Source organism: Sphingobium sp. FG58, assembly GCF_057809055.1.
The window spans coordinates 167238-223665 of the sequence record NZ_JBMDJF010000001.1; the positions used below are offsets into that span (position 1 = coordinate 167238).

Sequence of the window (56428 nt, forward strand, 5' to 3'; positions counted from 1 at the left end):
GTGCAGGCGGAGTTTGCGGCGCTGGAGGCCGACGTCGCGGTAGTCGCGGCCTATGGCCTGATCCTGCCGCGCGCGGTGCTGGATGCGCCGCGCCACGGCTGCATGAATATCCATGCGTCGTTGCTGCCGCGCTGGCGCGGGGCGGCGCCGATCCAGCGGGCGATATTGTCGGGCGACAATGTCACCGGCGTCACGATCATGGACATGGAAGCGGGCCTCGATACCGGGTCGATGCGGGCCAAATATGTGACCAAGATAGAGGGCAAGACGGCAGGCGCGCTGACGGCGGAACTGGCGCAGGCGGGCGCGGCGCTGATGGTCGAGGTACTGGACGATATCGCGCTCCATCCGCCGATGGCGCAACCGCAAGAGGGCGTGACCTACGCCGCCAAGATCGCCAAGGCCGAAGCGCGGATCGACTTCACCCGGCCAGCCATTCAGGTCGAGCGGCAGGTGCGCGGCTTCAATCCCTTTCCCGGCGCCTTTTTCGAATATGGCGGGGAGCGGTTCCGCATATTGGCGGCGCAGATCGAGCATGAGGATGGCGCACCCGGCGAAATGCTGGACGACGCGCTGCTGATCGGCTGCGGCCATGGCGCGATCCGCCCGACGCTGATCCAGCGCGCGGGCAAGGCGGCGATGCCGTCCGACGAGATGCTGCGCGGCTTCGACATACCGGCGGGGAGCCGGGTGGATGGGTGAGACGGCGCGCGTCGGGTGTCTCGACTATGCTCGAAACGAACGGCCTTAAGCGATGACCCGTTTTGCCTTCACCGTCGAATTTGACGGACGGCCCTATATGGGATGGCAGCGACAGGCGCATGGGCCGAGCGTGCAGCAGGCAATCGAGGATGCGATCCATGCCGTTACCGGCGAGCGGGTCGCGGTCCATGCCGCCGGGCGCACCGATGCGGGCGTGCATGGGCTGGCGATGCGCGCCCATGCCGATGTGGCCAAGGCGATCACGCCGTTCCGCCTGATGGAGGCGATCAACGCGCGGCTGGGACGGCAGCCGGTGGCGATATTGGCGTGTGAAGAGGTGGCGGACGACTGGCATGCGCGTTTTTCCTGCATCGGTCGATCCTATGTCTATCGCATCGTCAACCGCCGCGCGGCGCTGACCTTCGAGGGCGGGCTGGCCTGGCAGGTGAAACAGCCGCTTGATGCAGACGCAATGCATGACGCGGCGCAGGCGCTGGTAGGGCTGCATGATTTCACCACCTTCCGGTCGGCCCATTGCCAGTCGGCCAGTCCGGTCAAGACGCTCGACCGGCTGGCGGTGGAGCGGGAGGGGGACCGCATCGCGATCCACGCCGCCGCACGATCCTTCCTGCATCATCAGGTGCGATCGATGGTGGGCTGTCTGGTCTATGTGGGGATGGGGCGATGGTCGGCGGATGATCTGCGCGCGGCACTGGTGGCGGCGGATCGCGCCGCGCTGGGGCTGAATGCGCCGCCCGATGGCCTCTATTTCGTGCGGGCCGATTACCCGGCTTAGTGGAGGGTCGCGACCCGCAACTGGTTCTTGCCCGCGCGCTTGGCGGCCAGCATCGCGCCATCGGCGCTGTCGATCAGCCGGTCGAGATCGGTCGTGCCGCTGACCGTGGCCAGCCCGAACGATCCGCTGACGCCAATGTCCTGCGCGCCCAGTGCGAGGCGGATCGTTTCGCCCCGTTCTGCGGCGGAACCTGCGTCCAGCGTGGGGATCAGCATCAGAAATTCATCGCCCCCCACGCGCGCAACCGCGTCGTTGGTTCCGGCATGACGCGATAGCAGCGCTGCCACCCCGACCAGACAGGCGTCGCCCGCCGCATGGCCCCGGCTGTCGTTGAGTTGCTTGAAGCCGTCGAGATCAAGGAACAACAGGCTGACCGGCGTACCGAGGCGCGCGGCGTCGGCCAATATGGCATTGGCGCGCACGGCCAGGCCGCGCCGGTTGAGCAGCCCGGTCAGCGGATCATGCACCGCCTCGAAACTCGCCTGACGCAGTTCGGACAGATCCTCGATCACCGCGACGTAAAATTCGGGCTGGCCCGCCGCATCGCGCACCATCGCGACGGTCAGGTTGATCCAGATGATCGTCCGGTCAGCGCGGATATAGCGTTTTTCCAGCGTATAGCGCGGAAAGTCCCCGGCATTCAGGCGCGCGAGCAACAGCTGATCGGTATCCAGATCGTCGGGATGGGTGATCTGCTGAAAGCCGGTGCGCATCAGCGTGTCGGCATCATGGCCGCTAATCTCGCAAAAGCGCGGATTGACCAGCAGGAAGCCACCGTCCAGCCCGACATGGGCGATGCCGACCGGCGCGTGAAGAAAGGTCGCCTCGAACCGGCGCAACGCAGTCGCTTCGACGGGCGCATCCTGCCCGGCCTTCTTCAGGTTCGATTCGTGGAACTGCCGGTGCGACTGCCTGCTCATCCCGCCTTCATGCGGCAGCGGGGGTAAACAGGGGCTTTACCCCATCACACAAATGTACAAAAAGTCAGAGCCGGGCGCGGAAGGGCGTGAAATCAGTACCCTGGTCATAGACGTCCAGCCCCTCACGCCGTTTGAGCATGTTGACCACGCCATAGGTGACCGGCGTCAGCAGCGCTTCCCAGCCAACCTTCATCCCCCAGTTGGTGACCATGACGGTCAGCACCTGCGCATTGCTCCACTGCCCATAGAAAGCGAGCGGGTAGAAAAGCAGGCTGTCGACCCCCTGCCCCACGACGGTCGACCCGATCGTGCGCATCCACAGATGCTTGCCCTGCGTCAGCACTTTCATACGCGCCAGGACGAAGCTGTTGGCAAATTCCCCGGCCCAGAAGGCGACGAGCGAGGCAAATACGATGCGCCAGGTGCTGCCGAACACCGCTTCATAAGAGGCCTGCCCCGGCCAGCCCGCCGCAGGCGGCAGCGCGACCACGACCCAGCTCATCAACGCCATGAACAGCATCGCGACAAAGCCCGCCCAGACGCAGCGCCGCGCGCGGGCATAGCCATAGACTTCGGTCAGCACGTCACCGATGACATAGCCCAGCGGGAAGAAGAGGATGCCAGCGCCAAAAGTGACGCCGCCCAGCGTCGACAGCTTGGCCGCGCCGATCAGGTTGGAGAGCAGCAGGATGACGACGAAGGCCGCCATGACAAAGTCGAAATAGCGCAGCGGGCGGCCACCCAGCGCGCCTGCATCGATTTTTTGAACCGCCCCGTCGATCATGGCAACGTGCATATCGCACAGACCAGCGATTGCAAGCCGCCCCCGCCGCCGCTATCGAGCCAGCCCAAGGCCCCGTAGCTCAACTGGATAGAGCACCCGCCTTCTAAGCGGGATGTTGCGTGTTCGAGTCACGCCGGGGTCACCATCCATCATTGATGAAGGTCGAGGGCCGGGTACGTCGCTCCACGCACCCGGCGATCATGGATCAGAGGATGGTCTGGCCGGTCTTTTCCCAGTCGGCCAGGAAGCCTGCAATACCCTTGTCGGTCAGGACATGGTTGAACAGCGCCTTGATGACGGCGGGCGGCGCGGTCATGACGTCGGCGCCGATGCGGGCGCTTTCCAGCACATGGATGGGGTGGCGGACCGACGCGACCAGAATTTCGGTGTCGAAACCATAATTGTCGTAGATCAGGCGGATGTCCTGGATCAGGGCCATGCCATCAAAGCCATTATCGTCATGACGGCCGACGAAGGGCGAGATGAAGCTTGCGCCCGCCTTTGCCGCGAGCAGCGCCTGATTGGCGGAAAAGCACAGGGTGACATTCACTTGGCAGCCATCATCGGTCAGCGCCTTGCAGGTCTTGAGCCCGTCGATCGTCAACGGCACCTTGATGCAGACATTGGGGGCGATCTTCCGCAGGACGGCGGCTTCCTTCATCATCGTCTCATGATCAAGCGCGACGACTTCGGCGGAGACGGGACCATCGACCAGCCCGCAAATTTCCTCGACCACTTCCAGGAACTTGCGGCCCGACTTGTGGATCAGCGACGGGTTGGTGGTGACGCCGTCGAGCAGGCCGGTGGCGGCGAGGTCGCGGATTTCGGCGGTGTCGGCGGTATCGACAAAGAATTTCATGGGATGCGGCTCCGGGGATAGGCGAATCCGGTTCCTTTAGCGGCTGGCGGGGGGATTGGCCATGTCGGATCGGGTGATTGTATCGCCGGATCAGGACGGTTACAGCGCGGGCACCTTTCCAAAGGACCAGACATGCTCCGCTTATTGCACTTCTGCCTGCTCGCAGGCGTCCTGCCGGCCATGGCGATCGCATCGCCCGCCATCGCCGCAACCCAGGAATCGCAAATGTGGATCACGGAAACGGCGACGATCCGGGCCAGCAAGGCCGATCTGGTGACGATCGATTCCAGCCAGCGGGCGCGTTCCGACGCAGGCAGCGGCGGCGAGCAGTTTGTGGCGCGGATCGCGATCGACCATCGCCTGACCCCGCTGGTGCAGGTGGGCGGCGGCTTCGCCTATCTGAAAAGCCAGGTCGATCAGGAATTGCGGCTGTTCCAGCAGGTGACGCTCGGCAAGGGCATATGGCTGGCCCGCACCCGGATGGAACAGCGCTTCTTCGACAATGCCGACACTGCCAGCTGGCGGCTGCGCCAGCGTGTGCAGGCCAGTGTGCCGCTGGACCGGGCGAAAAAATGGACGGCGATCGCCGCGACCGAAATATTCTTTCACCTCAACCGCGCACGGCCCAGCGACAAGACCGGGCTTGCGACAATGCGGCACCAGATCGGCCTGCGCCACCCGATCAGCGATCATGTGGACGCGCAATTGCTCTATATGCGGCAGCAGAATTTCCGCGACGGTCGGCCCGACGTCGTCGCGCATATCCCATGGCTGACGCTGAGCGTGCGAATGTAGGCAGGCGGCATTTGCCTGCCGGACGCTAAGCGCTAAGGACGGGGCATGTCCCGCGCCCGTGTCCTCCTGCTCAACGCTGCCCTGGGGCCGCTCGACTATCGCGTGCCGCACGGGATGAGCGTTAAGCCCGGCAGCATCGTCGTCGCGCCGCTTGGGCCCCGCCAGCTGGTCGGGGTGGTGTGGGAAGAGGATAGTTTCCCCGATGTCGAGAGCGTCGGCGACAATCGGCTGCGCAACCTGATCGAAGTGGTGGACGCCCCGCCCTTGCCCGAAACGCTGCGGCGGCTGATCGAATGGACGGCGGACTATTATCTGTCGCCCCCTGCCGCCGTGCTGCGGATGGCGCTGGCGTCGATGGCGGCGCTGGAGGGGACGCGCACCGTCATCGAATATAAGGCCAATGGCCGCCAGCCCGATCGCATGACCGACCAGCGTGCGCAGGCGCTGGAGCGGATCGGCGAGCGGCAGGGGCTGATCCGCGAACTGGCGCTGATCGGCGGGGTCCGCGATGCGGTGATTCGCGGCCTCATCAAGCAGGATATATTCGACGCCATCGAAGTCAGCGTCGACACCCCCTTCCCCGCGCCCGACCCGGACCATGCCCCGCCCGCATTGTCGGCAGCGCAGGCGGACGCGGCAACGACGATGGCGGACGCCGTGCGCGCGCATGATTTTGCGCCCTTCCTGCTCGATGGCGTGACCGGATCGGGCAAGACCGAGGTCTATTTCGAGGCGATTGCCGCCGCCATCCGCGGCGACCGGCAGGTTCTGGTGCTGCTGCCCGAAATCGCATTGACCGAGCCGTTTCTGGAGCGGTTCGAGGCGCGCTTCGGCACGATCCCGGTCAACTGGCATAGCGGCCTGCGCCAGACCGAGCGGCGGCGGGCTTGGCGGGCGATTGCCAGCGGACAGGCGCAGGTGGTGGTCGGCGCGCGGTCGGCGCTTTTCTTGCCCTATCCGAAGCTCGGCCTGATCGTCGTCGATGAGGCGCATGAGGCCAGTTTCAAGCAGGAGGATGGCGTCCATTATCACGCCCGCGACGTGGCGGTGATGCGCGGCCTGATCGAAAAATTCCCGGTCATCCTCGCGTCGGCCACCCCAGCGATCGAAACGCGGCATCAGGTAGAGCTGGGCCGCTATCGCGAGATCAAGCTGCCGTCGCGCTATGGCGGGGCGGAGATGCCGCAGATCGAAGGGATCAACCTGCTGACCGATCCGCCCGAACGCGGCCGCTGGATCGCGCCGCCTCTGGTCAAGGCGATCGACGAGGTGATGGCCAGGGGCGAACAGAGCCTGCTCTTCCTCAACCGGCGCGGCTATGCGCCGCTGACGCTGTGCCGCCATTGCGGCTATCGCTTCCAATGCCCCAATTGCACCGCCTGGATGGTCGAGCATCGGCTGACCCACAGGCTGGCCTGCCATCATTGCGGCCATGTCGTCCCCGCGCCGCGCTTCTGCCCGGAGTGCAAGGAGGAGGATAGTCTGGTCGCCTGCGGGCCGGGGGTGGAACGGATCGCCGATGAGGTGAAGGCGCTATGGCCACAGGCGCGCACCGCCATCGTCACGTCCGACACGCTGTTTTCGCCCGCCAAGGTCGCCGATTTCGTGAAATCCGTGGAGGCGGGCGATGTCGATATCATCGTCGGCACGCAACTCGTCACCAAGGGCTATCATTTCCCCAATCTGACATTGGTGGGTGTGATCGACGCCGATCTGGGGCTGGAGGGCGGCGATCTGCGCGCGTCGGAGCGCACCTTCCAGCAGATCATGCAGGTCGCCGGGCGGGCGGGGCGCGGGCAGAAGCCGGGACGTGTGTTCATCCAGACGCGGATGCCCGAAGGCGAAGTGATCAAGACGCTGATCGAGGGCGATACCGAGCGATTCTATGCGGTTGAGACGGAGAATAGACGCCGCGCCAACGCCCCGCCCTTCGGCCGCTTCGCCGCGATCATCATTTCGAGCGAGGACGCCGATGAGGCGGCGCAGGTCGCGCGGCTGATCGGCAAGTCGGCTCCGCTGATAGAGGGGATGCGGGTCTATGGCCCCGCACCCGCGCCGCTCTCCGTCCTGCGCGGGCGGCATCGACACCGGCTGCTGATCCACGCGACGCGGCAGGTCGACATACAGGCGGCGATCCGCGAATGGCTGGGCAATATCGTTTGGAAATCCAGCACCCGCGTGGCGGTGGATGTCGATCCTTATAGTTTCATGTGATGGACACGCCCTGCCGCAACCTCTGTGCGCTGGACGCGGCGCGTGTCTGCACAGGGTGCGGGCGCACGATCGACGAGATCGTTCATTGGCGCAGCATGGGCGACGAAGGCCGTGCCGCCGTCATGGCGCGGGTGCGGGATTTCCCGGTTTCTTCGCCTTCTCCGCCGACTTTTCCGCTGCCTGGGCGTCCAGCTCCGCCTTCAACCTGATCGCCGCTTCACGCATGTCCGATGCGTGGGGCGAATAGGCGATCGGATCGAGCAGCAGCGAGGCGGTGGCATAATCGCCCCGCGCCGCCATTGCGTGGACGAAATTGAAGCGATAGTCCGAACTTTGCGGCAACAGAGTGAAAGCCTTGTACAGGCCATCATAGCCAAGGTCGGGCATCTTGCCCCCGCGCATCGCATGATAGCGGTAGAACAGGACGAGCGGCACGGGGTCCTGGGTGTCCGCCCGGTTGGCGCGGACGATGGCGGTCAGCGCCGCCTTCCAATCATCCGCCTTGTCGCTGTCATGCGCGCGCTCCAGCAGGACTTGCGCACGGACCGCATAGGCGCGCGATGATTGAGCGTCGAGCGCGATCGCCCGGTCGGCATCGGCCAGCGCTGCGTCCTTGTCCTCGGCAGCCCATTCCGCTTCCGCAAGCAGCGCCGCGGCATAGGCAGAATCGGGGAATTTGGTGGCCGTCGCACGGATGGCCGTGACGATGGCGGGGAGTTCATCGGCCTTCGGGTGGTGGATGAGGCGCAGCTCATCCTCGACCAGCGCGCCTTGCGCGGCATCCACCGGGCTGACGACGATCTCGCCAATCTTCATCTCATTGGATTTGAGCGATGACGCCGACAAGCGGTGGCGCATATAGGCTTTGAGGTCCTTTTCCAGACCATCAAGCCCGCCCGCAAAATAGCTGTCGGGGGTTCTGTCTGGAACGCCTGTCACCAGATCCTCCAAATAGCTGGCGATTTCCTTGCGGCGTTCCGTCTTGTTATATTGATAAAAGTGGGTGAGCAGCCAGGCGGTGCCATAATAACGGTCACCGTCACGCCGACTAAGATCGCCCGTGTCGCGGGCGAACAGATGCTTGACCGGATAGGGCTGACCCAGCACCAGTCCAGGCAACCGCGCCATTGGTACATGGCCGAACTCGATCGCCCCGCTTTTCGGGAATTTTACGACCGAGAAAAACTCGGCAAATCCCTCGACATACCAGGCGGGATAGGCCGCCGGGAAATGGTGCAGCATGAAATGGTGGGTATATTCGTGGAAGAGGATTTCCTCCGCGCCGAAATCAAATTTTCCGGTCTTGTCACCGCGCGCCAGCACGGCAAAGGCGGTGCGGTCCGACGTGGTGTAAAAGCCACCAACATTGGGATTGCCCGCGAGCTTCTGCACTTTCCGGTCGTTGGACAGGAGATAGACCAGCACCGGGCTGCCCTGTTCAGGATCGGTCACATTGTATAGCCGCCGCAACAGGAAATCGAACTTCTCCAGCCGTTCGGCAAAGCCGCGCAGCTTTTCGTCATTACCCTCGCTGTAAACGGTAAAGTGACGGCTTTTCGCCTGCCACCACGCCGCCTGCGCCGTGCCGGGCAGCGCCGTCCAGGCCAGCATCATGGCCATCATGACCTTTGCCGCTGCCCGCATCATCCCGCTCCCTTGCAATATCCCCGGCTGAAGAGTGGCGGAGAAGGGCATGAGTGGAAAGGAAAATTTCATCGCGATCTGTTCCGATAGGGTCGATCAGGGACGGATCGCATCGGTCGGTGACACGATCACGACCACGCGGCGATTTTCGCGGCGGCCATCGGCAGAGCGATTGCTGTCCACCGGTATGCGCGCGCCCATCCCCTCCACCCGGAGCGCACCCTGCGCCATGCCCCCGCTGAGCAGCGCATCGGCGACGGCCAGCGCCCGTTTCAGCGACAGCGCATCATTATAGCTTGCAGATCCGGTTGAATCGGTATGACCTTCCACCCGTGCGCCGCGAATGTCGACGGCCACCAGCGCCTGGGCCATGCGCCCGATCACGACATGCTGGGCCGGGATCAGCACGCTTTCGTCGGTAGCGAACAGCAGCCGGTCGGCCATGCCGAACTGCCAGCCATCGCCGACCGGTTCAAACCCGTTTTGCCGGAGCGTCGCCTGCTGGCGCGGGGTAAAGCCACTGCGATCAGGAACGGTCTGACACCCGGTCAGGGCCAGAGTTGCGATCAGCAGGGTGGAGAAATAGCGCATTACGAATATCCGTCAATCGGTGGTTGCGTGGCGGCGTTCCTTGGCCGCGTACATGGCCGCGTCGGCATGACGCAGCAGGTCGCGCGGGTCGGCGCTGTCCTGTGGATATAGCGCCCAACCAAGGCTGAGCGACGACTGGATGCTCTGGCCACTGGGCAGCATGATCGGCTGTTCCATGCTGGCGTCGATCCGCGCGGCAAGCGCCTCCACCACCCCGCGGGTCGTGTCCGATGCCAGGATCAGCGCAAATTCGTCCCCGCCCAGCCGGAAGGCCAGATCGCCGGTGCGCAGGGCGACGCGCAGGCGTGCGGCGATGACGATCAGCATCACATCGCCCGCATCATGGCCATGGCCGTCATTGACCTGTTTGAAGCGGTTTACGTCGGCATAGATGATCGCAAAGCCTTGACCAGTCTGTTCCGCCGCTTCGACCGATGCCGCCAACTGCCGCTCGAACATGGCGCGATTGCCAAGGCCGGTGAGCGGGTCGCGCGTCGCCTGATGCTCCAGCTGGCGGTTTTCGGACAGAAGGCCTGCGTGCCATTGCTGCAATTCGTCCAGCAATGCATTGAAATCACGCGCCAGTTGATCGACTTCGGCAATGTCAGCGCCCGGCACGCGCATGTCAAAGCGCCTGTCCACGCGCACGATGTGGGCAACATCGGCGATCTGCGCCAGCGGCCCGGTCACATCCTTTTGCAGCCTACGCGCCAATATATGCGTGGCGATGACGGTCAGGCCCAGACAGGCCAGCGCGATAACGACGCCCGACAGCAAATAGCGACCGATCGCACCGGCATCGCCATGCACGGTCAGCCGGGCGATGATGTCCCGGCCGTGGCGGACTGGCTCCGTCACGGGCGATGGCCAGAGCAATTTTCCGGCCGTCGCCTCCAGGCGCGCCATTACCCCCGCGTCGGGCCTGATCCAGCGCGTCATCAACCGCCCCTGATTGTCGCGCACCTCGACCAGGCGCACGCCCTGGCCATTGGCAACCATCGCGATGCCATCCTGTGCCGCCGCCATGTCATCGAACAAAAGGGCTGGCTCAATCGTGTAGCTGGCAGTGCGGGCCACCAGCGCCAGATTGCGTTCGGCATAATCGCGCATGATCAGGACGCCCGCTGCGATCAGGGTCACGCCCGCCATCAGCACGGCAAACAGGATGAGACGTGTGTGAACCCGCGCCAATATCTGGCGCAGGGTTGGCATGAGTGGGGCAGCGGGATGGGTCATGGCCTCAATAGCCCCCCTTCGACAGGCGCAGGACGCGGGGATCTATCCGCACGGACGATCGCGACACGGCATCGATATTGAGCTGGAAATTGAGCGCTTGCGGCGTGAAGAGCAGGCAGAACATCGCCCCGCTGCGGCAATCGGCATCGGCCTCCGCAATCGTCACCACCGCCGCGCCCCGCGCCGCCGTCAACAGCCGCCGATTGTCGAGCGCCGCCATCCGACCGATATACAGCGCATCACACTGCGTCGCTGCGCCCGGATCAGGCAAGCGGCTCACCTGCACGCGCGCGCCGTTGGACAGGCTGATCTCGTCCAGTTGCCCGGCATGATCGGCCATGCCGACGACGCACAGATGCACCAGCGGTTTTTCAACAGGCCAGCGGGTGAATTCCAGTATCGCGTCGGTCATCCGCGCCGCGCCTGCTGCCATACGGTCCGGCCCCGACCCCAGCGGCATCATGGCTGGCTGGAACACCGGCACTGCCATCGCCGCGATCGGCGCCAGCAGCAGAAGCCAAAACAGCAGAAGTCGCAATCCCCGCCCCAACCCAGCGGGCCATGATCCGGCCCGACGCTTAGTTAATCAGCCGTAAAAATCGTCCAATCTGTGGCGAAGTCAACCACTTGTGACGATATCGTTCCGATATTGGCGGATATTCGATCAATCCGTGGCCGAAACATCACGCTCCCGCGCCAGCAGCGCCTGCTTCCTTTCCACGCCCCAGGCATAGCCGCCCGCAGTGCCGTCGCTGCGCAGGACGCGGTGACAGGGGATGAGGACCGCGAGCGCATTGTCGCCGCAGGCACTCCCCGCGGCCCGCACTGCGCCGGGGCGACCGATGGCCGCGGCGATCTGGCCATAGCTGCGGGTCTGCCCGGCGGGAATGGCGCGCAGCGCGGACCAGACCGCCTGCTGGAAAGCGGTGCCGCCGATATCCACGGGCAGGTCCGGCGCTCTGCCCGGATCATCGACCAGCGCCACCACCGCAGCGGATAGCCGATCGAGCGCGGCGTCGGCGGATTGCAGATCGGCATTGGGGAAGCGCGCGCGCAATGCCGCCTCGCCCTCGTCAAAGCTGATGCGGCACAGCCCCTTGTCGGTGGCGGCGACAAGCATCGGGCCAAGGCTGCTGTCGATCCTGCGCCAGCGGATGGTGACGCCACGTCCGCCCGCCTGCCAGGCGCTGGGCGTCATTCCCAGATGGGACGCCGCATCGGCATAGGCGCGGCTGGGTGCGGCATAGCCTGCCTCATAAATCGCCGCCGTCACGCTGCCGCCCGCATCGAGCGCCGCCTTCAGCCGGTCGGCCCGCAGCGTCCGTACATAGGCGGCCGGGGTCTGCCCGGTCTCGCGCTTGAACAGGCGATGGAAATGATGCGGGGCGTAACCGACATGGGCGGCAATCGCGTCGAGCCGGGGCGCGTCCTCCGCAGCCTCGATCAGGGCGATCGCGGCCGCCACCGCCCGCTGGTCCCGCCCGATTTCGTCCGGGCGGCAGCGCAGGCAGGCGCGGAAACCTGCCGCGCGCGCCGCAGCGGGATCGGGCAGGAAGCTCATATTCTCACGCTTCGGGTGGCGCGCGGCGCAGCTGGGCTTGCAATAGATGCCAGTGGTGGCGACGCAGCCCACGAACCGCCCGTCCATCGCCCGGTCACGGCGCAACACCGCCGCCCAGCACTGGTCGGGATCGGGCATCAGGGGCGCCGGAGCGATCGAGGCGGCGGACAGGCGGATCATCTGGTTCATGGGTTATGGGATAAAGCGAAACCGCTGGCCATGCTTCCCGCGCCTTGCGCTCAAAAAAACCACGCACTTTTCCCGATTGCGCAACGCCCGCCTTCGCATATGTATGCGCCCCATATGATCGCTCTTTTCCGCTTCATCCTCCTGGCGCTCGCCCTTGCCGCGCCGGTCGCCTCCCATGCCGAGCAGCAGGACATCGCCGCTGCCGCGCGCGGCGTGGTGCGTGTCGTGCTGGTCGCGACCGATGGCAGCGAGGCCTATTTCGTCGGCCATGGCAGCGGGCTGGCCGTCGCGCCCGACAAGATATTGACCAACGCCCATGTCGTGGAACTGGCGCGCGAGGAGAAGAATCTCGTCATCGGCGTCATCCCGTCCGAAGGGGCCAAGACCTATGGCGGGCGGATCATCGCCTTTTCACCGGGCAACGACCTCGCCCTCATCCAGCTGGAACAGGGCAGCCTGCCGGTCAGCACTTTCTATGCCGGGGCCGTGACCGATGGCCAGCATGTCACCGCGATCGGCTATCCCGGCACGGTCGATCGGGCGCAGGGGCTGGGCCTCAAGCAGATGGTCGAGCCGGTGGCGACGGTCAAAACCAACGGCAACATATCGGCGGGCCGCGCCAGCCGCAGCTTCGACACATTGCTGCACACTGCGCCGCTTGCTGCCGGAAACAGCGGCGGGCCGCTGGTCGATGATTGCGGCCGGGTGCTGGGGGTCAACAGCTTCGGGTCGGTATCCGACGGCAGCGACGCGGAATTCGGCTTTGCCGTATCCTGGCGCGAAATCGCCTCCTTCCTGCGGCAGGCAGGCGTGTCGTCGCTCCATACCGTCGTGCCGTGCCGCTCCTTTGCCGACGCCGATTCGGCCGAAGCCGCCATCCTCCAGCGCGAATCGGCGATGAGCGAGCAGAAGCTGCGCGCCAGCGACAGTGCGCGCCAACAGGCGATGGATCGCGCCCGCGATACTGCCGAGCGGGAGGTCATTTCCGCCCGCGAAAACGCCATGGCCGGGGCCGCCGTGCTGTTGGCGCTGGCCGTGCTGGGCCTGGGCGCTGGCGGGCTGTTCTACAGCCAGAAGCGTGAGAAACATGCGACCTGGGCGCTTGCGACCGGCGGTTTGCTACTGTTCGGCGCGCTGGGGCTGTTCTTCTTCAAACCCAGCTTCGCCAGCATCGACGAGAAGGTCGCCGTGGCGCAGGACGGGGGCGTCGTCAGCAATGCCGCCTTCGCCTGGGCAGGCGACAATATCTGCAAGGTCGACATAGCGCGAAGCCGCCTGACCCTGTCGCAACCCAATGATATCGGCTTTAACTGGGCCGAAGGCGGGTGCGTCAATGGCGACACCCAATATGTCGCCAGCGGCACCGGATGGCAGCGCGTCACCATCCCGGCGGACGGCCATTATCTGGCCTCCAGCCGGTTCGATCCGGTCAATGGCGTGCTGCGCGTCGATCGCTGGCTGCCCGATGGGGATACGATGGCCAAGGCGCGGGCTTTGGTGGGCGACAAGCCGATTCCCGCCTGTGGCAGCGACCCGGAGGCTCTGGCCCGGATCGCCGCGCTGCAATCGCAAATGGCAGCCTTGGTCCCGGCCCAGCCCAATGAGCGGATTGTCTATCATTGCCAGAAAGGTCGGCTTGCTCCGGCCGATCCCGCACAATAGTCGATTCGCGCTCACAGAAAAACTCAGTCAAATGCCAGTGATTTCGCACTATTGACGGAATCGCGCAGCATGACTTGCATAGTCATAATCGCGCTGCTAACCGGCCCCACAACAAGGGGGACGGGCGTAACTGCTCCCCCCCTCTTTGCATGACCGGCACATCAAATGGAGGACGGTAAGCGCGTGGAGACTACCGGCGGTATACAGGCCAGCCTCAGCGGCCGCTACGCGGTTGCGCTGTTCGATCTGGCACGCGACGGCCAATCGCTCGACACCGTGGCGGAAAGCCTTGCCGCGTTGAAGGCGGCGATTGCCCAATCGCCTGATTTCAAAGCGCTTATCAACAGCCCCGTGCTGAGCCGCGATGCGTCTGGCAAGACGATCGGTGCAGTCGCATCCTCTATGGGGATCGATCCCCTGACCACGAAATTTCTGGGCGTGCTTGCCGGGAACCGCCGGCTTGGCCAGCTTCCCGCCGTCATCCGCGCCTATGAAACCCTGCTGTCGAATCACAAGGGCGAGGCCCGCGCCGAAGTCACCAGCGCGCATCCGCTGACCAAGACGCAGATCACGGCGCTGGGCAAAAGTCTGCGCGCCCGTGTCGGCCGCGACGTCGCCGTCGATGCCAAGGTTGACCCCGCGATCCTGGGCGGGCTGGTCGTCAAGATCGGCAGCCAGATGATCGACAGCTCCATTCGTACCCGTTTGAATAGTCTCGCTATGGCGATGAAAGGCTGAACATGGATATCAACGCCGCAGAAATTTCGAAGGTCATCAAGGACCAGATCGCCAATTTCGGCACCGAAGCGCAGGTTAGCGAAGTCGGTTCCGTGCTGACCGTGGGTGACGGCATCGCCCGCGTCCACGGCCTCGACAACGTCCAGGCGGGCGAAATGGTCGAATTCGCCAACGGGATCCAGGGCATGGCGCTGAACCTGGAAGCCGACAATGTCGGCGTCGTGATCTTTGGCTCGGACAGCGAGATCAAGGAAGGCGACACCGTCAAGCGCACCGGCACCATCGTCGACGTTCCCGTCGGCAAGGGTCTGCTGGGTCGCGTCGTGGATGGCCTTGGCAATCCCATCGACGGCAAGGGTCCGATCGTATCCGACCAGCGTATGCGCGTCGAGCGCAAGGCGCCCGGCATCATCCCGCGCACCTCGGTCCACGAACCCGTGCAGACCGGCCTGAAGGCGATCGACACGCTCGTCCCCGTCGGCCGTGGCCAGCGCGAACTGATCATCGGCGATCGCCAGACCGGCAAGACCGCCGTCGCGATCGACACGTTCATCAACCAGAAGGCCGCAAACGCTGGCGATGACGAGAGCAAGAAGCTCTACTGCATCTATGTCGCGATCGGCCAGAAGCGCTCGACCGTCGCGCAGATCGTCAAGCAGCTCGAAGAAAATGGCGCGATGGAATATTCGATCGTCGTCGCCGCGACCGCTTCGGAGCCCGCCCCGCTCCAGTATCTCGCGCCCTACACCGGCGTGACCATGGGCGAGTATTTCCGCGACAATGGCATGCACGCGGTCATCGTCTATGACGATCTCTCCAAGCAGGCCGTGGCCTATCGCCAGATGTCGCTGCTGCTGCGTCGTCCTCCGGGCCGTGAAGCCTATCCGGGCGACGTGTTCTATCTGCACAGCCGCCTGCTGGAGCGCGCGGCCAAGATGAACAGCGACAATGGCTCCGGTTCGCTGACCGCGCTGCCGATCATCGAAACCCAGGCGGGCGACGTGTCGGCCTATATCCCGACCAACGTGATCTCGATCACCGACGGCCAGATCTTCCTGGAAACCAACCTCTTCTACCAGGGCATCCGTCCGGCCATCAACGTCGGTCTCTCGGTGTCGCGCGTCGGTTCCGCCGCGCAGACCAAGGCGATGAAGAAGGTGTCCGGCTCGATCAAGCTGGAGCTGGCCCAGTATCGCGAAATGGCGGCCTTCGCCCAGTTCGGGTCTGACCTCGACGCATCGACCCAGAAGCTGCTGAACCGTGGTGCGCGCCTGACCGAACTGCTCAAGCAGGCGCAATTCTCGCCCCTGCCCTTCGAAGAGCAGACCGCGTCGATCTTCGCTGGCACCAACGGCTATCTCGACAGCGTCGCTGTCAAGGACGTGACCCGCTACGAAGAGCTGATGCTGGCCTATCTGCGCCACGATCATGCCGACGTGCTGACCACGATCCGCGACACCAAGGATCTGGGCGACGACGCCAAGGGCAAGCTGAAGGCCGCGCTCGACAGCTTCGGCAAGACGTTCGCGTAACATAAGCCCTCTCCCTTGAGGGAGAGGGTTGGGTGAGGGTGTGCGACGCCGATGGGGCGGACCACCCTCTCCTAGTTCAACTAGGCGGCAAGCCGCCAAGTTTCACTACCTCTCCCTCAAGGGAGAGGGAAACACGGGATTGAGATGGCTAGCCTCAAAGAACTGAAGATCCGCATCGGGTCGGTCAAATCGACCCAGAAGATCACCAAGGCGAAGCAGATGGTCGCCGCCGCGAAGCTGCGCAAGGCGCAAGCCGCAGCGGAAGCCGCGCGCCCCTATAGCAGCCGTCTGGAAGCCGTCGTCGCCTCGCTCGCCTCGAAAATTGCGGGCGGTTCGGGCGAAGGCGCATCGCCGCTGCTGGCTGGCACCGGCAAGGATGACGTGCATCTGCTGGTCGTCGCCAACTCCGACCGTGGCCTTGCTGGCGCGTTCAACGCCAACATCGTCAAGGCCGCGCGCGCCAAGGCTGATGAGCTGATCGAGCAGGGCAAGACGGTGAAATTCTACCTGATCGGTCGCAAGGGCCGTCCGGTGATCAACCGCATGTATCCCGGCCAGATCGTCGCCCAATATGACACGACCGGCGCGAAGCAGCCCGGCTATGATCAGGCGCACGCCATCGCGGGCGAGCTGACGGACATGTATCTGAACGGCAAGTTCGACGTCGCGCACCTCTTCTACTCGCGCTTCAAGTCGGCGCTGGCGCAGATCCCGACCGAACAGCAGATCATCCCGGTCAAGATCCCCGCTGACGCTGACCGCAACGCCATCGCTGCGACGGTCGAATATGAACCGAGCGAGGAAGGGATCCTGGACGACCTGCTGCCGCGCAACGTCGCGATCCAGCTGTTCAAGGCGCTGCTGGAGAATAACGCATCCGAACAGGGCGCGTCGATGACCGCGATGGACAACGCCACGCGCAACGCAGGCGACCTGATCAACAAGCTGACGATCCAGTATAACCGCAGCCGCCAGGCCGCGATCACCACCGAACTCGTTGAAATCATTTCGGGCGCTGAAGCCCTCTAAGCACACGCACGCAAGGAAGCAGTCATGGCAACCACCAACAATGTAGGCCGCATTTCGCAGGTCATCGGCGCTGTCGTCGACGTGACCTTCCCCGATGCGCTCCCGTTCATTCTTTCGGCGCTGGAAACCAGCAATAACGGCCAGCGCCTGGTGCTGGAAGTCGCCCAGCATCTGGGTGAAAACACCGTCCGCACCATCGCGATGGATTCGACCGAAGGTCTGACCCGTGGCCAGGAAGTGACCGACACCGGCGCGCAGATCAGCGTCCCCGTCGGCCCCGCCACGCTCGGCCGCATCCTGAACGTCGTTGGCGAACCCATTGACGAGCGCGGCCCGGTCGCGACCGAAATGCGCTCGCCGATCCATGCCAAGGCGCCTGAGTTCGTCGATCAGTCGACCGAAAGCTCGATCCTGGTCACCGGCATCAAGGTCATCGACCTTCTCGCCCCTTACGCGAAGGGCGGCAAGATCGGCCTGTTCGGCGGCGCGGGCGTCGGCAAGACGGTTCTCATTCAGGAACTGATCAACAACATCGCCAAGGGCCATGGCGGCACGTCGGTGTTCGCAGGCGTGGGTGAGCGGACCCGCGAGGGCAACGATCTCTATCACGAATTCCTCGACGCGGGCGTCATCGCCAAGGATGCCGACGGCAATGCCATCTCCGAAGGCTCCAAGGTTGCCCTCGTTTACGGCCAGATGAACGAGCCGCCGGGCGCGCGCGCCCGCGTCGCCCTGTCGGGTCTGACCATCGCGGAATATTTCCGCGACGTCGAAAATCAGGACGTGCTGTTCTTCGTCGACAACATCTTCCGCTTCACCCAGGCAGGTGCGGAAGTGTCCGCTCTGCTCGGCCGTATTCCTTCGGCCGTGGGCTATCAGCCGACCCTGTCGACCGACATGGGCCAGTTGCAGGAACGCATCACCTCCACCAACAAGGGGTCGATCACCTCGGTGCAGGCCGTGTACGTCCCCGCGGACGATTTGACCGATCCGGCGCCCGCGACCTCGTTCGCGCATCTTGATGCGACGACCGTTCTCAACCGCGCCATTTCGGAGCTGGGCATCTACCCGGCGGTCGATCCGCTCGACTCCACCAGCCGCGTGCTGGAGCCGCGCACCGTGGGCCAGGAACATTATGACACCGCCCGCGCGGTCCAGTCGATCCTGCAAAAGTACAAGTCGCTGCAGGACATCATCGCCATTCTGGGCATGGACGAGCTGTCCGAAGAGGATAAGCTGACCGTCGCCCGCGCGCGCAAGATCCAGAAGTTCCTGTCGCAGCCCTTCCACGTCGCCGAAGTCTTTACCGGCATCAGCGGCAAGTTCGTGGCGGTCGAGGACACGGTCAAATCGTTCAAGGCGGTGGTCGATGGCGAATATGACCATCTGCCCGAAAACGCCTTCTACATGGTCGGCGGCATCGACGAGGCCATCGAAAAGGCCAAGAAGCTGGCTGCCGAAGCGGCGTAAATCCAAATTCCCCTCCCGCTTGCGGGAGGGGTTAGGGGAGGGCCTGTCATGGGCGATCCCTGACCAACATCCCCTCCCCCGACCCCTCCCTAAAGGGAGGGGGGAGTAAGAAAAATGGCACTGCATTTTGAACTCGTGACCCCCGAAAAGCTCTTCCGGTCGGAGGATGTCTATCAGGTCGTGGTGCCCGGCACCGATGGCGACTTCGGCGTGCTGGAGGGTCATGCCCCCTTCATGTCGACCGTGCGCGACGGCAGCATCCAGATCTACGCGACCGCAGGCTCCACGCCGGAAATCATCCCGGTCGAAGGCGGCTTTGCCGAGGTCAATGAAAAGGGTCTGACGGTCCTGGCCGAAAAAGCCGGCTGATCACGGCACCTGACTACCGGCCCGACGCGGCACGGTCATCCAGAGGGGCGCTCGACAGCGCCCCTTTTTGTTGGAAGGTCACTCGTAAAAGGGCCGGATTTCGATTTCGCTGGGTCCGGGCATCGGGTTGGGGCAACGCTTGGCCCAGGCGACCGCTTCGTCCATGTCCGCGACATTCCAGAGCCAGAAACCGGCCACCTGATCGCGGCTGGGCAGGAACGGCCCGTCGATCACCATGCGGTCCACGCCGTCGAACGCGATCCGCTTGCCCTGCGACGTGGGGGTCAGGCCATCGGCGGCAACCCATATGCCAGCGTCGCGCAAGGCGTCATTATAGCGACCCATCGCCGCCATCATCTCGCTCGTCCAGGGTTCGGGGAACAGGCCGGTTTCGCTATCCGGCGTCGCCTTCACCAGCACCATCACACGCATTGCTTGCCTCCCGATCGCTCATGTCAGTCTCCGCAATCGGCGGACGGGCCGCAACAATTTTTACGCATCATCAATCGCCGATTGCCGCGCCGCCGCATCATCGCGAGCTGCTCACCGGCCTTATCGCTAGCGCCCTGCTGCACATGCCGGTCGATTATGCTCGGATCGATCGGCACCAGCCCGACGCGCCGGAATATCTGCCCGCAGGATTCGACGCTTCGCTCGCGAGCCACGGCCCGCTGATCCGCTTTTACGCCCGGCCCGGCACCTATCGCATCGAACGGGTGCGGCTGTGGCAGGAAAAAGTCGGCGCGGCGATCAGCCTGATCGCGCTGTTGGGGCTGGCGCTGCTGATCCGTCGCCGGGCCATTAGCCATTTGTCAAAGTTTCCATCTTATTCACCTTCCCAAGCCCTATCTGATCGGCCTTCTTTCGGGCGGCTTCGATCGCGAATTACTGGCGGAGAGCTATGAGCGCCTTTGGACGGAAAAATGGACCTGCTGGCATCAAGCCCGGCTTTGGCGTCGCCCGGCCGATGCAGGGCGGAAGCGCGCCCAAGGACGAACCGCGCGGCGGTGACCAGTTCCCCCCGCTCGATATCGCAGCCCTGCCCGGCGAAACCAGCTTCGATCCGCTCACCGCGCCGACCAGCCAGATGCAGCGCAATGCCGACGCGATCCAGCGCCTGTCCGACCGCGCCAATCACGAGCATGTGGCTGACGCGGGGCCGCAGGGCTTTGAAGCCAGCGTCCACAAGATCAAGGAACAGGTGCTTCCCCGCCTGCTGGAGCGCGTCGATCCTGAAGCCGCCGCCACCCTGACCAAGGATGAACTGGCCGAGGAATTCCGCCCGATCATCATGGAAGTGCTGGCGGAGCTGAAGCTGACCCTCAACCGGCGCGAACAGTTCGCGCTGGAAAAAGTGCTGGTCGACGAATTGCTGGGCCTGGGGCCGCTGGAAGAATTGCTGTCCGACCCGGACGTGACCGACATCATGGTCAACGGCCCGGACCAGACCTATATCGAAAAAAAGGGCAAGCTGATGATTGCCCCGATCAAGTTTCGGGACGAGGAGCATCTGTTCCAGATCGCGCAGCGGATCGTCAGCAAGGTCGGCCGCCGCGTCGACCAGACCACGCCGCTGGCCGACGCCCGCCTGCCCGACGGCAGCCGCGTCAACGTCATCGTGCCGCCGCTGTCCTTGCGCGGCACCGCCATCTCGATTCGTAAATTTTCGGCCAAGCCGATCACCATCGACATGCTGGCCCAATGGGGCGCGATGAGCCCCAAGATGGCGACCGCGCTCAAGATCGCTGGCGCCTGCCGTTTCAACATCGTCATTTCGGGCGGCACCGGTTCGGGCAAGACGACGATGCTCAATGCCCTGTCGAAGATGATCGATCCGGGTGAGCGCGTGCTGACGATCGAGGACGCCGCCGAATTGCGGTTGCAACAGCCGCACTGGCTGCCGCTGGAAACCCGCCCGGCCAATCTGGAGGGCAATGGTGCCATCACCATCGGCGATCTGGTCAAGAACGCCCTGCGTATGCGCCCGGATCGGATCATCCTGGGCGAAATTCGTGGCGCGGAATGTTTCGATCTGCTCGCCGCGATGAATACGGGCCATGACGGCTCCATGTGTACGCTCCACGCCAACAGCCCGCGTGAGTGCCTGGGCCGTATGGAAAATATGATCCTGATGGGGGACATTAAAATCCCCAAGGAAGCCATTTCCAAGCAGATCGCCGACTCGGTCGATCTGATCATCCAGGTCAAGCGTCTGCGCGACGGTTCGCGCCGCATCACCAACGTGACCGAGGTGATCGGCATGGAAGGCGACGTCATCGTCACCCAGGAATTGTTCAAGTTCGAATATCATGACGAGGATGACAGCGGCAAGATCGTCGGCGAATATCGGTCGATGGGCCTGCGTCCCTACACGCTGGACAAGGCGCGCATGTTCGGCTTCGACCAGCCTTTCCTGGAAGCCTGCCTGTAAAACCAAATCACGTTGATTGTGACTCATCTCCCCTCCCCGGCGGGGAGGGTTGATTGGAGTCACGCGCCTCCAATCAAGGGGAGGGGGAACGAGGCGAAGCCGAGCGTCCACGCTGGCCACAGCACACCCCCACCCAACCTCCCCCTCAAGGGGGAGGAGTCCTACTGCTCCAGATCATCGCAGGTTGGTATAAGAAAACATGGCTGGTGGGGATTTCCCCTCCAGCCCCTTGCTTCCACTCGCTACGACCGGCACACCCCTCTCCTGACCTATCATGAGAGGACTGCCGATGAACCGTCTCGCCCGTGCCGGACTGCTGCTGACCGGCCTTGCCCTGCCCGCTTTGCCCTTGCTGGCCCAACATGCCGGCCATGGCGATCATGCCGCGCACAAGGCGGCAGACCCGATTGCCACCGCCGTCGCCGCGTCCAGTCGCACGCCAACCAATGTCCTGCGCGACAAATATCGCCACCCGGCCGAAACATTGGCCTTTTTCGGTGTGACGCCGACCCAGACAGTGGTGGAATATGCGCCCAGCGGTGGCTGGTACACCGAAATACTCGCGCCCCTGCTGCGTGATCAGGGCAAATTCTACGCGCTGCAACCCACCGGCCGCTATCTGGACGGCTACAAGACATTCCTGGCCGCCAAACCCGCCGTCTATGACAAGGTGACGGTGGTCGCCTATCCCGAAGCGACCGCGACGATCCCCGCCAACAGCGTGGACACGGTGCTGACCTTCCGCAATGTCCATAATATGGTGATGGGCGGGACGGAGGCGGCGACCTTTGCGGCCTTCTTCGCCATGCTCAAGCCCGGCGGCACGCTGGGCGTGGTCGATCATCGCCTGCCCGAAACCCGCGACAGCGCGCTGGAAAAGACGAGCGGCTACCTCAAAGTCTCGACCATCCGCCGCATCGCTGAGGCCGCCGGTTTCACCTATGTCGGCGCGTCGGAAGTGAACGCCAATCCCAAGGATACTGCGGATTGGGCCAAGGGCGTATGGACCCTGCCCCCGACGCTGAACCAGAAGGATGTCGATCGCGACAAATATCTGGCCATTGGCGAGAGCGACCGCATGACGCTCAAATTCATCAAGCCGCTGTAATAGACCCTAACCGGTTGCGCCACGGCGCAACCGGGCTAAGGCGGAGCGGTGACGCCGTCCCCGCCCCAGCCCCGACTGCATCGGCCGCTTTTTGCCATCGGGCTGCGGCTGGCTGCTGTGGTCTGCCTGTCGATCATGTTCGTGACCGTGCGGGTGGTCGATGGACGGGGCGTCCATGTCGTCGAATCGCTGTTCTATCGCCAGGCGCTCGCCCTGCCCTTCGTGCTGGGCTGGGTGGCGATGGCCGATGGACTGCGCACCGTGCGCACCAACCGCATCCGCGTCCATGCCAGCCGGATGATGCTGGGGCTGACCGGTATGTTGCTCAATTTCCTGTCCTATATCCTGTTGCTACCCGCCGAAGCCGCAACGATCGGCTTTACCATGCCAATTTTCGGCACGATCCTGTCGGCGCTGATCCTGCGGGAGGCGACGGGCATCCATCGCTGGGCCGCCGTGCTGATCGGCTTTGCCGGGGTGCTGGTGATAGTCCGGCCCGATGCCGGCCATTTCCCGCTACTAGGCGTCGCGGTCGCCATCGGCGCCGCCTTCGTAACGGCCAGCGTCAGCCTGGTGCTGCGCGAACTGGGCCGTACCGAAAGCGCGGGCGTGGTCGTGTTCTGGTTCAGCGCGCTGTCGATGATCCCGCTGGGCATCGCCATGCCCTTCTTCGCGCAGATGCATGATCCGGTCACATGGGGTCTGTTGCTGCTGATCGGCCTGTTCGGCGGCATCGCCCAGATTTGCCTGACGGCGGCGCTGCGCTGGGCGCCAGTCTCCGTCGTACTGCCGATGGATTATAGCACGATCATCTGGACGACGCTGCTGGGCCTTGCCATCGGCGAGCCATGGCCGCTGGCGACGACCTGGATCGGGGCAAGCCTGATCATCGCCAGCGGTCTCTATATTGCCTGGCGCGAACATGTCCGCGGCAAAGCGGCGGTGCCTACGACATCAGCTCTGCATCCAGACTGATGTCGGCCTTCAGCAATTTGGAAATGGGGCAATTGGCCTTGGCCTTTGCCGCCAGATCCTGAAATGTCGCATCATCCACGCCGGGGATGCTCGCCTTGAGCGTCAGATGGCTGGCGGTGACGGCAAATCCATCGTCCAGCTTTTCCAGCGTGACGACCGCCTTCGTATCCATCTTGGATGCGGTCAGCCCGGCTTCACCCAGGATCAGCGACAGCGCCATGGTGAAGCAGGAGGCGTGGGCCGCGGCGATCAGTTCTTCGGGGTTGCTGCCCGGCACACCTTCAAAACGGGTAGCAAATCCATAGGGATAGGCGTCCAGCGCGCCGCTCTGGGTCGATATCGCGCCCTTGCCGTCCTTCAGCCCGCCGCTCCATACTGCTGATCCACTGCGATTGATCTTCATGACTCTATCTCCTGCTCTTGCCGACAAGGAACCCGCAGGCACCCCCGTGGTTGCATCCTTATGATCCTTCTTGTGCAGGAGAGTGACAATGTCTGACATGGCAATGACAAATCATGGAGCCAAACATAGCGAACTGATCGCGTCGGACCGGGTAGAGGGTACTGCCGTCTATAACCGGCAGGGCGAAAAGCTTGGCAAAATCTCCAACTTCATGGTCGACAAGGCGTCAGGGCAGGTCCGTTATGCGGTATTGTCCTTTGGCGGCTTTCTGGGGATGGGGCATGACCATTATCCCCTGCCCTGGTCGATGCTGAACTATGACACGCAGCAGGGCGGCTATGTGGTCGAACTCGACCGCAAGGTGCTGGAGGAAGCCCCGCGCCACATGGCCGACGAACGCCCCGATTATGACGATGGCTATGGCCGCAACGTCTATCAATATTATGGTCTGATCTACCCCTGGTAGGGGCTGGCGGGCGGACGGGTGGCAGCATCAGAGCCGCCTGCCCGCCCCCGCCTTCCGGTCGCCCAGATTTCGACACATTTTGTCGCTTGCCCATTGTCTACCATAAGAATAGAATTATCCTCATGTCCTGGATAGACAGGATGAGGATCAGACCATGGAGCGATTCGGATTTTCGGGTGACACGCGCCAGCCGGTCGTGCTGACCATCCCTGGCCTGAACAATAGCGGGCCGGGCCATTGGCAAAGCCTGTGGGAGGAAACACGCGGCGATTGCGAACGGGTTGATCTGGGCAGCTGGGCCAGCCCCAACCGCAATGCCTGGGTCACGCGGCTGGACGCAGCGATCCGCGCCGCCAACGGCCCGGTCATCCTGGCCGCACACAGTCTGGGCTGCATGGCCGTCGCCTGGTGGGGCGCGTTGCAGAGCCAGGCCTATGGCTGGCCCGTAACCGGCGCGCTGCTGGTTGCGCCGCCCGATTGCGACCGGATGGAAACGCCCGAAACGATCGGCGGCTTTGGCCCTACTCCACGCGCGCCGCTGCCCTTCCCGTCCATCCTGGTGGCCAGCCGGGACGACCCTTATATCTTCTTCGAGCGCGCCCACAGCATCGGCAAATATTGGGGCAGCGAATTTGTGGATGCGGGCCATGTCGGCCATATCAACGCCGATTCGGGCCTTGGCGAATGGAGTTTTGGGCAGGGGCTGCTCGAACGGCTGATCGACAATGCGCAGGAACAGGTATCGGCCATGCGCCAGTCCCGTCCCGCCATTCCGCTGGCGCGGCAGACGCTGACCTCTGCGGGCCTTCGCGCCCATTTGTGATCTTTGAACCCCAAGGGGCGCGACAAGAGAAACTTGAGCGCCCCTTATATTTACTTTTTTGTCTATCAATCTAGTTGAGATAATGTGCGGAAAGAGGTTACGCATGACAGACACAAGACCAACTGACTTCCGCAACGGCCGCACCGACACACAACGGTCCGACATCACGATCAGCATCGACAAGGTGCGCGGCGTGCTGGCGGGTTTGAAATTCGGATCGATCACGCTGACCGTCCATGACGCCCGCGTGGTCCAGATCGATGTCACCGAAAAGACGCGCCTGACCAGCTGACAGCGGAAGGCGCGCAACACGGGGCTACCGGGTCGCCATGACCCATGCGGCAAGGGGGTGAGCCGCACTATTGAGCGTCACCCTAAAGAGTACAGGCTTTGACCGGACCACCGGAAACGCCGCGATCGACTAAACACCGGACCGCCGGAAAAAGGGGACCAATATGATTGCGCGTTTTCTGTTGCTTGCCAGCGTGGCAAGCGCTTCCTTCATCACGCCTGCCGCCTTTGCGCAGGACGCCACGCCGCAGCCGGTCGACCCGGCCGCCGAAACGCAGAACCCGCGCAGCGACGTCATCGTCGTGACCGCCCGCCGCCGTCAGGAAACCGCGCAGGAAGTGCCGCTGGCCATTTCCGTGGTTCGTGGCGACAGCATTGAAGCGACCGGCAATTTCAACATCGTCAAGCTGCAACAGCTCGCACCGACGCTGCAGGTCTATACGACCAACCCGCGCAACACGTCGGTCAACATTCGTGGCCTTGGCGTGCCATTCGGCCTCACCAGCGACGGCTTTGAACAGGGCGTCGGCATCTATGTCGACGACGTTTATAACAGCCGCGTTGCCGCCGCGACCTTCGACTTCCTCGACGTCGCGCAGGTCGAAGTGCTGCGCGGGCCACAGGGTACGCTTTATGGCAAGAACACCACGGCAGGCGCGATCAACATCACGACCAACCAGCCGACCTTCAATTTTGAGGGCCGCGCCGAACTGACCGTCGGCAACCTCAACCTCAAACAGGCAAAGGCCGCTGTTTCCGGTCCTCTGTCCGACACGGTCGCCGTGCGCATCGCCATGGCATCGACCAGCCGTCGCGGCACCCTGTTCAACACCACCAGCGATCGCTGGATCAACGAGCAGGACAATCTGGGCATTCGTGGCCAGTTGCTGTTCAAGCCGAGTGAAGATTTCAGCATCACCCTGTCGGGGGATTACAGCAAGCAGGATCCTGAATGCTGCGGCACCGCCTTCGTCCGCGTCGGGCGCACGCAGCGCGCGCTGACCCGCCAATATGACGCGCTGGTCGCTGCGGTCAACGCCGCCAATCCCGGTCGCAACTACGCGGCCAGCCGCAATGTCTATGACCGCCGGACCGATCTCGACTCCAGTCTGAACGCGGGCAACAAGATTGGCGGCGTATCGGCCAAGATCAAATGGAATGTCGGCCCCGGCACGCTGACGTCGGTCACCGCCTGGCGTTTCTGGGACTGGAAGCCGGAAAATGACCGCGATTTTACCGGCCTGTCGATCGTCTCGAAATCGCAAAACCCCTCGCAGCAGGACCAGTATAGCCAGGAATTCCGCTATAATTACGAAAGCCAGGATGTCGATTTCGTGCTGGGCCTGTTCGGCTTCAAGCAGCGGATCGACACCCAAGGCACCGAACAGCAGGGTGCCGATGCCAGCCGCTGGAGCCTGACCGGTACGCAGGCGACCAACCCGGCCATCCTTCAGGGCCTGACCGCCAGCAACACCCAGTATCTCAAGGCCGACAGCGCGGCGCTGTTCGGACAGGTCAGCTGGAAAATCACCGACGCCCTGACCATCCAGCCGGGCGCGCGGGTCAATTATGACAAGAAGTCCGGCTTCTATCAGCGCGTGGTAACCAACGGCGCGGGCCAGGTCATCAGTTGCACCCCCACCCCTGCCGCCGGATCGACGCTGGCCGCCCAGTGCGGCATCTATCAGCCCCAGATCAGTGCGCCGTCCGACAGCGCATGGAACTTCACCTACGACTTCAACATCAATTACAAGATCGCCCGCGACGTGCTGGCCTATGCGACCTATGCCAAGAGCTTCAAGACGCTGGGGATCAACCAGAATGGCTTGCCGCTCAACGCCGACAATACCGTAAATCTGGATGCAGGCACGGTGAAGCCGGAATCGGTCAACCATTATGAAATCGGCCTCAAGACCCAGTTTTTCGATCGCCGGGCGACCTTCAACCTCACCGCCTTCCGCACCGATATCAAGAATTTCCAGGCAACGGTGAATGGCGGCCAGTTCGGTACGGTGCGCGGCTACCTCGCCAATGCGGGCAAGGTCCGGTCGCAGGGTATCGAGGCGGATTTCAAGATCGTCGCCAGCGATCGCTTCACCGCCTATGCCAATGGTGCCTATACCGACGCCAAATATAAGAAGTTCGTGGACGCGCCCTGCCCGCCCGAATTGTCGGGCGGCACGTTCCAGGCGGCCAATGCGACGCCGGACTATTCGCAGCCGGGCGTGCCGGGTGCGCTCAGCCCGCGCCAGTGCGACATTTCCGGTGCCGATCTGCCGGGCGTATCGAAATGGGCCTTCTCCTATGGTGCGGAGATCAACCAGCCGGTGACGCTGCTGGCGAAAGAGGGCCAAGTCTATTTCGGCGTGGACGGTAACTACCGTTCGCACTGGAACAGCAATGCCTCACCCTCGATCTACACCAATGTGAAGGGCTATGCGCTGACCAACTTCCGCGCCGGTTTCCGGGGCGAAGGGTTCGATGTGTTTGGCTGGGTCCGCAACGCGCTCGACGTCGATTATATCGAAACCCTGCAGGTCGCACCCGGCAACACCGGCCTGATCGCCGGCCAGCCCGGCGATCCGCAAACCTGGGGCGGCACGATCAAATTCAGCTTCTGATCCGCAAATTATCCAGCTCACCCCCGGCGGGGCGGCAGCAATGCCGCCCCGTTTGCGTTGTGGGGCGCCATAGACTATATATGGTCCGAATTTGATCGAGGATCACCATCATGCGCTATTCCACCCGGATCAAGCCGATCAGCTATTTCAAGGCAAATGCCGCCGAAATCCTTGCTGACCTCAGCGAGGGTGCCGAACCGATGATCCTCACCCAAAATGGTGAAGCGAAGGCCATCGTGCAGGACATTCGCGATTATGAAAAGACCCAGGAAACACTGGCGATGCTCAAGATATTGGCGTTGGGAATGGAAGATTTAAGAGCCGGTCGCACCATCCCCTGGGAACAAGCAGTGGAACAGCTGAAATCCCGGCCTCGCGCCGAAGATGACTGAAGCGCCCTACAGGGTGATCCTGACCAAGGCCGCGCACGCCGATTTGCGCGCGATCCACGCCTATATGGCAGAGGTCCGATCCGTCGAAGCGGCTGATGAACTTCTGAGCCAATTGAACGAGCGTGTTCTCGCGTTGCGGCACTATCCGCTGCGTGGGTCCATTCCGCAGGAACTGGAGGCCTCCGGCACCAAGGAGTGCAGGCAAATTGTCCATCCGCCCTATCGCCTCCTGTACAGCGTCGTGGACGACATCGTGTTGATCCTCATGATTGCCGATGGTCGTCGCGACATGCAGGCACTGCTGGGCCAGCGCCTGCTGGGCCAGTAAGACCACCCCCGCCCCTCCGGCATTTGCGCCCCGCGCCACGGTGCGGTAGAGCGCCCCCATGTCCACGACCTTCACGCTCGACACGTCGACCAGCCGCGCCACGCCCACCCCTGCGCCGATGAAGCGCCTGACCGTGCCTGCTATCCAGCGGCGCAAATTTGAGGGGAAAACCGCAGAGCCGCTGGTGATGCTGACGGCCTACACCGCGCGACAAGCGCAATTGCTCGACCCGCATTGCGACATGCTGCTGGTCGGCGATTCGCTGGGGCAGGTGATTTACGGCCTGCCCTCCACCCTCGCCGTCACGCTCGACATGATGTGCGCCCATGGCGCGGCGGTGGTGCGCGGCAGCTATCATAGCGTCGTCGTGGTCGACATGCCGTTCGGCAGCTATGAATCCTCGCCGCAACAGGCCTTCGCCAGCGCCAGCCGCATCATGGCGGAAACCGGCGCGGCGGCGGTCAAGCTGGAGGGTGGGCAGGTGATGGCGGAAACGATCGCTTTCCTCAGCCAGCGCGGCATCCCGGTCATGGCCCATGTCGGCCTGACCCCGCAGGCGGTCAACGCGCTGGGCGGCTATGGCGCGCGGGGCAAGAGCCAGGAAGAACATGCCAAGATCATGGCCGATGCCCGTGCCGTCGCGCAGGCGGGTGCCTTTGCCCTGGTGCTGGAGGGGGTGATGGAGGAACTTGCCGTTGCCATCACCGACAGCGTCGATGTGCCGGTGATCGGCATTGGCGCGTCCGCCCATTGCGACGGGCAGGTGCTGGTGACCGAAGACATGCTGGGCATGTTCGAACGGGTGCCGCGCTTCGTCAAACGCTTCGACAATATCGCGCAAACCATCACCAGCGCAGCGGAGCGTTATGCCGCCGATGTGCGGGCGCGCAGCTTTCCGACCGAAGAACAGGTGTATCGCCCGAAAAAGTGATTTGCCTGTGGCATAAGCGCCGCTATTGATCGCGCCTTCTGCCCATCTGTTTCTGATCCATGTCCCGGAGAATATCGTGGCCCTGACGCCGCAAAATAGCGAAGCCTTCATGCGTGAAGTCGATGAAGCGGTCCGTCAGGACCAGCTTTTGACCGTGTGGCAGCGCTATGGGCGCTGGATCCTGGTTGCGGTCGTCGTCGGCCTGGCGGCCTTTGGCGGCTGGCTCTACTGGCAGCATCATAGCAAGACCCAATCGGAAGCCGTGTCGGAACAAATGGACGCCGTGCTGGCGACCGCCACCGGCGGCGGCACGCCCGATGCCAAGCAGCTGGACGCACTGACCAAGGCCAGCCAGCCGGGCTATCGCGCCTCGGCGCTGCTGGTGCAGGCCGGCACCGCATCCCGCAAGGGCGACGCCAAGGGCGCGATCGCGCTCTATGGCGCGATGGTCGCCGATACCAGGCTGGACCAGCCCTATCGTGATCTGGCGCTGATCCGCCAGACCGCGCTGCAATTTGAAACGCTAAAGCCCCAGCAGATCGTCGATCGCCTGAAACCGCTGGCGATCGAGGGTGCGCCCTGGTTCGGCAGCGCGGGCGAACTGGTCGCCATCGCCTATATGAAGATGGGCAAGAATGACCTCGCCGGGCCGCTGTTCGCCGGAATCGCCAAGGACGCCAACGTCCCTCAGTCGATCCGTTCACGCGCGCGACAGATGGCAGGTTTATTGGGGATCGACGCGGTTGAATTGCCCGCTGATCCGGCACAGGGATGAATGAGCGCATGGGAATGGACAGCATGAAGAATAAAGCGCCCATTGGCCGCGCCGTGACGCTCACCCTGATGATCGCGCTGCTCGCTGGCTGCGGCATCGTCGGCGGCAAGAAGGGCGGTCCCAAGACCCCGGTGCTGGGCAACCGCGTGTCCATCCTGAACAATGAACAGGGTGTCGAGGTTGAACCCGCGCTGGCCGACGTGCCGGTCGCCCTGCCCGCCCCCTATGTCAACGAACAATGGGCGCAGCCGGGCGGCGACCCGTCCAAGGCGATGGGCAATGTGTCGCTGGGCGGATCACCCACGCAGGTGTGGAGCGCCTCGATCGAGGGCAGCTCGCCGCAGGCCCGCCTGGCCGCGTCACCAGTCGTGTCGGGCGGCAAGCTGTTCGTGACCGACGCGGGCGCGCATGTCATCGCATTCGACGCAGCCAGTGGCGGCAAATTGTGGCAGACCAGCCTGCCTGCCGAGGGCAAGGGCAATGGCCGTTCGCTCTTCGGCGGCGGCGTCAGCGTATTGGGCGACCGGGTGTTCGCCAGCACGGGCCTGGGCGACGTATTCGCGCTCAACACCGCCGACGGGGCCATCATCTGGAAGAAGCATCTGGCCGGGCCGCTGCGCGGCGCGCCGACGCTGGAAAATGGCCATGTCTATGTGATGGGCCAGGACAACCAGATTTTCGCGCTCAACCAGTCCGATGGCGAAACCCAGTGGACCGACAGCGGCACGTTGCAGGTGACCGGCGTGTTCGGCGTCGCCGCCCCCGCAGCCGCCCAAGGCACGGTGATCGCGGGCTATAGCTCCGGCGAACTGACCGCCTATCGCTATGAAAATGGCCGGACCCTGTGGGGCGACGCGCTGTCGCGCACCAGCATTTCGACCGCCGTGGCGACGCTGACCGACATCGATGCCGACCCGGTGATCGACCGGGGCCGAGTGTTCGCGATCGGTCAGGGCGGCCGCATGGCCTCCTATGAACTGACCAGCGGCCAGCGCCTGTGGGAAATCAACATTGCGGGCATCTCCACCCCGTCGGTTGTCGGCGAATGGGTGTTCGTCGTCACCAGCGACGCCCGCCTGCTCTGCGTCGCGCGCGCCACCGGCAAGATCCGCTGGGTCAGCCAGCTGCGCCGCTGGCAGAAGGAAAAGAAGAAGGACAAGGCGATCCGCTGGACCGGCCCTGTTCTGGCGGGCAATCGCCTGATCGTCGTGTCCACGCGCGGCCAGATGGTCTATGTCGATCCCACCAATGGCAGCGTGCAGGCCGAAGTGGACATGGATCGCTCCATGTCGCTCTCGCCCATCGTCGCCAACAACATGCTTTATCTGCTTGCCGATGATGGAAAATTGACGGCACTCCGCTAAGAGCAACAAATATGCTAGGCCTGCTCCCGCGAAGGCGGGTGTCCAGTTCCACCATTCGGACTGGACTCCCCCCTTCGCGGGAGCACGGCGTTTGTCGATTTTGAATTTGTTAGAAGGAAACGGGCCTCCATGCTGCCCACAGTAGCCATTGTCGGGCGACCCAATGTGGGCAAGTCCACCCTCTTCAACCGCCTGGTCGGCAAGAAGCTGGCGCTGGTCGACGACCAGCCCGGCGTCACCCGCGACCGGCGGGAGGGCGAGGCGCATCTGCTTGGCCTGGACTTCATCATCGTCGATACCGCCGGTTATGAGGATGAGGACGCCAACAGCCTGCCCGGCCGGATGCGGATGCAGACCGAAGCGGCGGTCGAAAATTGCGATCTCGCTTTGTTCATGATCGACGCACGCGCCGGCATCACCCCGCTGGACGAGGAAATCGCCCGCTGGCTGCGCGCCAATGATGCGCCGGTCGTGCTGGTCGCCAACAAGGCGGAGGGCAAGGCCGCCGACGATGGCGTGATGGAATCCTTCAGCCTGGGGCTGGGCGAACCGATCCCCTTTTCCGCCGAACATGGTCAGGGCATGGCCGACCTGTTCCAGGCGCTGCTGCCGCATCTGGAAAAGGAAGATGACGAGCCGCACGAAAAGGAATTTTACGAGGATGACGAGAGCGCGCCGCTCAAGCTCGCCATCGTCGGCCGCCCCAATGCGGGCAAATCCACGCTGATCAACCGGCTGCTGGGCGAAAACCGCCTGTTGACCGGCCCGGAAGCGGGCATCACCCGCGACAGCATCGCCGTCGACTGGATGTGGATCAGCGACGAAGGCCAGGAACGCCCCGTCCGCCTGATCGACACTGCCGGTATGCGCAAACATGCCAAGGTGCAGGACAAGCTGGAGAAGCTGGCCGTCACCGATGGTCTGAACGCTGTGAACTTCGCCGAAGTCGTGGTGCTGCTGCTCGATTCGACCCGCGGACTGGAGGCGCAGGATCTACGCATCGCCGACAAGGTGCTGGAGGAAGGGCGCGCGCTCGTCGTCGCGCTCAACAAATGGGATACGGTCGAACATGGATCGGCCCTCTATCAGGGCATCAAGCAGGCACTGTTCGACGGCCTCGCGCAGGTGCGCGGCGTGCCGATCATGACCGTGTCGGCCGCGACCGGCAAGGGACTGGATGACCTGATCCGCGTCGCGTTCGAAACCCGCACCACCTGGTCGAAGCGCGTGTCCACCGGCGTCCTCAACCGCTGGTTTGAAAGCGCGCTGGAGGCCAATCCGCCGCCAGCGCCGGGCGGCAAGCGGATCAAGCTGCGCTACATCACCCAGGCCAAGACCCGCCCGCCCGGCTTCATCCTGTTCGGCACGCGGCTTGACGACCTGCCCGAAAGCTATCGCCGCTATCTGGTCAATGGCATCCGCAAGGAGCTGGGCTTTGGCGCGGTGCCGGTGCGGCTGACGCTGCGCAGCGCCAAAAACCCGTTCGGCAAATAGGCGCGATGGCCGATCCGGTCATCGTCAATGCGCGCGGTATGAAATGTCCCTGGCCCGCCCTGCGAGCGGCACGGGCCATGCGCGATACGCACGCTATTATGATCGAAGCGGACGACCCGATTGCCGGGCGCGAACTGGAAGCGCTCGCCCGGCAGCATGGCTGGTCCTTTACGGTCCTCGACACGCATCGTTATGCGCTGTCGCACATTGCACCAGATTGAACCGAACAATCCATTGCTCTTCGCCACGCTTTAACGCTCTGTTTACATGCACCGCCTATTTTCTTGTTGTTAGAGCAAGGAGTGGCACGGGTGCCTCATCAAGAAGCCGACCTCGTCAATTGGAGCGATTTTGCACGGACCCGCGGTGAGCTGGGTACGGCATTTCTGCGCATCCTTGGCTATTTCCGCGAAGATGGCGCCAAATCCATCGGCGCTGTCGAAGATGCCTTTCGCGCCCGCAATGCCGCCGCGCTGGTGACGCCAGCCCATACGCTCAAGGGCGAATCGGCGCAATTTGGCGCCTATCGGCTGAGCGCCATGGCCGAAGAAATTGAAATGGTCGCCCGCCGCTGCGTGGAAACACGGGAAAGCCCGGACGAACTGATCGAAACCGTCGTGGCGCTGCGCCCCTGTTTTTCCGAGACGATGGCGCTGCTGGACCGTGACGCCAACCCGCTGGTGGCGCGTCGTCCGGTTACATTTGGCCGTCGCGCGGACACCCCGGTACAGGGCTTTGGTCGCGCCGTCTGATTTTTCCGTATTGAAATAAAACCCATCATGCCCCCATATGGCAGGCATGACACGCTTTTCCATGCTCGACCTCGTCCCCGTCCGCGAAGGGGACAGCGTCGCCACCGCGCTGGCCAATGCGGCCGATCTTGCCGCCCATGCCGAAGCGCTGGGCTATCATCGCTACTGGGTCGCCGAACATCATGGCATGCCGGGCATCGCATCGGCCGCTACATCGGTCGTGCTGGCCCATATCGGCCATGCGACCTCCACCATCCGCATCGGCGCGGGCGGCATCATGCTGCCCAACCATGCCCCGCTGCTGATCGCCGAACAATTTGGCACGCTTGCCGCCCTGTTCCCCGGCCGGGTCGATCTGGGGCTGGGCCGCGCGCCCGGCTCCGACCAGCGGGTGGCGCAGGCGATCCGCCGCAATCTGGCGGGCGGCGCGGACCAGTTCCCGCGCGACGTCATGGAGTTGCAGGCCTATTTCGCGGGCGATGACCGATTGGGCATTCAGGCAACGCCGGGCGCGGGCGAGGATGTGCCGCTATGGATATTGGGGTCCAGCCTCTATGGCGCGCAACTCGCCGCCGCGCTCGGCTTGCCCTACGCCTTCGCCTCGCATTTCGCACCCGGCGCGCTGGACGACGCGATCGCCATCTACCGCCGCGATTTCCGCCCGTCGGCACAGCTCAAATATCCCTATGTGATGGCGGGCTATAATGTCTTTGCTGCCGACAGCGCCGACGAAGCGCAACTGCTCGCCAGTTCGATGCAGCAGGCGTTCGTACGCCTGCGCACCGGCCAGCCGGGCAAGCTCCAGCCGCCGGTGGAGGGCTATTATGACAGCCTGCCGCCCCAGGCGCAGGCGATGCTGTCCGACGTGCTGAGCGTGTCCAGCATCGGCACCCAGGCCGATGTCGAGCGCGACCTGACCGCCTTCGTGGCGCGCACTCAGGTCGACGAACTGATCCTCACCAGCCAGATCCATGATGTGGCTGCGCGCAAGCACAGCGTCGCCATCGCCATGGCCGCAGCACAGGCACTCACTGCCCGCGAACCGGCCTGATCCGCCCGCCGCTCAGCATAGTGGCCGCGCCGGGCGCGATCCGGCGCAGCAGCGTGGCGATCAGCATGACTGCGCCCAGCACCAGCAGCGGCTGGATCACCAGATAGACTGGGTAGAGCGGCGATCCGAGCGGCCCGAACATCTGGCCCAGCAATGGCCCGAGCAGCCAGATCAGGATCAGGTGCGCGCAGAAGAGGAAGAAGGCGAACGGCTCTATCCGCAGCAATACGCCACGCGCACCGCTCCCCGCCAGCGCCCAGGCCAGCCGCCAGAAGGCCAGCGCAGCCGCGATCCGCACCGCCAGATCGATGGCATTGCGCACCCGCACGGGCGGCAATTCCGCCAGCCCGACCATCACATAAAGCTGGACGCTGATCAGCAGCGCAAAGGGCAGCACTGCCGCCGCCAGCGGCAGCGCTATCGCCCGCCGCTCCCACTCGCCGCGCCGGGCAAGGATGCCCAGCGTGAAGAAGCACAGGATCGACGCCCGCATCAGCACCGGCGGCCCCAGCCCCGCAACATGGGCCGCCGCCGCCGCCATGACCACCAGCCACAATATCCATCCCGGCGATCGCACCAGCAACGGCGCGGCAACCATGCACAGGAACAGGTCGCGAAGGAATGGCATCTGGACATTGATGTCAGGATTGCGGCTGACGATCAGCACCTCCTCCACCACCCACCAGGCCGACGTCGGCAGCGGCGCACGCAGCGATCCGAAATAGGCAGCGCCCGACACCAGCAGGATCGCCAGCCCGTTCCACAGGATCATCGGCAACATGATCGTCCGCGCCTTGCGCCGGACATGACCCGACCAGTGCCGCGCGCTCTGCGACCCTGCCACCAGCCAGCCTGAAATCAGCCCCAGCAGTGGCACGGCGCTGCGCCCGAATATCTCCATCAGCGCCCAGCGCAGATTAGCCTGCGCCGTGCCGCGCAGCGCGTCCAGCGCCTCGCCATTCTGCCCGGTCCAGGCATGGACATAGACGACGCCAAGGATGCAGATGACACGGGCTATGGCGATCGCGTCGGAGCGACGCGCTCCATCGGCCACTATCGTTTCGGACAAGCAAAGATCCTGACTGTTACGCGGCAATAATGCGCCAACTGGCCCGCTGTTCCGCGCCGCCTCATGTCGATCCGTTTCGGACCTGTGCCTACCGCGCGTTAACCCTGTGCGCCTATAAGCCAATCTTTACCTCTATCGCCTAGATAAGTCCCTGTTTGCCGGAAGCCGCTCCGGTCGAAGGGACGACAAAGGCTCATGACCCAGATGCCGGGCGCACATCAATTTGCCAATGCTGCATCGTCCGCGCACCCCGCAACGGGGCAGGCCATGGGTATGGTGTTCCAGATTGCCGGCTCCAGTTCCAAGGTGATGATCGACGCCACGCGCCTCGCCGTGCTGGGGCAGGATCCCGATCCCTGCACCGCGATGGCGGGACAGGTCGGCAGCCAGGTGAAGATGCGTGTCGGCCAATGCTGGCTGGTCGCCAGCGTGCGCGCGATGACGCTGGATCAGGCGAGCAAGAGCATCATCGCCGACATCGATTTTCTGGGCGAGGGCGACGAGGAGCGGCTGACCGGCCGCATCTATCGCTTCCGCCGCGGCGTGACCCGCTATCCCACGCCGGGGACCGATATCTTCCCCGTGTCGGGCAGCGACATGCAGCAAATCTATGCCGCCGACGACCGCCCCAATGTCGAGATCGGCACCGTCTATCCCACCAACGATACCCGCGCCGCCCTCTATGTCGATTCGATGCTGGGCAAGCATTTCGCGCTGCTCGGCTCCACCGGCACCGGCAAGTCGACCAGCGCGGCCCTCATCCTGCACCGCATCTGCGACCTGTCGCCGCAGGGACATATCGTCATGATCGACCCGCATGGCGAATATGGCGCGGCCTTCGCCAGCAACGGCGCGGTGTTCGACGTCAACAACCTCGCCCTGCCCTACTGGCTGATGAATTTTGAGGAACATTGCGAGGTGTTGGTCACCTCGTCCGGCTCCGAGCGCACGGTCGACTGCGACATTCTCGCCAAATGCCTGCTCGCCGCGCGCTCGAAGAATCGCCTGGCCGAACAGATTGGCCGCCTGACCGTCGATTCGCCGATCCCCTATCTGCTGTCCGACCTGACCTCCATCCTCCAGAACGAGATGGGCAAGCTCGACAAGGGCACCAATTCGCTGCCCTATATGCGGCTCAAGACCAAGATTGACGAGATCAAGGCCGACCCGCGCTACAGCTTCATGTTCTCCGGCATGTTGGTCGCCGACACGATGCAGGCCTTCATCGCCAAGATTTTCCGCCTGCCATCGGACGGCAAGCCGATCTCGATCATCGACGTGTCGGCCATGCCGTCCGACATCACCTCCACCGTCGTGTCGGTATTGTCGAGGTTAGTGTTCGACTATGCCATCTGGGCGCGCGACGAACCGCAGCGGCCGATCCTGCTGGTCTGCGAGGAAGCGCATCGCTACATCCCCAACAGCACCACGGGTGCAGGGCAGGCCGTGCGCAAGATATTGGAGCGGATCGCCAAGGAAGGCCGTAAATATGGCGTCTCGCTGGGCCTGATCACCCAGCGCCCGTCCGATCTGGCCGAAGGCGTGCTGTCGCAGTGCGGCACCATCATTTCGATGCGCCTGAACAACGACCGTGACCAGGCCTTTGTGAAAGCCGCCATGCCCGAAGGCGCGCGCGGCTTCCTCGATTCCATCCCCGCGCTGCGCAACCGGGAAGCGATCATCTGCGGCGAAGGCGTCGCGGTGCCGATCCGCGTCGCGCTCGACAATCTGGAAGAACATCGCCGCCCCGCATCGGGCGACCCCAGCTTCACCGAACTATGGCGCTTGTCCGGTGGCGAGGACGCCATCCTCGACCGCACCATCACCCGCTGGCGCAATCAGGGGCGTTGATCGTCACGCATGGGAAAGGTGATAGCGTTTCCCGGCGAAGACCGGGCTATCGCATATGAAACTACCCCCTCCTTCATCGTCATCCTGAACTTGTTTCAGGATCCATTCCTCGTACCGAGCGGCAGCTTTTGGGGCATGATGGATGCTGAAACAAGTTCAGCATGACGTTGCTGAATAACGGAAACTCATATGCAATTCCCCGGCCATTGCCGGGGAACAACAGTTCGTAGGTTTCCATCAATGCGCATTGTTATTACCCCGTCGGCGCGATCCGTCCGGCTGGCTCCGCCTCGCTATTCACCGATTCGCGGCATTCTTCCTCATGCACCGGCACCAGCAGCTTGGCCTTGCGCCAGCCGCTATGGGCATAGACGAGGAACGCCAGCAGCAGCGACATGAACGACCCCGCCGGAAAGCTGAACCACAGCGCGTCCGGCCCGATCAGCGGATAGCCGACATAATAAAAGCCGATCCGCACAACGAACAGGGTGAAGATCAGGATCAGCAGCGGCCTCACCACCACGCCATTGGCGCGCATCACCCCGAACAGGATCATGGTGCAGCCAAAGGCGATGAAGCTCCAGCTGACCCGCAACTGCATGTGCCACGCTTCGGCGATCACCGCGCCATTATCGCCCAGGAACAGCCCCAGCAACGGCTCGTGAAACGCCAGCATCACCGCGACCATCGCGCCGGTGATCAGCAATTGATAGCCGATGCCGACCCAGGTGATCCGGCTGATCCGGTCCCACCGGCCAGCGCCGACATTCTGCGCCGCCATCGCGCTGACCGCCGCGCCCATCGCCATGGCGGGCATCTGAAGATAGGTCCATAGCTGCTGCGACGCGCCATAGGCCGCCGTCACCAGCAACCCTTCGCGATTGACCAGGCCGATCATCACCAGCCCCGACGCGGACATGACGATCATCTGGAGGCCCATCGGCAGCCCCTTGCCCAGCAAGACTCCCATCTGGTCGGCAGCGGGGCGCAGATAGGCGAGTTCCGGGCCGCGCAGCCGCAGCGGCAGATCCTTGGCATAGGTGTAGGCGATAATGCCGATCAGGCTGACAAAGCCCGCCACCGCGGTCGCGGTCGCCGATCCGGCAATGCCCATGGCGGGAAACGGCCCCAGCCCCAGGATCAGCACGGGGTTGAGGATCAGGTCCATGGCCACGCTGACGATCATGAAGATGAGCGGCGTGCGCGCGTCCCCCACCCCGCGCAGGCCCATCATGATCATCACCGACAACAGGCTGGCGGGCATCGCAACGAAGATGACGCGCAGATAGACCAGCGCCATGTCATAGGCTTCCGCCGGGGTCGCCAGCATCCGCAGCAGCGCCGGCGCGCCCAGCCAGCCCGCCGTCGAAACCACGACCGCCATGGCCATGCAGAAACCGACCGCCGACCCGAACGCGCGCCGCGCCGCGTCGATATCCCGCCGCCCCATCGACTGGCCGATCATGACCGTGGACGCCATGCCAAAGCCGAACACGACCGAGAACATGAGGAACATGATGATATTGGCATTGGCCGTCGCCGCCAGCGCCTGCGGCCCCAGAAACCGCCCGACCCATATCGCGTTGATCGAGCCATTCAAGGACTGGAGGATATTCGACGCCAGCGTGGGAATGGCGAACAGCAGCAGCGTGGACGCGATCGGCCCCTGCGTCAGGTCTTTTGCGCCCGCTGTACTCGCTGCCACTTGCTGCCTCTCCCCTCGTGCCGGTGTTCCCGCGCAGGCGGGAACCCAGTCCGGACGTTTCAACTGGGTACCCGCCTGCGCGGGAACACATAGTCCTTATAGGTTCACCCCAGCCGGTCCAGCGCCGCTTTCAGCCTTTCCGCCTCGGCGGTTTTTTCGGCATGATCCTCGCGCGCCTTGGCCACGGCTTCGGGCTTGGCCTTTTCGACGAAACTGGGGTTGGACAGCCGCCCGCCCAGGCCATCCCGCTCCTTCTCCGCCGCGGCCAGCGCCTTGGCGAGACGGGCTTTCTCCGCCGCAATGTCGATTACGCCTTCCAGCGGCAGGATGAAGGTCGCCTCATCCACCACGATCTGCGCCGCACCGCCTTCGGGTGGCTCGCCGAACGTCAGGCTCTCGATCCGCCCCAGCCGCGCCAGCGCAGCGCCCTGCCGGTCGAGGCGACGATGCGTCGTTTCCGATCCGTCGCGCACCACCATCGGCAGCTTGGCACCCGGCGGCACATTGAGTTCGGTGCGTCCGGTGCGGATCGCACTGACCAACCGGATCAGCCAGTCAATCTCCGCCTGCGCCTCCGTATCGACCGCCGCCAGCGCCTTGGGCCATTGCGCCACGATCAGTGCGTTGGCGCGATCGCCGGTCAGGTGCCACAATTCTTCGGTGATGAAGGGCATGAACGGGTGGAGCATCACCAAAATCTGGTCGAACGCCCAGCCCGCGACCGCGCGCGTCTCATCGTCCATCGCGCCCTTGGTCAGCTCGATATACCAGTCGCAAAACTGGTCCCACACGAAATGATAGATCGCATTGGCCGCCGCATCGAAACGCAGGTCGGCCAGCGCCGTGTCGATCGCCTGCACGGTGGCCACCGTCTCGGCAATGATCCAGCGGTTGACCGGCAGCGTGGCGGCAGGCGCGTCGATGCTGGTCGATGCGGTGACCCCGTTCGACTGGAGAAAGCGCGCGGCGTTCCACAGCTTGGTCGCGAAGTTGCGATAGCCCTCGACCCGCTTCTCATCCATCTTCACGTCGCGGCCCTGGCTCTCCATCGCACTCATGAAGAAGCGCAGCGCATCAGCCCCGAACTTGTCGATCAGGCCGAGCGGATCGACCACATTACCCTTGGACTTGGACATTTTCTGCCCGTCGGCGGCGCGGACGAGGCCATGGAGATAGAGTTTGCGCCAGGGGACGTCGCCCATAAATTCCATCCCCTGCATCGCCATCCGCGCGTCCCAGAAGAACAGGATGTCGAACCCGGAAATGAGGAGATCATTGGGGTAGTGGCGGGACACCAAATCCTCCCCGGCACGGGGAGGGGGACCGCCAGCTTGCTGGTGGTGGAGGGGGTCTGCGTCTGGACGAGAGTTGGCGTCGAGACGCCCCCCCCCTCCGTCAGCGCTCCGCGCTGCCACCTCCCCGTTCCGGGGAGGATTGTCCTCCGGCCAGCCCAGCGTCCCGAACGGCCACAGCGCCGAGGAGAACCAGGTGTCGAGGACGTCGGGATCGCGAACGAGAATGATAGGGTTGGGGAGGTCTTTCTCGCGCAACTTGTCGCGCCATTCGTCCTTCTGCGCATAAGACTGCGCGAAGAAAATATGCTCTTCAGTCAGCCCTTCAATGGCGTAATACTCAACAGCTTGGCGTCGAATGTCGGCTTCGTCATCTCCGACGAACGTATGCTCTAGGCGATTTTTCTCTGCGCCAGTAAAGCCGATATGGCCATCAACGATCATATCATCAGCTGTTTTAGCGGGTCCAAACCAAGCCGGAATCCGATGCCCCCACCACAACTGGCGGCTCACACACCAGGGCTGGATATTCTCCATCCAGTTGAAGAAGGTCTTTTCCCATGTCTTGGGGACGATCTCGATCCTCCCGTCGCGCACCGCCTGCATCGGCGCGACGGCCAGCTTGGCGGCGTCGACATACCATTGGTCGGTCAGCCAAGGCTCGATCACCACGCCGGAGCGGTCGCCAAACGGCGTCTGGATGACCCGCGGCTCGAAGTCGGCGGCGATCTCCTCGCCCTCCTTATTCTTCGTGACGTGCGGCACGAGGAAGCCCAGCGCCTTCATCTCCGCGACCACGGCCTCGCGCGCGCCATCCACGCCATCGCGCTTGAAGCGGTGCAGGCCGAGATAGGCGTCGGGCACCAGACCGTCCGCGGTCTGCACGACATTGGCGTCCGCATCGAACATGTTGAGCATCGCGCCCGCCGCGATGCCCGCGCGCTTGCCAACCTCGAAATCGTTGAAATCATGCCCCGGCGTAATCTTCACCGCGCCGGACCCCAGTTCCGGGTCGGCATAATCGTCGCCCACGATCCGCAAGCGCCGCCCGGTAATCGGCTGCAATATCTCCTTGCCGATCACGCTGCGATAGCGCGGATCGTCGGGATGCACCGCGACCGCCATGTCGGCCAGCATCGTTTCCGGCCGCGTCGTCGCGACGACGATATGATCGCTGCCATCCGCCAACGTCACGCCATCGGCCAGCGGATATGTGAAGCGCCAGAAGCCGCCCTGCGTCTCCTTCGTCTCCACCTCCAGATCGGAAATGGCGGATCGGAAATGCGGGTCCCAGTTGACCAGCCTTTTGTCGCGATAGAGCAGCCCGCGCTGGTGCAGTTCCACGAACACCTTGACCACGGCCTTGCTGAAATGCGGGTCCATGGTGAATTGTTCGCGGCTCCAGTCCATCGAACAGCCCAGCCGCCGCAGCTGGCCGGTGATCGTGCCGCCGCTCTCCTGCTTCCACTCCCACACTTTCTCGACGAACTGTTCGCGTGTGTAGTTGCTGCGCTTGTCCTGCCGCGCCTCCATCTGCCGCTCGACCACCATCTGGGTCGCGATGCCCGCATGGTCGGTGCCGACCACCCACAAGGCGTCCTTGCCACGCAGCCGCTCATAGCGGATCATGATGTCCTGCAACGTATTGTCGAGCGCATGGCCGATATGCAGGCTGCCGGTGACGTTCGGCGGGGGATTGACGATCGTATAGGGCTGCGCGTCCGGCCGTTCGGGGCGGAACAGGCCGTTCGCCTCCCAATGCGCGTACCAGCGGGCTTCGATATCGGCGGGGTCGAATGTCTTGGGCAGATCGGTCATGGAAGCGCCCTTAATGGCCCTTCCCCTTCCATTCCAGCGAAACTATCAGCCCGCCACACCCTGGGCCCTCGCAAAGGCGTCCAGCTTCGCGTGGCAGGCGGCGCGTTGCCTCTCGCTCATCCACCCCGCGTTGAAGGCGTTGCGCTGCAACCGCACCAGTTCCGCCTTGGTCAGCGCGCTGCGTGCCTGCGCCTTCACCAGCACTTCATTGAGATATTCGCTGCCCATATAGGCCGGATCGTCCGAATTGATGGTGACGTTGAGGCCCGCGTCCAGCATCCCGCGCACCACATCGACCGGCGGCTTGTCCCCGCGCACCGTACCGGAAAAGCTGGGGCAGACGGTGAAAGTGAGGTTCCGCGCCTTGGCCATCGCCATCAGCTCCGGCGATTCCAATATGTTGCCGCCATGGTCGATCCGGTCGACGCGAATATCGACAATCGCCTGGCGGATATGTTCCAAAATATCCTTCTGGTTGAGGTCGCAATGCGCCGTGACCTTCAGGCCCGCCGCCCGCGCCTTGGCGAAATGGGCGGCGAATTTGATCGGCGGGTGATCCTTCTCGTCCGAATCCAGCCCGACCGCGACCAGCTGATCGCGGAACGGCAGCGCCGCATCGAGCGCCGCCATCGCCGATTCCGCCGACAGGTCGCGCACGAAGCAGAGGATGAGCTGCGACCCGACCCCCAGTTGCGCCGCAGCCGCCACCCGCGCGCTGGTGATGCCGCCGATCACCGCCGCCATCGGCACGCCGCGCTTCAAATGCTCCTGCGGGTCGAAGAACATCTCGGCATGGAGGATATTTTGCGACGCGGCCTTGGCCAGATAGGCATAGGCCAGATCGTGAAAATCCTGCTCCGTGCGCAACACCTTCATACCGTCATAATAGATGGCCAGAAAGCTCGGCAGGTCATGATAGATATAGCTGGCCTTCATCGCGGCGACATCGGCAAAGGGCAGGTCCAGCCCGTTGCGTTTCGCCAGCGCGAATTTCATTTCCGCTTCCAGCGTGCCTTCCAGATGGACATGATATTCCGCCTTGGGCAGCGCGGCGATGAAGCGGGCCATGTCGGCGGCATCGCCCGCCTGCTGGGCCAGCGCGCTCCACATCGGGAGGGAGGGCGTCATCGCGGCGAGCGATGCGCCCACAACGCCACGAACCAGGCCGCGTCTGCTCAACATCATCACCAATCCCCTGAAAACCCGTCTGTCTATCCGGGGATCGGGCGGCGCATGTCCATCATGATATAGTCCACGCCCCGTATCAAAAAATGGAGCGGGAGGGGTGCGGCTCAGCGCGCGGTTATGCGCGCGATCTCCTTGGCCACCATATCCTCGACCAATGCAGGCAGGCGGGCGTCGAGCCATTCCTTGAGCATGGGTTTCAGCATCGATCGGACCAGACCGTCGAGCGTATTGTCCGCGCCTTCGGGGGCAGCGACCAGCATGGAAGAGAGAGCGGAGAGCGAATGGCGCGCCGCGACTTCGCTTTCGACCGACAGGATCGATTCGTCCGCTGCGACGGCAGGCTTGGCCACCGGCGTCGCCTTGGCGGCAGCTTTGGGAGCGGGCATCACATCCTCCACCACGACCTCATCGGTCAGTTCCAGCACTTCGTCGACCAGAGGGACGAAAGGTGCAGGCGCCGGTTCACCCGGCTCGATCAGGGACTTGGGCGCGGGATCAGCCCGGCCGCGGCGCGGCGCAGCCTGCACCGCCTCCTCGCCTTCCTCGGCGATGATCCGCTTGATGGACGAGAGTATCTCTTCCATCGAGGGTTCCTTTGTCATGTCGCCCATGCCGTCCCCTGACTATCGGCCCCGCAGTTGCAGCCGCTTATGGCTGCTGTGCCGTTTCGGGACTCACATTGGCGTTTTGTGGCAGCGTGTCAACGGTGCGCGTGGCAACCGGCATGGGCGCGGCGCCATAGTCCCAATCGAACCATTTGCCCTTCACCCGGTCATAATTGACCATCGGATCGTAAAGCGTGCCACTGGCCAGCCCCAGATCGTCGGCTTCGGCATGGCCCATTGCCGCCAGCAGGCTGAACCCCGCGACATAGGCGTTGCGCCGCGCCGACACCAGCTGGACGCGGGCGTTGAGCGCTTCCTGCTCGGCATTGAGGATGTCGAGGATGGTGCGGCTGCCGACCGAATTTTCCGCCCGCACGCCTTCCAGCGACAGGCTGGCCGCCTCGACCGCCTTCTGGTTGGACTCGATCGCCTTGAGCGAGGCCTGCCAGCTGGCATAGGCGGCGCGCGCCTGGGCAATGACCCCGCGTTCGACCTGGATTTCCTGCTCGATCGCCTGCGATTCCTGCGCCTGGCGCTGACGCACCTGCGCGGCGGGGCGGCCACCCTGATAGAGGGGGATACTCAGCTGGACACCGGCCTGCGCCTGTTTGTTGATCTGCGATCCGCCCCCGGCCGTGCCATTGTCGAGCGTATTGAGATAATTGGTATAGCCCGCCTGGGTAAAGCCGGAGAGGGTAGGCAGATTGGCCGACTTGGCCACCCGCACATCATAGCTAGCGGCCTCCCGCACTTTCTTGGCCGCCGCAATATCGGGATTGTCGACCAGCGCGACCTGCACCGCCAGATCGGGCGTGGCGGGCAGCCCCGGCAGGACCGGTGGCGGCTCCAGCATGTCGGGCGCTTCGCCCACCAGCGCGATATAATTTTCGCGGCTGGTGATCAGGTTCGACTGCACCGTCTGCAAATCGGCCTGCGCCAGCGCCAGCCTCGATTGCGACTGCGCCACGTCGGTGCGGGTCAGGTCACCCACTTCGAACCGGTCGTTGGTCGCCTGGAGATTGACCTCCAGCACCTTCACATTGGCCTGATTGAGCGAGACGATCGCGCTGTCGCGGATCACGTCCATATAGGCGGCGACAACCTGCGAAAAAATGCTCGCTTCAGTGCCGCGCAGATTGGCCTGCCCCGCTTCCACCCGGACCTTGGCGGCCTTTACGCCATTGCGGACGGCCCCGCCCGAATAGATCGGCACGCTCAACTGCGCCTGCGCATTCACGGTGCGCTGGGGCGACGTAAAGCTGATCGTGGGCTTGAGGATGCTCTCCGAAAAGCTGGCGCTCACATCCGCCGCGGGACGCCCGCCCGCCTTCTGGATCGGCACATTTTCATCGGTCGCCCGCTGCCCTGCGCGCGCGCCGGTCAGCGTCGGGTTGGACGCATAGGCCTTCGCCAGCGCGCCTTGCAGCGTTTCGGCCATGGCCGGACCGGCCAGGCAAGAGGATAGCAACAGCAAGGCTGTAGCGGTGGTCCGCCGGAAATTGGGTCGCTTTGCTGTCATGATCCCCGTCTCAAAAAACGAATCGCTCCGGCGCGGCAAAGCCCGGCAGCACCACCATCTCTATATCCGCAACGCTGGACAGACCCAGCACGCCCGCTACGACCCGGCCACTGGCCAGCCGCGTGACGCCGCGCTCGACCACACCGGTAACGACCCGCGCCCCGTCGACAAGCTGCCCAACGAGCGCGGCAGGCACTTCCGCTACCGCGCCGTCGATGAACAAAAGATCATAGGGCGCACCAGCGGTCGCCCCGGCGTTCAGCGGCCCGCGCACCACGGTCGCGCCTGCAATGTCCGGCCCGCCCTCTTCCTCGACCGCCGTCACCTGCGCGCCCAGCGCGGTCAGCAGCGCAGCGCTATAACCGGTCGCCGCGCCGATCAGCAGCACCTTGTCACCGGGCGCAACCTTCGCCTCGGTCAGCAGGCGACCGATCACCAAAGGCGGGTTGAGCGCACGGCCACCGCTCAGCGGGATCGGGCGATCGATATAGGTCATGGCGCGGCGCTCGGCCGGGACATAATCCTCACGCGGCACGCTGGCCATCGCGGCGATCACCCGCGGATCATCCACGTCGCTGGTACGCAACTGGCTTTCGACCATGGCGGTCCGCATCGAAGAAAAATTCTGCTCGGTCACGATCATTCTCGCTTGGTCGACTGGACTTGGCACAACTGTATTGGCAATGCAATACAGCAAGGGGATCAACGGACCTCTAAATCAGCGCGCAGGCCACGCCAAGCGGCTTTGCATGGCAGGCGACCAGAATCTTGACGCCCCCGCCCGATCCGCCGCTTGACTTTGCAACCAAAGCCGCACATTTGCGGCGTCCACCGCGACGGATGGCCCGATGGCGGAGTGGTTACGCAGAGGACTGCAAATCCTTGCACGCCGGTTCGATTCCGGCTCGGGCCTCCACATTCCCTGTTCCGTCGCTGGTTTCCCGCTCTCGACTTATGCGCGCCGCTGCGGCTAAAGCAGCGGCATGATGAAGCTGTTTATCGGAAACAAGGCCTATTCGAGCTGGTCGCTGCGCGGCTGGCTGGCGTGCAAGCTGTCCGGCCTGCCCTTTGAAGAGGCGGTCGTCCCCCTCTATGACGAGGCGTGGGAGAAACGGCGCGAAGGCGACGAGTTTGCGCCCTCGTCCGGCAAGGTGCCGATCCTGTGGGATGGCGACGATATTGTCGTGTGGGACAGTCTGGCGATCGTCGAATATCTCAATGAAAAGACCGGGAATGAGAAATTCTGGCCGGCCGATCCCGCCGCGCGCGCCATGGCCCGGTCGATGGCCGCGGAAATGCACTCCAGCTTCGCCGCCCTGCGCCGCGAGCATAGCATGAATATCCGCCAGATTTACGATGCGGTGCCGCCGTCCGAAGCGGTCAAGCAGGATCTGGCGCGCCTGATGCAGCTATGGGCGCAGGCCCGCGCCCGCCATGGCGGCGACGGCGATTTCCTGTTCGGCCCGTTCGGCGCCGCCGACGTGATGTTCGCGCCGGTGGTAACGCGCCTCATCACCTATCAACTGCCCGTGGCCCGCTTCGCCGAAGCCTATATGCACGCCATCATCGCGCACCCGTGGATGCAGGAATGGATCGGCGGCGCGCAGGCCGAAGATTGGGTGATCGACCGGTTCGAAGTGCCGCCGCAGGTGGCGTGAAGGGACCGGACGGCAAAATAGAGCGCTATTGGCGGCGCCAAATGCACCTGCCGTCATCCTGACGAAAGTCAGGATCCATTCGCTCTCCGCTTATCTTGTTAAACGACGGTTGCACCCATGGATTCTGGAGCATGTTCAGTATGACAATGCTCAGGAGCCAGTCGAGCGGCCGATCGATTGACCAGGGGAACAAAGAAAAAGGGCCAGGAAGCACTCGCTCCCCGGCCCCTATTCATTCTCACGCCGCAGCGTGGATCAGCCGACGATTTCTTCCGGCTTGAAGAAGAAGGCGATTTCGGTCGCGGCATTTTCTTCGCTGTCCGAACCATGGACCGAATTGGCTTCGATCGATTCGGCCAGTTCCTTGCGGATCGTGCCGGCGTCGGCATTGGCGGGGTTGGTCGCGCCCATGATGTCGCGGTTGCGCTGCACGGCATTTTCGCCTTCCAGCACCTGGACGACGACCGGGCCGGAAATCATGAAGGCGACGAGGTCAGCGAAGAAGGGGCGTTCCTTGTGGACGCCATAAAAGCCTTCGGCCTGTTCGCGGCTCATGCGGATGCGCTTGGATGCGACGACACGCAGACCGGCTTCCTCCAGCATCTTGGTGACAGCGCCGGTCAGGTTGCGACGGGTCGCGTCGGGCTTGATGATCGAAAAAGTGCGCGTGACGGCCATGGCCCTCGATACTCCGAATGGTTGGAAATGCTGGGCGCGCCTTTAGACGGGGCAGGGCCGGGCCGCAAGGGGCTTCACCTTCGCCCCTTCTATGCCATTTGCAGCCACTTGCGGCCGTCCTGCTTGAAGTAACGGGATTCGATCCCGTCGCGCTTGGCCAATGCCCGCCAACTCGCCCGCGCCGCTTCGATGGTGTTATCATCGAAGAAGTGGAATACCCGATCGAAATCGAGCGCCTCGTCGCGCCACAGCCCGTCGGCCAGCGCGACATGGCGCGCGCCATTGGCCGCATCACAGGATGCCCCCAGCAGGATCGGCTGATGCCCCTCCCCCGCCTCGCCCGCGCGGCCATGGGCCAGGAAGCTGTCGGGCGGGCCATTCCACAGCCCGGCGGAAATCCGCTCCAGCCGGTCCGGTTCGTCCGCCACCACCAGCAAGCGCGCGCCCATCGCCAGGATGCGCGCCGCAATAGCGGGCAGCACTTGATCGACGGGATCGCGGCTCAGCTGATAGAAATCGACCTGCATGGCCTTAAAAATCCTAACCCCGTTCGCCCTGAGCTTGTCGAAGGGTCGTTCTTTCTTGCGAAGAAGAACAAGGCTTCGACAGGCTCAGCCCGAACGGGCGTGGGGGCATCTTACTGCTCGAACTTGTCCGCAACAAACTGGTCGAGCAGGCGCACGCCATAGCCGGTCGCGCCCTTGTCGAAGGTCGCGCCGGGCTTGTCGGCCCAGACCATGCCCGCAATGTCGAGATGCGCCCATTTGACGCCATCGTCGATGAAACGCTTGATGAACTGGGCGGCAGTGATCGACCCGGCATAACGGCCACCGATATTCTTCATATCGGCAATCGGGCTGTCGATCAGCTTGTTGTAGGCGTCGGACAGCGGGAAGCGCCACAGCGGCTCGCCAGCCGCCTTGCCCGCTGCGGTCAGATCGTCCGACAGGCCGTCATCGTTGGAGAAAAGCCCGGCAGATTGATCGCCCAGCGATACCAGAATCGCGCCGGTCAGCGTCGCCAGATCAACCACCGTATCGGGCGCATAGGTCTTCTGCGCCCAGGTCAGCGCGTCGCACAGCACCAGTCGCCCTTCGGCATCGGTATTGATCACCTCGATCGTCTGGCCGGACATGGACGTCACAATGTCGCCGGGACGCTGGGCATTGCCGTCGGGCATATTTTCAACCAGCCCGCAAATGCCCACGACATGCGCCTTGGCCTTGCGTCCCGCCAGCGCCTTGATCGCGCCTGCGACCGCGCCCGCGCCGCCCATGTCCCACTTCATATCCTCCATGCCGGCGGCGGGCTTGATCGATATGCCGCCGGTATCGAAGGTCACGCCCTTGCCGACGAACACGAGCGGCTTTTCGGCCGCGCCATTGGTGCCGTCCCATTCCAGCGCCAGCATCCGCGCATCGCGCACCGATCCCTGCGCCACGCCGAGCAGTGCGCCCATGCCCAGTGCTTCCATCGCCGGGCGATCGAGCACCGTGATTTTGACTCCAAGGTCGGCCAGATGCTGACAACGCGCCACGAAGCTTTCGGGGTAGATGATGTTGGCCGGTTCGGACACCAGTTCACGGGTCAGGGCAACACCTGCCGCGACCGCCGCGTGCCTGTCCCATGCCGCACCGGCATCGGCCGATACGATCGTCACCGTCGCCAGTGTCGGCTTGGCCTTTTCCGGCTGGCGGGTGCGGTAAGTGTCGATCCGCCAGCCGCGCAGCAACGCGCCGAGCGCCAACCGCGCCGCGCCCTCGCCACTCGCGCCGCCGACAAATTCGACCGCTGCATGGGTCGCGCCGCTGGTCAGCAGCCGTGCGGTCAATGCGCCACCGGCGCGCTCCAGGTCCGCATCGCTGCCCGTGCCGGTGCCCAGCAGGACGATGCGCAACACCTTGCCGCCCTCATCCGCGAAGCTCTCGAAGGTCGCGCCCGCTTCGCCTGTAAAGCGCGCCGCCGCAGCGCCCGCCACCAGCGTCGCGGATGCGGCGACCGGCAGGCTGTCCGGCGCGCCCTTGGGCAGGGCCAGGACCAGAGTGTCGGCATCGGGACGGGTCGGGCTGATCGCGATATCCATCAAGGGACCTTTTCTTGTTCGGACTTTGGGACGTAATCCTTGCCAAATAGTGCGGCTTGCCCCGTCTGGCAAAGGCGTTCGACCGATTTTGCCGGAAAAGAGCGTAGCGCAGCGATTGCGGCGCGCGCCAAGCAGTGCGATAGGCAGGCGCTGATACCGCCCCTTCATGAGGCCTGACCTTTTGGCTATCTCCCCTGTACCCCCTTCCAGTGCCTCCCTGTCTTTGCGCCCTGCCCTGCTGATCGGCTGCGCCCTGTCGTGCCTGTCGGTCACCGCCCCGGCCATGGCGCAGCAACTCAACGAACCACAGGTGCCGATCAGCGCGCCAGACGCCCCCGTTCCGGCGAGCGACGACCAGATCGGCTTTTCCGCCGACGCGCTGCAATATGACAGCAATAGCGAAATCGTCACCGCCAGCGGCGGCGTGCAACTGCTGCGCGACGGCAATCGCCTGCGCGCCGACAAGGTCGTGTGGAACCGCACCAGTGGCAAGGTGGAGGCGATCGGCAATGTCTCGGTCACCGATCCCGACGGCAATATCGCCTATGGCGACCGGTTCGACGTCACCGATACGCTGAAGGACGGCGTGGTCGACAATATGCTGCTGGTCCTCCAGTCGGGCGGGCGGCTTGCCGCGGCGACCGGCACCCGCACCAACGGCATCTACACGCTCAATCGCGCCGCCTATACCGGCTGCGCGGTGGAAGATAGCAACGGCTGCCCCAAGGAACCGACCTGGCAGATCAACGCGGTCAAGGTCGTCTATGACCCGACGCGCGAGCGGGTGACCTATACCAACGCCAATATCGAACTGTTCGGCCTGCCGCTCATCCCGCTGCCCGGCCTGTCCCATCCGGTGGGTGAAGGCGGCGGCAGCGGCCTGATGGTGCCCAATCTGCGCTATGACCGGAACAACGGTTTTGAAGTGGCGCTGCCCTATTATTTCAAGCTGGCGCCCAATCGCGACCTGACGGTCACGCCGCACGTCTATAGCAACAGCCTGCCCATGCTGGAGGCGGGCTTCCGCCATCTCTATGATCGCGGCGCCTATCAGATCACCGGCTATGCCACCTATGGCAGCCGCGTCGCCACCGGCGACACCAGCGGCACGACGCCTGCCGCATCCGAAAAGGATCCGCGCTTCTATCTCGACGCCAGCGGCGGGTTGCAGCTGACGCCGGAATGGAGCGTCGATGGATCGATCCGCTTCGCCAGCGACCGCACCTTCCTGCGCCGCTACGACATCAGCCGCGATGACCGACTGCGCTCGACCCTGGGCGCGCAGCGAATCGGCCAGAACAGCTATTTCTCGCTACGCGGCTGGGCGGTGCAGACGCTGCGCGCGGGCGATTCGCAGGGGCAGACGCCGATCGCGCTGCCGGTCATCGACTATCGGCTGCGACTGAAAGACCCGCTGCTGGGCGGCGTGCTGCAATTGCAGGCCAATACGCTGGCCATCACCCGCACCCATGGCCAGGACACGCAGCGCGCCTTTGCCGCTGCCGAATGGAATCTGCGCACGCTGACCGGCATGGGGCAGGAAGTGACCTTCACCGGCTATCTGCGCGGCGACGCCTATCACAGCAGCGACAATGCGCTGACGACGACTGCCAGCTATGCGGGCGATCCGGGTTGGCAGGCGCGCGGCATCGCCGCCGCCGCAGTGGACATGCGCTGGCCCTTCATCGGCGAAGCCTTTGGCGGCGTGCAGCGGATTGCCCCGCGCGTCCAGATCGTCGCCGCGCCCAAACTCGCCAACCTGTCGCTCCCCAATGAGGATGCCCGCGCCGTCGATCTGGAGGACAGCAACCTCTTCGCGCTCAACCGCTTTGCGGGCTATGACCGGTTCGAGGATTCGACGCGCATCACCTACGGCATCGAATATAGCCTGTCCCTGCCCGACTTCTCGCTCCAGACCATCGTGGGGCAAAGCTATCGCCTCAGCAGCCGCACCAGCATATTGCCCGACGGCACCGGCCTGTCGGATCGCACGTCCGACATCGTTGGCCGCACGACCGTGCGCTACAAGGATTTCATCAGCTTCACCCACCGGTTCCGGCTGGACAAGGATCATCTGGCCGTCCGCCGCAATGAGCTGGACGCGACCGTGGGCAGCAAGAATACCTACGCCATGGTCGGCTATCTGCGGCTCAACCGCGATGCACTGGCGGCGCTGGAGGATTTGCAGGACCGGGAAGAATTGCGTCTCGGCGGGCGTATCCAGTTTGCGCGCTTCTGGTCGGTGTTCGGCTCCACGGTGATCGATCTGACCGATGGGAAGGAAGATCCGCTCAGCATTGCCGACGGTTATGAACCGGTCCGCCATCGCCTGGGCATCGCCTATGAGGATGATTGTCTGACGCTAGGCCTCACCTGGCGACGCGACTATCAGGCCAATGGTGACGCGCGAAAGGGCAATGCTTTCCAGCTTCGGCTAGCTTTCCGCAATATTGGCATATAAGGATCACCCTTCCCGCTACCCTGTCAGGGCTGGTTCAGGCGGACTGGCGCATTCATGCCGGACCGTATTGGAGATATTTGCCGACGATGCTGCCTGTCGTTTCCACGCCCACCCGCATGTTTCCGGCCGTTCGTTCGGCCCTGCGTACCCTGTTCCTGTCCACCGCGCTGCTTGGCGTCGGGGTGCAGGGCGTTTCCGCGCAGACGGTCGATGATGGCGGCGACGTCGCCAGCCAGCAGCTCAACCTGCCCAAGGACGTCACCGTCTTTGGCAAGAGCGACCCCAATGTCCGCAAGGCGACCGCCATCGTCAACGGCCGCATCATCACCGGCACCGACATTGACCAGCGCCTCGCGCTGATCATCACCGCCAATGGAGGCAAGGTCGCGCCGGAAGAAAAAGAACGTCTGCGGGTGCAGGTGCTGCGCAACCTGATCGACGAAACGCTCCAGATTCAGGAAGCCGCCGCCAACGACATCAAGGTCGATCCGGCCGAAATCCAGCAAAGCTATGAGCGCGTCGCGGCCAATTTCCGCCAGTCGCCCGAACAGTTCGACGCCTATCTGCGCAGCCAGGGCAGCTCGGCCGCCAGCATCAAGCGCCAGATCGAGGGCGAACTGGCCTGGAGCCGCCTGCAACGGCGCAATATCCAGCCCTTCGTCAATGTGTCCGAGGACGAGGTGAAGTCGGTGGTCGACCGGCTGAACGCGGCCAAGGGTAGCGACGAGCTGCGCATCGGCGAAATCTATCTGTCGGCGACCCCGGAAAATCGCGAACAGATACTCGCCAACGCCCGCAACATCATCCAGCAGATCCAGCAGGGCGGCAGCTTTGCCGCCTATGCCCGGCAATTTTCCGAAGCATCGACCGCAGCGGTCGGTGGCGATCTGGGCTGGGTCCGCCCGGTCCAGCTGCCGCCCGAACTGGCCACCGCCGCCGCCGACATGCAGGTCGGCCAGATTGCCGGGCCGATCGAGGTCGCAGGCGGCGTGTCGCTGATCTACGTGATGGACAAGCGCAAGGTGCTGACCGCCGATCCGCGCGATTCGCTGCTCAGCCTGAAACAGCTCTCGGTCCTGTTCCCGCAAGGCACGACCAAGGAACAGGCGAGCGCCAAGGCCGCGAGCTTCGCCGCCGCGATCAAGGAGATCAAGGGCTGCGGTCAGGCCAATGAGGTCGGCGCGAAGATCGGCGCGGACGTGGTCGATAATGACAATGTGAAGCTGCGCGACCTTCCGCCCCAGTTGCAGGAAATCCTGCTGAACCTCCAGGTCGGCGAAGCCACCCCCCCCTTCGGCTCCATCACGGACGGCGTGCGCGTGTTGATCGTCTGTGGCCGCGATGATCCCGCGTCCGCCAATGCGCCCAATCCCGAACAGATTATGGCGCAACTGGAAGAAGAACGGGTCAACAAGCGTGCGCGCATCTATCTGCGCGATCTGCGTCGTGATGCGATCATCGAATATAACTGACGCCGCGCCCCCGGTCGGCCAGCCGCCGCTGCCCTTTGCGGTGTCGCTTGGCGATCCCGCCGGGATAGGGCCGGAAATCGTCGCCAAAAGCTGGGTGATGCGCGACGCACGCGGCCTGCCACCCTTCTTTGCGGTGGGCGACGTCGCGGCCCTGCGCGCGGTCTGGCTCGGCCCGATCGCGATGATCAGCGCGCCGGAGGAAGCCGCCGCCGCCTTTGGCTCGGCCCTGCCCTGCCTTCAGGTCGGACAGGCGGGCGAGATCATTCCCGGCAGCCCCAGCGTCGATGGCGCACGCACCGCGTTTGAATCGCTCGAAGCCTCGGTCGGCCTCGCCCGGTCCGGGTCCGCAGCGGGCATCGTCACCGCGCCGGTGGGCAAGGAACAGCTGTACGGCGTGGGCTTCACCCATCCGGGCCAGACCGAATTTGTCGCCGAACGCTGTGGCGTATCGCCGCACAATGCCGTGATGATGCTGGCTGGGCCATCGCTCAAGGTCGTGCCGGTCACGATCCATATTCCATTGAGCGAAGTGCCGTCCGCGCTGACCATCGACCTGATCCGCGCCCGCGCGATCACCACGGCCAAGGGACTGCAAAAGAATTTCGGCATTGCCCGCCCCCGCCTGGCCGTCGCTGGGCTGAACCCCCATGCGGGCGAAGGCGGCGCGCTGGGGCGTGAGGAAATCGACATCATCCGCCCGGCGGTCGAATCGCTGCGCGACGAAGGCTATGACATAGTGGGGCCGCTGGCTGCCGACGGCATGTTCCATGCCCGCGCCCGCGAAGCCTATGATGCGGCGCTGTGCATGTATCATGATCAGGCGCTGATCCCGATCAAGACGCTGAACTTCGACGATGGCGTCAACATCACGCTCGGCCTGCCGATCATCCGCACATCGCCCGACCATGGCACCGCCTTTGGCATTGCAGGCACCGACAGCGCCAATCCCGGCGCGATGATCGCCGCGCTGCGCATGGCCGCCGACGCCGCCCGCGCGCGTGCCGCCTATGTCTGTTGAGGGCAAGGTGAAGCTCCCGCCGCTGCGGGAGGTGATCGCTACGCACGGGCTTCAGGCCAGCAAGGCGCTGGGGCAGAATTTCCTGCTCGACGAACAATTGCTCGACCGGATCGCCGCTGTTCCCGGCGCGATCGACGGCCAGCCCGCGTTCGAGGTCGGTCCCGGTCCCGGCGGCCTGACCCGCGCCATCCTGCGCGCGGGGGCCAGGCTGGTCGCCGTCGAGCGTGACCGGCGCTGCCTTCCGGCGCTGGCTGAACTGGACGCCGCTTTTCCGGGGCAGCTGCGCATCCTGTCGGGCGATGCGATGGAGATCGACGCCCGCGCCGAAGCCGGGGACAACGCGCATATCATCGCCAACCTGCCTTATAATGTCGGCACCGCGCTACTGATCGGCTGGCTCTCGGCCGACTGGTCGCCGCTGCCCTGGTGGTCCACCCTGACGCTGATGTTCCAGATGGAAGTCGCCGAACGCATCGTCGCCCAGCCCGGCACCGACCATTATGGTCGCCTTGCCATCCTGTCCCAATGGCGCAGCGATGCGCGTATCGCGATGAAGGTCCACCGCAGCGCCTTCACCCCGCCGCCCAAGGTCATGTCCGCCGTCGTCCACCTGACGCCCAAGTCCGCGCCGGACGGCGTGCAACTCAAACATCTCGAACGCCTGACCGCCGCCGCCTTCGGCCAGCGCCGCAAGATGCTCCGGCAAAGTCTGAAA

54 protein-coding genes and 2 tRNA genes (2 of these 56 only partly in view) are annotated in these 56428 nt (G+C 64.0%); 36 read left to right on the forward strand and 20 right to left on the reverse strand.

The window, feature by feature from the left end; translation table 11 throughout:
• Both fmt and truA read left to right on the forward strand, forming a co-directional pair.
• Positions 1-702, forward strand: partial view of a methionyl-tRNA formyltransferase gene (gene fmt, locus ACODR8_RS00895; protein ID WP_489005569.1) — the 3' portion only. It extends 207 nt beyond the left edge of the window; only the last 702 of its 909 coding nucleotides appear in the window; its start codon lies off the left edge, out of view; its stop codon occupies positions 700-702.
• Between the two features lie 52 nt (positions 703-754).
• Positions 755-1498 carry a tRNA pseudouridine(38-40) synthase TruA gene (truA, locus tag ACODR8_RS00900; protein ID WP_489005570.1) on the forward strand — a complete coding sequence of 248 codons (744 nt, stop codon included), beginning with the start codon at positions 755-757 and terminating at the stop codon, positions 1496-1498.
• Here truA and ACODR8_RS00905 read toward each other — a convergent pair.
• Together ACODR8_RS00905 and ACODR8_RS00910 are read right to left on the reverse strand one after the other, a co-directional pair.
• The gene (locus ACODR8_RS00905) at positions 1495-2418 is read right to left on the reverse strand and encodes a GGDEF domain-containing protein (protein ID WP_489005571.1); all 924 of its coding nucleotides are present in this window, start codon (positions 2416-2418) and stop codon (positions 1495-1497) included. The genes truA and ACODR8_RS00905 overlap by 4 nt on opposite strands.
• Positions 2419-2482: 64 nt before the next feature.
• The gene (locus ACODR8_RS00910) at positions 2483-3202 is read right to left on the reverse strand and encodes a queuosine precursor transporter (protein ID WP_489005572.1); all 720 of its coding nucleotides are present in this window, start codon (positions 3200-3202) and stop codon (positions 2483-2485) included.
• Positions 3203-3270: 68 nt separating this feature from the next.
• On the opposite strand from ACODR8_RS00910, the gene ACODR8_RS00915 reads away from it, so the two are divergent.
• Positions 3271-3347, forward strand: a tRNA-Arg gene (locus ACODR8_RS00915).
• Between the two features lie 60 nt (positions 3348-3407).
• Here the strand turns inward: ACODR8_RS00915 and fsa are convergent.
• Positions 3408-4061, reverse strand: a complete 654-nt coding sequence (fsa, locus tag ACODR8_RS00920) for a fructose-6-phosphate aldolase (protein ID WP_489005573.1) — start codon at positions 4059-4061, stop codon at positions 3408-3410.
• Positions 4062-4241: 180 nt separating this feature from the next.
• Here fsa and ACODR8_RS00925 point away from each other — a divergent pair, with 180 nt between their 5' ends.
• From ACODR8_RS00925 to ACODR8_RS00935, 3 genes are read left to right on the forward strand one after another with little or no spacing between them, the layout of a single operon-like run.
• Positions 4242-4856, forward strand: coding sequence for a DUF2490 domain-containing protein (locus ACODR8_RS00925; protein WP_489005574.1), 615 nt, complete (start codon positions 4242-4244; stop codon positions 4854-4856).
• Between the two features lie 45 nt (positions 4857-4901).
• Entirely contained in the window at positions 4902-7070 is a 2169-nt protein-coding gene (locus ACODR8_RS00930) for a primosomal protein N' (protein ID WP_489005575.1), read from the forward strand.
• Positions 7070-7279: a DUF1289 domain-containing protein gene (locus tag ACODR8_RS00935; protein WP_489005819.1), complete on the forward strand. Its 210-nt coding sequence runs from the start codon at positions 7070-7072 to the stop codon at positions 7277-7279. The genes ACODR8_RS00930 and ACODR8_RS00935 overlap by 1 nt, the downstream gene beginning before the upstream one ends.
• On the opposite strand, the gene ACODR8_RS00940 is transcribed toward ACODR8_RS00935, so the two are convergent.
• The 5 genes from ACODR8_RS00940 to ada all read right to left on the reverse strand — a co-directional run bounded on the left by ACODR8_RS00940 (position 7191) and on the right by ada (position 12291).
• Entirely contained in the window at positions 7191-8717 is a 1527-nt protein-coding gene (locus tag ACODR8_RS00940) for a hypothetical protein (RefSeq protein WP_489005820.1), read from the reverse strand. The two genes, ACODR8_RS00935 and ACODR8_RS00940, sit on opposite strands and share 89 nt — an antisense overlap.
• 93 nt (positions 8718-8810) lie before the next feature.
• Positions 8811-9305, reverse strand: a complete 495-nt coding sequence (gene yfiB, locus ACODR8_RS00945; RefSeq protein ID WP_489005576.1) for an outer membrane lipoprotein YfiB — start codon at positions 9303-9305, stop codon at positions 8811-8813.
• Positions 9306-9317: 12 nt separating this feature from the next.
• A complete protein-coding gene (gene dgcN, locus ACODR8_RS00950) occupies positions 9318-10541 on the reverse strand; it encodes a diguanylate cyclase DgcN/YfiN (RefSeq protein WP_489005577.1) in 1224 nt (407 codons plus the stop codon).
• Between the two features lie 4 nt (positions 10542-10545).
• A complete protein-coding gene (gene yfiR / locus ACODR8_RS00955; protein WP_489005578.1) occupies positions 10546-11079 on the reverse strand; it encodes a regulatory sequestration protein YfiR in 534 nt (177 codons plus the stop codon).
• Between the two features lie 126 nt (positions 11080-11205).
• Positions 11206-12291, reverse strand: coding sequence for a bifunctional DNA-binding transcriptional regulator/O6-methylguanine-DNA methyltransferase Ada (ada, locus tag ACODR8_RS00960; RefSeq protein ID WP_489005579.1), 1086 nt, complete (start codon positions 12289-12291; stop codon positions 11206-11208).
• Positions 12292-12405: 114 nt separating this feature from the next.
• On the opposite strand from ada, the gene ACODR8_RS00965 reads away from it, so the two are divergent.
• The 6 genes from ACODR8_RS00965 (at position 12406) to ACODR8_RS00990 (ending at position 19091) form a co-directional block, all read left to right on the forward strand.
• Positions 12406-13953: a S1C family serine protease gene (locus ACODR8_RS00965; RefSeq protein ID WP_489005580.1), complete on the forward strand. Its 1548-nt coding sequence runs from the start codon at positions 12406-12408 to the stop codon at positions 13951-13953.
• A 183-nt stretch (positions 13954-14136) separates the two neighbouring features.
• Positions 14137-14691: a F0F1 ATP synthase subunit delta gene (locus ACODR8_RS00970; RefSeq protein WP_489005821.1), complete on the forward strand. Its 555-nt coding sequence runs from the start codon at positions 14137-14139 to the stop codon at positions 14689-14691.
• Positions 14692-14693: 2 nt separating this feature from the next.
• Positions 14694-16223, forward strand: a complete 1530-nt coding sequence (atpA, locus tag ACODR8_RS00975; RefSeq protein WP_294136855.1) for a F0F1 ATP synthase subunit alpha — start codon at positions 14694-14696, stop codon at positions 16221-16223.
• Between the two features lie 144 nt (positions 16224-16367).
• Positions 16368-17252 carry a F0F1 ATP synthase subunit gamma gene (locus ACODR8_RS00980; protein ID WP_489005581.1) on the forward strand — a complete coding sequence of 295 codons (885 nt, stop codon included), beginning with the start codon at positions 16368-16370 and terminating at the stop codon, positions 17250-17252.
• A gap of 24 nt (positions 17253-17276) precedes the next feature.
• Positions 17277-18722, forward strand: coding sequence for a F0F1 ATP synthase subunit beta (gene atpD, locus ACODR8_RS00985; RefSeq protein ID WP_119747278.1), 1446 nt, complete (start codon positions 17277-17279; stop codon positions 18720-18722).
• Positions 18723-18836: 114 nt separating this feature from the next.
• Entirely contained in the window at positions 18837-19091 is a 255-nt protein-coding gene (locus ACODR8_RS00990) for an ATP synthase F1 subunit epsilon (protein WP_006951519.1), read from the forward strand.
• Positions 19092-19169: 78 nt separating this feature from the next.
• Here the strand turns inward: ACODR8_RS00990 and ACODR8_RS00995 are convergent, their stop codons facing one another.
• Positions 19170-19523 (reverse strand): YciI family protein, encoded by a 354-nt coding sequence (locus ACODR8_RS00995; protein WP_489005582.1) that lies wholly within the window; start codon positions 19521-19523, stop codon positions 19170-19172.
• 20 nt (positions 19524-19543) lie between these two features.
• On the opposite strand from ACODR8_RS00995, the gene ACODR8_RS01000 reads away from it, so the two are divergent.
• From ACODR8_RS01000 to ACODR8_RS01015, 4 genes are all read left to right on the forward strand, one after another.
• On the forward strand, positions 19544-19996 hold the full coding sequence (locus tag ACODR8_RS01000; RefSeq protein WP_489005583.1) for a hypothetical protein: 453 nt from the start codon (positions 19544-19546) through the stop codon (positions 19994-19996).
• Positions 19993-21522 (forward strand): TadA family conjugal transfer-associated ATPase, encoded by a 1530-nt coding sequence (locus tag ACODR8_RS01005; protein WP_294136861.1) that lies wholly within the window; start codon positions 19993-19995, stop codon positions 21520-21522. The genes ACODR8_RS01000 and ACODR8_RS01005 overlap by 4 nt, the downstream gene beginning before the upstream one ends.
• A gap of 289 nt (positions 21523-21811) precedes the next feature.
• Positions 21812-22630 (forward strand): class I SAM-dependent methyltransferase, encoded by an 819-nt coding sequence (locus ACODR8_RS01010; protein WP_489005822.1) that lies wholly within the window; start codon positions 21812-21814, stop codon positions 22628-22630.
• Between the two features lie 48 nt (positions 22631-22678).
• Positions 22679-23605: a DMT family transporter gene (locus tag ACODR8_RS01015; RefSeq protein WP_489005584.1), complete on the forward strand. Its 927-nt coding sequence runs from the start codon at positions 22679-22681 to the stop codon at positions 23603-23605.
• On the opposite strand, the gene ACODR8_RS01020 is transcribed toward ACODR8_RS01015, so the two are convergent.
• Positions 23577-24008, reverse strand: a complete 432-nt coding sequence (locus tag ACODR8_RS01020) for an OsmC family protein (RefSeq protein WP_489005585.1) — start codon at positions 24006-24008, stop codon at positions 23577-23579. The genes ACODR8_RS01015 and ACODR8_RS01020 overlap by 29 nt on opposite strands.
• 88 nt (positions 24009-24096) lie before the next feature.
• On the opposite strand from ACODR8_RS01020, the gene ACODR8_RS01025 reads away from it, so the two are divergent.
• From ACODR8_RS01025 to ACODR8_RS01085, 13 genes are all read left to right on the forward strand, one after another.
• Complete coding sequence (locus tag ACODR8_RS01025; RefSeq protein ID WP_489005586.1) at positions 24097-24474, forward strand: PRC-barrel domain-containing protein; 378 nt, start codon at positions 24097-24099, stop codon at positions 24472-24474.
• A 154-nt stretch (positions 24475-24628) separates the two neighbouring features.
• A complete protein-coding gene (locus ACODR8_RS01030) occupies positions 24629-25297 on the forward strand; it encodes an RBBP9/YdeN family alpha/beta hydrolase (RefSeq protein WP_489005587.1) in 669 nt (222 codons plus the stop codon).
• A gap of 103 nt (positions 25298-25400) precedes the next feature.
• Positions 25401-25589 carry a YezD family protein gene (locus ACODR8_RS01035; RefSeq protein WP_489005588.1) on the forward strand — a complete coding sequence of 63 codons (189 nt, stop codon included), beginning with the start codon at positions 25401-25403 and terminating at the stop codon, positions 25587-25589.
• 163 nt (positions 25590-25752) lie between these two features.
• Positions 25753-28209 (forward strand): TonB-dependent receptor, encoded by a 2457-nt coding sequence (locus ACODR8_RS01040; RefSeq protein WP_489005589.1) that lies wholly within the window; start codon positions 25753-25755, stop codon positions 28207-28209.
• A 110-nt stretch (positions 28210-28319) separates the two neighbouring features.
• A complete protein-coding gene (locus ACODR8_RS01045; protein WP_489005590.1) occupies positions 28320-28601 on the forward strand; it encodes a type II toxin-antitoxin system Phd/YefM family antitoxin in 282 nt (93 codons plus the stop codon).
• Positions 28594-28929: a type II toxin-antitoxin system RelE/ParE family toxin gene (locus tag ACODR8_RS01050; protein ID WP_489005591.1), complete on the forward strand. Its 336-nt coding sequence runs from the start codon at positions 28594-28596 to the stop codon at positions 28927-28929. Before ACODR8_RS01045 ends, ACODR8_RS01050 begins: the two co-directional genes overlap by 8 nt.
• 58 nt (positions 28930-28987) lie before the next feature.
• Positions 28988-29860 (forward strand): 3-methyl-2-oxobutanoate hydroxymethyltransferase, encoded by an 873-nt coding sequence (gene panB, locus ACODR8_RS01055; RefSeq protein WP_489005592.1) that lies wholly within the window; start codon positions 28988-28990, stop codon positions 29858-29860.
• Positions 29861-29936: 76 nt separating this feature from the next.
• Positions 29937-30635: a tetratricopeptide repeat protein gene (locus ACODR8_RS01060; RefSeq protein ID WP_489005823.1), complete on the forward strand. Its 699-nt coding sequence runs from the start codon at positions 29937-29939 to the stop codon at positions 30633-30635.
• Positions 30636-30649: 14 nt separating this feature from the next.
• Entirely contained in the window at positions 30650-31999 is a 1350-nt protein-coding gene (locus ACODR8_RS01065; RefSeq protein ID WP_489005824.1) for an outer membrane protein assembly factor BamB family protein, read from the forward strand.
• Positions 32000-32128: 129 nt separating this feature from the next.
• Positions 32129-33493, forward strand: a complete 1365-nt coding sequence (gene der / locus ACODR8_RS01070) for a ribosome biogenesis GTPase Der (RefSeq protein WP_006962024.1) — start codon at positions 32129-32131, stop codon at positions 33491-33493.
• Positions 33494-33498: 5 nt separating this feature from the next.
• A complete protein-coding gene (locus tag ACODR8_RS01075) occupies positions 33499-33714 on the forward strand; it encodes a sulfurtransferase TusA family protein (RefSeq protein WP_489005593.1) in 216 nt (71 codons plus the stop codon).
• Between the two features lie 90 nt (positions 33715-33804).
• Positions 33805-34245, forward strand: a complete 441-nt coding sequence (locus ACODR8_RS01080; protein WP_489005594.1) for an Hpt domain-containing protein — start codon at positions 33805-33807, stop codon at positions 34243-34245.
• A 46-nt stretch (positions 34246-34291) separates the two neighbouring features.
• Positions 34292-35296, forward strand: a complete 1005-nt coding sequence (locus ACODR8_RS01085; protein WP_489005595.1) for an LLM class flavin-dependent oxidoreductase — start codon at positions 34292-34294, stop codon at positions 35294-35296.
• Here the strand turns inward: ACODR8_RS01085 and ACODR8_RS01090 are convergent.
• Entirely contained in the window at positions 35274-36365 is a 1092-nt protein-coding gene (locus tag ACODR8_RS01090; RefSeq protein WP_489005596.1) for an acyltransferase family protein, read from the reverse strand. The genes ACODR8_RS01085 and ACODR8_RS01090 overlap by 23 nt on opposite strands.
• A 195-nt stretch (positions 36366-36560) precedes the next feature.
• On the opposite strand from ACODR8_RS01090, the gene ACODR8_RS01095 reads away from it, so the two are divergent.
• Entirely contained in the window at positions 36561-38216 is a 1656-nt protein-coding gene (locus tag ACODR8_RS01095) for an ATP-binding protein (RefSeq protein ID WP_489005597.1), read from the forward strand.
• Between the two features lie 253 nt (positions 38217-38469).
• Here ACODR8_RS01095 and ACODR8_RS01100 read toward each other — a convergent pair whose 3' ends face one another.
• The 6 genes from ACODR8_RS01100 to ACODR8_RS01125 form a co-directional block, all read right to left on the reverse strand.
• Entirely contained in the window at positions 38470-39921 is a 1452-nt protein-coding gene (locus ACODR8_RS01100; protein WP_489005598.1) for an MATE family efflux transporter, read from the reverse strand.
• A 104-nt stretch (positions 39922-40025) separates the two neighbouring features.
• Entirely contained in the window at positions 40026-43031 is a 3006-nt protein-coding gene (locus ACODR8_RS01105; protein ID WP_489005599.1) for a valine--tRNA ligase, read from the reverse strand.
• Positions 43032-43076: 45 nt separating this feature from the next.
• Positions 43077-44216: an adenosine deaminase gene (add, locus tag ACODR8_RS01110; protein ID WP_489005600.1), complete on the reverse strand. Its 1140-nt coding sequence runs from the start codon at positions 44214-44216 to the stop codon at positions 43077-43079.
• 107 nt (positions 44217-44323) lie between these two features.
• Entirely contained in the window at positions 44324-44830 is a 507-nt protein-coding gene (locus ACODR8_RS01115; RefSeq protein WP_489005601.1) for a DUF2497 domain-containing protein, read from the reverse strand.
• 37 nt (positions 44831-44867) lie between these two features.
• Entirely contained in the window at positions 44868-46343 is a 1476-nt protein-coding gene (locus ACODR8_RS01120) for a TolC family outer membrane protein (RefSeq protein WP_489005602.1), read from the reverse strand.
• Between the two features lie 10 nt (positions 46344-46353).
• Positions 46354-46986, reverse strand: coding sequence for a protein-L-isoaspartate O-methyltransferase family protein (locus ACODR8_RS01125; RefSeq protein ID WP_489005603.1), 633 nt, complete (start codon positions 46984-46986; stop codon positions 46354-46356).
• Between the two features lie 199 nt (positions 46987-47185).
• Between ACODR8_RS01125 and ACODR8_RS01130 the strand changes: the two genes are divergently transcribed.
• Positions 47186-47259: transfer RNA gene (locus ACODR8_RS01130), tRNA-Cys, on the forward strand.
• Positions 47260-47326: 67 nt separating this feature from the next.
• Positions 47327-48001, forward strand: coding sequence for a glutathione S-transferase family protein (locus tag ACODR8_RS01135; RefSeq protein ID WP_489005604.1), 675 nt, complete (start codon positions 47327-47329; stop codon positions 47999-48001).
• Positions 48002-48256: 255 nt separating this feature from the next.
• On the opposite strand, the gene ndk is transcribed toward ACODR8_RS01135, so the two are convergent.
• The 3 genes from ndk to ACODR8_RS01150 all read right to left on the reverse strand — a co-directional run bounded on the left by ndk (position 48257) and on the right by ACODR8_RS01150 (position 50762).
• A complete protein-coding gene (ndk, locus tag ACODR8_RS01140) occupies positions 48257-48679 on the reverse strand; it encodes a nucleoside-diphosphate kinase (RefSeq protein WP_006953431.1) in 423 nt (140 codons plus the stop codon).
• Between the two features lie 89 nt (positions 48680-48768).
• Positions 48769-49206, reverse strand: coding sequence for a DNA polymerase III subunit chi (locus tag ACODR8_RS01145; RefSeq protein WP_489005605.1), 438 nt, complete (start codon positions 49204-49206; stop codon positions 48769-48771).
• Between the two features lie 110 nt (positions 49207-49316).
• A complete protein-coding gene (locus tag ACODR8_RS01150; RefSeq protein WP_489005825.1) occupies positions 49317-50762 on the reverse strand; it encodes a leucyl aminopeptidase in 1446 nt (481 codons plus the stop codon).
• Positions 50763-50928: 166 nt separating this feature from the next.
• On the opposite strand from ACODR8_RS01150, the gene ACODR8_RS01155 reads away from it, so the two are divergent.
• The 4 genes from ACODR8_RS01155 to rsmA all read left to right on the forward strand — a co-directional run.
• On the forward strand, positions 50929-53223 hold the full coding sequence (locus ACODR8_RS01155) for an LPS-assembly protein LptD (RefSeq protein ID WP_489005606.1): 2295 nt from the start codon (positions 50929-50931) through the stop codon (positions 53221-53223).
• Between the two features lie 86 nt (positions 53224-53309).
• A complete protein-coding gene (locus tag ACODR8_RS01160; protein WP_489005607.1) occupies positions 53310-54695 on the forward strand; it encodes a peptidylprolyl isomerase in 1386 nt (461 codons plus the stop codon).
• The gene (gene pdxA, locus ACODR8_RS01165) at positions 54673-55713 is read left to right on the forward strand and encodes a 4-hydroxythreonine-4-phosphate dehydrogenase PdxA (RefSeq protein ID WP_489005826.1); all 1041 of its coding nucleotides are present in this window, start codon (positions 54673-54675) and stop codon (positions 55711-55713) included. Before ACODR8_RS01160 ends, pdxA begins: the two co-directional genes overlap by 23 nt.
• A protein-coding gene (gene rsmA / locus ACODR8_RS01170) for a 16S rRNA (adenine(1518)-N(6)/adenine(1519)-N(6))-dimethyltransferase RsmA (RefSeq protein WP_489005608.1) crosses the window boundary here: on the forward strand, positions 55703-56428 show its 5' portion. The gene runs 114 nt beyond the window's last position; only the first 726 of its 840 coding nucleotides appear in the window; it begins with the start codon at positions 55703-55705; the stop codon falls past the right edge of the window. The genes pdxA and rsmA overlap by 11 nt, the downstream gene beginning before the upstream one ends.

Bases quoted from the DNA above. Each gene is read 5' to 3' on its own strand.
- atpA (WP_294136855.1), top strand. From the start codon at position 14,694: ATGGATATCAACGCCGCAGAAATTTCGAAGGTCATCAAGGACCAGATC.
- ACODR8_RS01000 (WP_489005583.1), top strand. From the start codon at position 19,544: ATGTCAGTCTCCGCAATCGGCGGACGGGCCGCAACAATTTTTACGCAT.
- ACODR8_RS00940 (WP_489005820.1), bottom strand. From the start codon at position 8,717: ATGATGCGGGCAGCGGCAAAGGTCATGATGGCCATGATGCTGGCCTGG.
- ACODR8_RS00990 (WP_006951519.1), top strand. From the start codon at position 18,837: ATGGCACTGCATTTTGAACTCGTGACCCCCGAAAAGCTCTTCCGGTCG.
- ACODR8_RS01010 (WP_489005822.1), top strand. From the start codon at position 21,812: ATGAACCGTCTCGCCCGTGCCGGACTGCTGCTGACCGGCCTTGCCCTG.
- ACODR8_RS01040 (WP_489005589.1), top strand. From the start codon at position 25,753: ATGATTGCGCGTTTTCTGTTGCTTGCCAGCGTGGCAAGCGCTTCCTTC.
- ACODR8_RS01030 (WP_489005587.1), top strand. From the start codon at position 24,629: ATGGAGCGATTCGGATTTTCGGGTGACACGCGCCAGCCGGTCGTGCTG.
- ACODR8_RS00995 (WP_489005582.1), bottom strand. From the start codon at position 19,523: ATGCGTGTGATGGTGCTGGTGAAGGCGACGCCGGATAGCGAAACCGGC.
- ACODR8_RS01155 (WP_489005606.1), top strand. From the start codon at position 50,929: ATGAGGCCTGACCTTTTGGCTATCTCCCCTGTACCCCCTTCCAGTGCC.
- ACODR8_RS01025 (WP_489005586.1), top strand. From the start codon at position 24,097: ATGTCTGACATGGCAATGACAAATCATGGAGCCAAACATAGCGAACTG.
- pdxA (WP_489005826.1), top strand. From the start codon at position 54,673: ATGCGATCATCGAATATAACTGACGCCGCGCCCCCGGTCGGCCAGCCG.
- yfiB (WP_489005576.1), bottom strand. From the start codon at position 9,305: ATGCGCTATTTCTCCACCCTGCTGATCGCAACTCTGGCCCTGACCGGG.
- ACODR8_RS01075 (WP_489005593.1), top strand. From the start codon at position 33,499: ATGGCCGATCCGGTCATCGTCAATGCGCGCGGTATGAAATGTCCCTGG.
- ACODR8_RS01005 (WP_294136861.1), top strand. From the start codon at position 19,993: ATGAGCGCCTTTGGACGGAAAAATGGACCTGCTGGCATCAAGCCCGGC.
- ACODR8_RS01020 (WP_489005585.1), bottom strand. From the start codon at position 24,008: ATGAAGATCAATCGCAGTGGATCAGCAGTATGGAGCGGCGGGCTGAAG.
- ACODR8_RS00905 (WP_489005571.1), bottom strand. From the start codon at position 2,418: ATGAGCAGGCAGTCGCACCGGCAGTTCCACGAATCGAACCTGAAGAAG.
- ACODR8_RS01115 (WP_489005601.1), bottom strand. From the start codon at position 44,830: ATGGGCGACATGACAAAGGAACCCTCGATGGAAGAGATACTCTCGTCC.
- atpD (WP_119747278.1), top strand. From the start codon at position 17,277: ATGGCAACCACCAACAATGTAGGCCGCATTTCGCAGGTCATCGGCGCT.
- der (WP_006962024.1), top strand. From the start codon at position 32,129: ATGCTGCCCACAGTAGCCATTGTCGGGCGACCCAATGTGGGCAAGTCC.
- ACODR8_RS01035 (WP_489005588.1), top strand. From the start codon at position 25,401: ATGACAGACACAAGACCAACTGACTTCCGCAACGGCCGCACCGACACA.
- ACODR8_RS00980 (WP_489005581.1), top strand. From the start codon at position 16,368: ATGGCTAGCCTCAAAGAACTGAAGATCCGCATCGGGTCGGTCAAATCG.
- ACODR8_RS01050 (WP_489005591.1), top strand. From the start codon at position 28,594: ATGACTGAAGCGCCCTACAGGGTGATCCTGACCAAGGCCGCGCACGCC.
- ACODR8_RS00910 (WP_489005572.1), bottom strand. From the start codon at position 3,202: ATGATCGACGGGGCGGTTCAAAAAATCGATGCAGGCGCGCTGGGTGGC.
- add (WP_489005600.1), bottom strand. From the start codon at position 44,216: ATGATGTTGAGCAGACGCGGCCTGGTTCGTGGCGTTGTGGGCGCATCG.
- ACODR8_RS01065 (WP_489005824.1), top strand. From the start codon at position 30,650: ATGGACAGCATGAAGAATAAAGCGCCCATTGGCCGCGCCGTGACGCTC.
- ada (WP_489005579.1), bottom strand. From the start codon at position 12,291: ATGAACCAGATGATCCGCCTGTCCGCCGCCTCGATCGCTCCGGCGCCC.
- ACODR8_RS01105 (WP_489005599.1), bottom strand. From the start codon at position 43,031: ATGACCGATCTGCCCAAGACATTCGACCCCGCCGATATCGAAGCCCGC.
- ACODR8_RS00930 (WP_489005575.1), top strand. From the start codon at position 4,902: ATGTCCCGCGCCCGTGTCCTCCTGCTCAACGCTGCCCTGGGGCCGCTC.
- ACODR8_RS01150 (WP_489005825.1), bottom strand. From the start codon at position 50,762: ATGGATATCGCGATCAGCCCGACCCGTCCCGATGCCGACACTCTGGTC.
- ndk (WP_006953431.1), bottom strand. From the start codon at position 48,679: ATGGCCGTCACGCGCACTTTTTCGATCATCAAGCCCGACGCGACCCGT.
- ACODR8_RS01135 (WP_489005604.1), top strand. From the start codon at position 47,327: ATGATGAAGCTGTTTATCGGAAACAAGGCCTATTCGAGCTGGTCGCTG.
- ACODR8_RS01095 (WP_489005597.1), top strand. From the start codon at position 36,561: ATGACCCAGATGCCGGGCGCACATCAATTTGCCAATGCTGCATCGTCC.
- truA (WP_489005570.1), top strand. From the start codon at position 755: ATGACCCGTTTTGCCTTCACCGTCGAATTTGACGGACGGCCCTATATG.
- dgcN (WP_489005577.1), bottom strand. From the start codon at position 10,541: ATGACCCATCCCGCTGCCCCACTCATGCCAACCCTGCGCCAGATATTG.
- ACODR8_RS01120 (WP_489005602.1), bottom strand. From the start codon at position 46,343: ATGACAGCAAAGCGACCCAATTTCCGGCGGACCACCGCTACAGCCTTG.
- panB (WP_489005592.1), top strand. From the start codon at position 28,988: ATGTCCACGACCTTCACGCTCGACACGTCGACCAGCCGCGCCACGCCC.
- ACODR8_RS01125 (WP_489005603.1), bottom strand. From the start codon at position 46,986: ATGATCGTGACCGAGCAGAATTTTTCTTCGATGCGGACCGCCATGGTC.
- ACODR8_RS01085 (WP_489005595.1), top strand. From the start codon at position 34,292: ATGACACGCTTTTCCATGCTCGACCTCGTCCCCGTCCGCGAAGGGGAC.
- ACODR8_RS00965 (WP_489005580.1), top strand. From the start codon at position 12,406: ATGATCGCTCTTTTCCGCTTCATCCTCCTGGCGCTCGCCCTTGCCGCG.
- ACODR8_RS01160 (WP_489005607.1), top strand. From the start codon at position 53,310: ATGCTGCCTGTCGTTTCCACGCCCACCCGCATGTTTCCGGCCGTTCGT.
- ACODR8_RS00925 (WP_489005574.1), top strand. From the start codon at position 4,242: ATGGCGATCGCATCGCCCGCCATCGCCGCAACCCAGGAATCGCAAATG.
- ACODR8_RS01045 (WP_489005590.1), top strand. From the start codon at position 28,320: ATGCGCTATTCCACCCGGATCAAGCCGATCAGCTATTTCAAGGCAAAT.
- ACODR8_RS01145 (WP_489005605.1), bottom strand. From the start codon at position 49,206: ATGCAGGTCGATTTCTATCAGCTGAGCCGCGATCCCGTCGATCAAGTG.
- ACODR8_RS00935 (WP_489005819.1), top strand. From the start codon at position 7,070: ATGGACACGCCCTGCCGCAACCTCTGTGCGCTGGACGCGGCGCGTGTC.
- fsa (WP_489005573.1), bottom strand. From the start codon at position 4,061: ATGAAATTCTTTGTCGATACCGCCGACACCGCCGAAATCCGCGACCTC.